Source organism: Peribacillus psychrosaccharolyticus ATCC 23296, assembly GCF_000305495.1.
In the GTDB taxonomy this organism is placed as follows: Bacteria; Bacillota; Bacilli; order Bacillales; family DSM-1321; genus Peribacillus; species Peribacillus psychrosaccharolyticus.
The window spans coordinates 1-40,656 of the sequence record NZ_AJTN02000225.1 but is presented as its reverse complement, the minus strand read 5'-3'; the positions used below and the strand labels follow the sequence as shown (position 1 = coordinate 40,656).

37 protein-coding genes and 2 pseudogenes are annotated in these 40,656 nt (G+C 39.3%); 5 read left to right on the top strand and 34 right to left on the bottom strand.

Annotated features, from left to right (window positions below):
* The 11 genes from spoIIIAG to WYK_RS17120 form a co-directional block, all read right to left on the bottom strand.
* Complete coding sequence (gene spoIIIAG / locus WYK_RS17170) at positions 1 to 669, bottom strand: stage III sporulation protein AG (RefSeq protein WP_326238933.1); 669 nt, start codon at positions 667 to 669, stop codon at positions 1 to 3.
* A complete protein-coding gene (gene spoIIIAF / locus WYK_RS17165; protein WP_040375696.1) occupies positions 653 to 1,282 on the bottom strand; it encodes a stage III sporulation protein AF in 630 nt (209 codons plus the stop codon). The genes spoIIIAG and spoIIIAF overlap by 17 nt, the downstream gene beginning before the upstream one ends.
* Before the next feature lie 13 nt (positions 1,283 to 1,295).
* Complete coding sequence (spoIIIAE, locus tag WYK_RS17160) at positions 1,296 to 2,483, bottom strand: stage III sporulation protein AE (protein WP_040375695.1); 1,188 nt, start codon at positions 2,481 to 2,483, stop codon at positions 1,296 to 1,298.
* Positions 2,484 to 2,505: 22 nt separating this feature from the next.
* Positions 2,506 to 2,895 (bottom strand): stage III sporulation protein AD, encoded by a 390-nt coding sequence (spoIIIAD, locus tag WYK_RS17155; protein ID WP_407951478.1) that lies wholly within the window; start codon positions 2,893 to 2,895, stop codon positions 2,506 to 2,508.
* 13 nt (positions 2,896 to 2,908) lie between these two features.
* Positions 2,909 to 3,112: a stage III sporulation protein AC gene (spoIIIAC, locus tag WYK_RS17150; RefSeq protein WP_040375693.1), complete on the bottom strand. Its 204-nt coding sequence runs from the start codon at positions 3,110 to 3,112 to the stop codon at positions 2,909 to 2,911.
* Between the two features lie 12 nt (positions 3,113 to 3,124).
* On the bottom strand, positions 3,125 to 3,640 hold the full coding sequence (gene spoIIIAB / locus WYK_RS17145) for a stage III sporulation protein SpoIIIAB (protein WP_040375692.1): 516 nt from the start codon (positions 3,638 to 3,640) through the stop codon (positions 3,125 to 3,127).
* Positions 3,637 to 4,563, bottom strand: coding sequence for a stage III sporulation protein AA (spoIIIAA, locus tag WYK_RS17140; protein ID WP_040375691.1), 927 nt, complete (start codon positions 4,561 to 4,563; stop codon positions 3,637 to 3,639). The genes spoIIIAB and spoIIIAA overlap by 4 nt, the downstream gene beginning before the upstream one ends.
* 721 nt (positions 4,564 to 5,284) lie before the next feature.
* Entirely contained in the window at positions 5,285 to 5,842 is a 558-nt protein-coding gene (gene efp / locus WYK_RS17135) for an elongation factor P (RefSeq protein ID WP_040375690.1), read from the bottom strand.
* A 19-nt stretch (positions 5,843 to 5,861) separates the two neighbouring features.
* Positions 5,862 to 6,923: a M24 family metallopeptidase gene (locus WYK_RS17130; protein WP_040375689.1), complete on the bottom strand. Its 1,062-nt coding sequence runs from the start codon at positions 6,921 to 6,923 to the stop codon at positions 5,862 to 5,864.
* On the bottom strand, positions 6,920 to 7,372 hold the full coding sequence (gene aroQ, locus WYK_RS17125; protein WP_040375688.1) for a type II 3-dehydroquinate dehydratase: 453 nt from the start codon (positions 7,370 to 7,372) through the stop codon (positions 6,920 to 6,922). The genes WYK_RS17130 and aroQ overlap by 4 nt, the downstream gene beginning before the upstream one ends.
* 80 nt (positions 7,373 to 7,452) lie before the next feature.
* On the bottom strand, positions 7,453 to 7,977 hold the full coding sequence (locus WYK_RS17120) for a YqhR family membrane protein (protein WP_051387620.1): 525 nt from the start codon (positions 7,975 to 7,977) through the stop codon (positions 7,453 to 7,455).
* 171 nt (positions 7,978 to 8,148) lie between these two features.
* On the opposite strand from WYK_RS17120, the gene WYK_RS17115 reads away from it, so the two are divergent.
* Positions 8,149 to 9,084, top strand: a complete 936-nt coding sequence (locus tag WYK_RS17115) for a DUF1385 domain-containing protein (protein ID WP_040375687.1) — start codon at positions 8,149 to 8,151, stop codon at positions 9,082 to 9,084.
* Between the two features lie 82 nt (positions 9,085 to 9,166).
* A complete protein-coding gene (locus WYK_RS17110) occupies positions 9,167 to 9,610 on the top strand; it encodes an SA1362 family protein (protein ID WP_051387618.1) in 444 nt (147 codons plus the stop codon).
* Between the two features lie 28 nt (positions 9,611 to 9,638).
* Here WYK_RS17110 and WYK_RS17105 read toward each other — a convergent pair whose 3' ends face one another.
* From WYK_RS17105 to WYK_RS17090, 4 genes are all read right to left on the bottom strand, one after another.
* Positions 9,639 to 10,520 (bottom strand): patatin-like phospholipase family protein, encoded by an 882-nt coding sequence (locus WYK_RS17105; RefSeq protein WP_040375686.1) that lies wholly within the window; start codon positions 10,518 to 10,520, stop codon positions 9,639 to 9,641.
* 73 nt (positions 10,521 to 10,593) lie between these two features.
* A complete protein-coding gene (gene splB / locus WYK_RS17100; protein WP_040375685.1) occupies positions 10,594 to 11,619 on the bottom strand; it encodes a spore photoproduct lyase in 1,026 nt (341 codons plus the stop codon).
* A gap of 227 nt (positions 11,620 to 11,846) precedes the next feature.
* Positions 11,847 to 14,408 carry a vitamin B12-dependent ribonucleotide reductase gene (locus tag WYK_RS17095; RefSeq protein WP_040375684.1) on the bottom strand — a complete coding sequence of 854 codons (2,562 nt, stop codon included), beginning with the start codon at positions 14,406 to 14,408 and terminating at the stop codon, positions 11,847 to 11,849.
* A 490-nt stretch (positions 14,409 to 14,898) separates the two neighbouring features.
* Positions 14,899 to 15,735 carry a lipoate--protein ligase family protein gene (locus WYK_RS17090; RefSeq protein WP_040375683.1) on the bottom strand — a complete coding sequence of 279 codons (837 nt, stop codon included), beginning with the start codon at positions 15,733 to 15,735 and terminating at the stop codon, positions 14,899 to 14,901.
* Positions 15,736 to 15,920: 185 nt separating this feature from the next.
* Between WYK_RS17090 and WYK_RS17085 the strand changes: the two genes are divergently transcribed.
* The gene (locus WYK_RS17085) at positions 15,921 to 16,301 is read left to right on the top strand and encodes a rhodanese-like domain-containing protein (RefSeq protein ID WP_040375682.1); all 381 of its coding nucleotides are present in this window, start codon (positions 15,921 to 15,923) and stop codon (positions 16,299 to 16,301) included.
* Positions 16,302 to 16,328: 27 nt separating this feature from the next.
* On the opposite strand, the gene WYK_RS17080 is transcribed toward WYK_RS17085, so the two are convergent.
* From WYK_RS17080 to gcvPA, 3 genes are all read right to left on the bottom strand, one after another.
* Positions 16,329 to 16,985, bottom strand: a complete 657-nt coding sequence (locus WYK_RS17080; protein ID WP_040375681.1) for an HAD hydrolase-like protein — start codon at positions 16,983 to 16,985, stop codon at positions 16,329 to 16,331.
* A 67-nt stretch (positions 16,986 to 17,052) separates the two neighbouring features.
* Positions 17,053 to 18,513 (bottom strand): aminomethyl-transferring glycine dehydrogenase subunit GcvPB, encoded by a 1,461-nt coding sequence (gene gcvPB, locus WYK_RS17075; RefSeq protein WP_040375680.1) that lies wholly within the window; start codon positions 18,511 to 18,513, stop codon positions 17,053 to 17,055.
* A complete protein-coding gene (gene gcvPA, locus WYK_RS17070) occupies positions 18,513 to 19,853 on the bottom strand; it encodes an aminomethyl-transferring glycine dehydrogenase subunit GcvPA (protein WP_040375699.1) in 1,341 nt (446 codons plus the stop codon). The genes gcvPB and gcvPA overlap by 1 nt, the downstream gene beginning before the upstream one ends.
* Positions 19,854 to 20,024: 171 nt before the next feature.
* Between gcvPA and WYK_RS17065 the strand changes: the two genes are divergently transcribed.
* The gene (locus tag WYK_RS17065) at positions 20,025 to 20,915 is read left to right on the top strand and encodes a manganese catalase family protein (protein ID WP_040375679.1); all 891 of its coding nucleotides are present in this window, start codon (positions 20,025 to 20,027) and stop codon (positions 20,913 to 20,915) included.
* Between the two features lie 100 nt (positions 20,916 to 21,015).
* Here WYK_RS17065 and WYK_RS17060 read toward each other — a convergent pair whose 3' ends face one another.
* Positions 21,016 to 22,353, bottom strand: a complete 1,338-nt coding sequence (locus WYK_RS17060; RefSeq protein ID WP_040375678.1) for a YheC/YheD family endospore coat-associated protein — start codon at positions 22,351 to 22,353, stop codon at positions 21,016 to 21,018.
* A gap of 203 nt (positions 22,354 to 22,556) precedes the next feature.
* Between WYK_RS17060 and WYK_RS17055 the strand changes: the two genes are divergently transcribed.
* Positions 22,557 to 23,933, top strand: a complete 1,377-nt coding sequence (locus WYK_RS17055; RefSeq protein WP_040375677.1) for a Mur ligase family protein — start codon at positions 22,557 to 22,559, stop codon at positions 23,931 to 23,933.
* Between the two features lie 42 nt (positions 23,934 to 23,975).
* On the opposite strand, the gene WYK_RS17050 is transcribed toward WYK_RS17055, so the two are convergent.
* From WYK_RS17050 to WYK_RS16975, 15 genes and pseudogenes are all read right to left on the bottom strand, one after another.
* Positions 23,976 to 25,079, bottom strand: a complete 1,104-nt coding sequence (locus WYK_RS17050) for a YheC/YheD family protein (RefSeq protein ID WP_040375676.1) — start codon at positions 25,077 to 25,079, stop codon at positions 23,976 to 23,978.
* A 631-nt stretch (positions 25,080 to 25,710) separates the two neighbouring features.
* Positions 25,711 to 26,082: a hypothetical protein gene (locus tag WYK_RS17045; RefSeq protein WP_040375675.1), complete on the bottom strand. Its 372-nt coding sequence runs from the start codon at positions 26,080 to 26,082 to the stop codon at positions 25,711 to 25,713.
* A gap of 275 nt (positions 26,083 to 26,357) precedes the next feature.
* Positions 26,358 to 27,428, bottom strand: coding sequence for a zinc-dependent alcohol dehydrogenase family protein (locus WYK_RS17040; protein ID WP_040375674.1), 1,071 nt, complete (start codon positions 27,426 to 27,428; stop codon positions 26,358 to 26,360).
* A 281-nt stretch (positions 27,429 to 27,709) separates the two neighbouring features.
* Complete coding sequence (locus WYK_RS17035; protein WP_040375698.1) at positions 27,710 to 28,318, bottom strand: AmiS/UreI family transporter; 609 nt, start codon at positions 28,316 to 28,318, stop codon at positions 27,710 to 27,712.
* A gap of 141 nt (positions 28,319 to 28,459) precedes the next feature.
* Positions 28,460 to 29,645, bottom strand: a pseudogene (locus tag WYK_RS17030) (NupC/NupG family nucleoside CNT transporter).
* Between the two features lie 61 nt (positions 29,646 to 29,706).
* Positions 29,707 to 30,105 carry a cytidine deaminase gene (locus WYK_RS17025; RefSeq protein ID WP_040375673.1) on the bottom strand — a complete coding sequence of 133 codons (399 nt, stop codon included), beginning with the start codon at positions 30,103 to 30,105 and terminating at the stop codon, positions 29,707 to 29,709.
* Between the two features lie 428 nt (positions 30,106 to 30,533).
* A complete protein-coding gene (locus tag WYK_RS17020; RefSeq protein ID WP_040375672.1) occupies positions 30,534 to 31,517 on the bottom strand; it encodes an aldo/keto reductase in 984 nt (327 codons plus the stop codon).
* A 19-nt stretch (positions 31,518 to 31,536) separates the two neighbouring features.
* Positions 31,537 to 32,700, bottom strand: coding sequence for a multiple monosaccharide ABC transporter permease (gene mmsB / locus WYK_RS17015; protein ID WP_040375671.1), 1,164 nt, complete (start codon positions 32,698 to 32,700; stop codon positions 31,537 to 31,539).
* Positions 32,697 to 34,235, bottom strand: coding sequence for a multiple monosaccharide ABC transporter ATP-binding protein (mmsA, locus tag WYK_RS17010; RefSeq protein ID WP_040375670.1), 1,539 nt, complete (start codon positions 34,233 to 34,235; stop codon positions 32,697 to 32,699). Before mmsA ends, mmsB begins: the two co-directional genes overlap by 4 nt.
* A 77-nt stretch (positions 34,236 to 34,312) precedes the next feature.
* On the bottom strand, positions 34,313 to 35,392 hold the full coding sequence (gene chvE, locus WYK_RS17005) for a multiple monosaccharide ABC transporter substrate-binding protein (protein WP_040375669.1): 1,080 nt from the start codon (positions 35,390 to 35,392) through the stop codon (positions 34,313 to 34,315).
* 220 nt (positions 35,393 to 35,612) lie between these two features.
* Positions 35,613 to 36,691, bottom strand: a pseudogene (locus WYK_RS17000) (substrate-binding domain-containing protein).
* A gap of 661 nt (positions 36,692 to 37,352) precedes the next feature.
* Positions 37,353 to 37,787, bottom strand: coding sequence for a hypothetical protein (locus WYK_RS16990; protein ID WP_040375667.1), 435 nt, complete (start codon positions 37,785 to 37,787; stop codon positions 37,353 to 37,355).
* A 44-nt stretch (positions 37,788 to 37,831) separates the two neighbouring features.
* The gene (locus WYK_RS16985; protein ID WP_040375666.1) at positions 37,832 to 38,311 is read right to left on the bottom strand and encodes a (2Fe-2S)-binding protein; all 480 of its coding nucleotides are present in this window, start codon (positions 38,309 to 38,311) and stop codon (positions 37,832 to 37,834) included.
* Entirely contained in the window at positions 38,308 to 39,147 is an 840-nt protein-coding gene (locus WYK_RS16980; protein ID WP_040375665.1) for an FAD binding domain-containing protein, read from the bottom strand. The genes WYK_RS16985 and WYK_RS16980 overlap by 4 nt, the downstream gene beginning before the upstream one ends.
* The coding region (locus WYK_RS16975) for a xanthine dehydrogenase family protein molybdopterin-binding subunit (RefSeq protein ID WP_040375664.1) at positions 39,147 to 40,656 on the bottom strand (1,510 nt) is incomplete at its 5' end. The genes WYK_RS16975 and WYK_RS16980, both read right to left, overlap by 1 nt.

Sequence of the window (40,656 nt, the reverse complement as noted above, 5' to 3'; positions counted from 1 at the left end):
TTATTTTTTGGGTAAAACAGAAACCCGATGGCTTGGTACATCCAAAGCACGTGTCACTGCTTCAATAATCCATTTTTTGATTTGAATGTTGTCAGCACCTTTTGCTACCACCAAAACACCACTCACCTGAGGCTTTCTAGTTTCAGCTATTACCGGCCCTTCTTTATCGCTGTTCTTGATGATAACAAGCTGCTCATCCACGGAGGTATCTTCTACAGTGCGTTTACCACCTTCTTGATCCGTTTCATCTGTTACTTGTCTTTGCGTAGTTTTGTTTTTCTCATAGATATTTTTTTCTGATGCCTCGACATAGACTACAACCTTCACATCCTCGACTCCAGCAATCGATTCAAGAGCGTCCTTCATTTCATTTTGCAAATACACCTCATAATCTCGTGAATTTTTAAACTCTGTATTCCCCTTTTTGCCGAACACCTCCACATCTTCCTCCGTCTCATTTTGGTTAAAAACTGATTCAGCAGTATCATTCGTTGAAGGGGGCGGGTCGGTATTAATAACGTTTCCTGCAATCATAATTCCGGTTCCGAGGAGCAGGACAACCACTGCATACAGATACATCGGCGGTTTCTTTTCCTTGCTTTCCTCTTCTTTTGGCTTTAAAAGGCGGGTTATCCATGCTAATGGGCCTTTATCATTTTTCAACAACATTGCCCCCCTTTTTCCCGGCTATTTCAATTATTTCCTCATCAACCGACCATTTGTCTGCAAGAAATCCCTTTACTCTTTCAGCTTCAGAGGATTGATCAACTTGTCTTTTTGTATTTATTTCTACTTTTGCTACCGCTTCAACCGCTTCATTCTTTTCTTTCGCATCAACAAGTACAAGCGAAATTTTTTGTAAATTGAGATCCTTTGGTGTCCTTGCCTGCCCCTTTTGCTCACCTTTAATATCAATCTCTGCTATTTCCATTTGATACTTATCTATCAACTCCTCTTCGACACCTGTCTTCAATAGGACAGCCATTTTTTTTAAAATATATGCATCTTGCTCTGCTTGTATTTCTTTTTTCTTTATTTCTGTTAAATTTTCAAGATTATTTCCTTCTCCATTTTGAAAATCTTTAGTGACTACTGTCAGTAATCCTTCAAAATCTTTGTTAAACAATTCAAGAATTGGAGATAGAATAACGGCGATTAATAGTAAACCAATTGTCATTTTGGCATACTTTTGCATGGCTGAGCTTGGAAGCAGCATATCAATGACCGTTGCTAGAAGGACAAAAAGGATAATATTCGTAACCCAGCCCGTTATAAATTCCAAAAAAGCTCTCCCCCTATCTGACCATTAAGGTGATATTACCAGCCGCAATAATGATCGTCACACTAAGGAAAAACATCAGTGAGACGATAGCCAGCGCTGCAAAAATATAGATCATACTCTTACTGATGATATCAAGACATTTGATGACTGGCCCCCCTCCTAAGGGCTGTAATAGGCTTGCTGACAATTTATAAATGAGAGAGAGGGTTAAAATCTTCAGTGCTGGAAAAACGACGATTAACAGCAGAACTGCTACACCTGCCATCCCCACCATATTTTTCAATAAGACCGAGGCACTAATAACCGTATCCGTAGCATCTGTAAACATCCTTCCGATAACGGGTATAAAGTTTCCTGTCACAAACTTAGCCGTTCTAATTGTAATGCCATCCGCTACTGCTGAGGTTGATCCTTGAACAGAAATCACGCCCAAAAAAATAGTCATGAAAGCGCCAAGAATACCAATAGCCCAATTCCGAAGCATCTGGGCAAGCTGGGTTACTTTATACTGCTCAGTAAGTGTACTGACAATATTAAGGATGGCTGACAAAAAGAGCATTGGCAGGACGACGTATTGAATCAGAATACCGCTCGTATTCATCAAAAAAATCAGTACTGGATGGAAAAAAGCCGCTGAGATGATCCCACCCGAAGAAGCAACGAGTGCTAACAGCAAGGGAATCATGGCCATCAAAAAGGCAATCATCTTATCAATGGTCTCCGTCGTATATTGAATGGCTACATGAAAGCTGTTGAGCGCTAGAATGATTAACACCATATAAACGATTGAATACGCAACCTTACTAATTGAACTTTGCTCAAAGGCATTTTGCAGTGATTGTAGAAACATACTAAATATCGTCAGCAAAATCAGCGATCCCAACAGCTTTCCGTTGACCAGCAGCTCATGAAAAACAAATTTTCCTAATCCCTTAAACCATTCAGAAAAGGAAAATTGTTTATCACCCGTGACGAAATCCATGAAACTTCCCTTTTGACTTTCTGGTAGAAAACCGCCGTATTCGGTGACAATATCATCCCAGAACTTTGTAATATCTTCTATACCAATACGTTCTATTTGGGACTGAACCAGTTCATCCGTAATTGTTTCTTCATCATTTTCAGCAGCTGTTACAACGTCGGCTTGTACAAAAAAGAGGACAAGCACCACTAGGAATGCATAGAGGATCCATTGCTTCATTTCTTCACCCCATTAAACGCAATTAACTTGGTATCAATTGAATAATTGTTTCAATGATCACCGTCAAAATTGGAATGGCCATCGCGAGGATAAGGATTTTCCCGCTTAACTCAATTTTAGAGGCGATTGATCCCTGACCTGCATCTTTTGTTATTTGTGAGGCGAATTCTGCAATATAAGCAATACCGATAATCTTTAAAATCGTTTCCATGTACATCATATTGACATGAGCATTTACTGCAAGGCTTTCAAGCATTTTTATAATTTCATAGATTTTATCCGCTAAAAACAGAAAGATGGAACACCCTACAAAGACAACTAGTAAAAAAGCAAAATTAGGTTTCTGTTCTTTTAGAATTAAGGCAAGAAAGGTAGCAATTAGGGCAACTCCGGCAATTTTAATTATTTCAATGGCCGATCCCTCCCTACTGAAATAGAAAGACTGATTTTATTTTCTGAAATAAATCTTCAATAATAGAGGCTACCATGAATAAAATATAGATAAAGCCAAAAAGTGTTACCCACTGGGCATACTCCTTTTTACCGACTTGATCTAGAATGGTATGAATGAATGCCACTACAATCCCAACACCCGCTATTTTAAAGATGATATCAACATCAATCCCCATACTAATCTCCCCCTATAGCAGCAATAGAGTCAATAACAGACCGGATAAAAACCCTAAGCTCTTCATCATCTTTTCATACTTCAGCTGTCGGTCAATCGCTTCTGCTTCCTCCCGTTCCAGATGTGTTAAAGTAAGTAAAATCTGTTTTTGCTGATGGTGCCGATCATGGCGTCCCAATGTTTCACCAAACTGTACAAGAATTTCAAACTCTCCCTGTTTAAGAGCCATCAATCCCCAAACTCGCTCCAAGCTTTCCTCCCACGCTTGTTTTACCGTGGTATTACCTGAAGAAAGAAGGCTCGAAAAGGATTCAAAAAATAGGGATAGAGGCATTGGTACTAGCTTGGATAGCTTTCTCGCTGCATCTTGCAGAGGGGTTTGTCCGTACATAATCTCAGCTTCTAACGATTGTAGTGCAAGTTTAATTTGACGCAGCTGTTTGGGCCTTAGTGCAAGATGCTTCGCTGCCTCAAAACCTGCCCAGGTTGTTGCGAGAATAATGATCGCTGCTCCAATCAATTTGATCACTTATTCCCCACCTCGTCTTTATTTACTACTCGCCCCTGACCATCTATAATTCGATAGACCCGATTTGAGCCTTCTGCTCGGTTTAACTCGACGAATCGCTCAAAAATGTTCATATCGAGGATTTTCGCAATAAAGGGACGTTTCTTCACTTCTGCTAATGAATGTCCATGTGTAGTAATCAGCATCGTTATTCCTGAATTGACTGCTTCCAATACAGCATCTGCATCTTCATTCCGCCCAATTTCATCGGCCACTAGGACGTCCGGAGACATCGAACGGATTAACATCATCATCCCTTCAGCCTTTGGGCACCCATCGAGCACATCCACTCGGGGACCAAACTCAAGCTGTGGAATACCATTTACACAACCAGCAATCTCAGAACGCTCGTCAACTATCCCTACCTTTTTTGGGGGAATGTTCATCGACTCGCTTCCTGTTGAAATGATTCTAGCCATATCTCGAAGCAGCGTTGTTTTCCCCGTCTGCGGCGCCCCAATAATCATTGTGTGACGCCAGCCATTACTATACAAACTTGGCATCAGCTTTTCGGCGGCTCCAATTTTCTGCCGGGCAATCCTGATATTGAACGAAGAAATGTCCCGTATTGCTTTTACACGACCATTTTCGAGAATCACTTTCCCTGCCAGCCCTACACGATGTCCCCCGCTGATTGTTATATATCCTCGTCTTAATTCCTCTTCAACGGTATAGAGGGAAAAATGACTTAAGTGATTAAGAAGCTGCTGGGCATCCTCAGAATCTGCCGTATATGGTAAAAATGCAGGCTCTCCTGCAACCATGATTTCCAGTGGTCGTCCTACTCGAACGCGCAGCTCCTCAATTTGGGCTGTTAAAGCTTCGGGAATTCTGCGAAACTGCTCCTGAAGTTTTTTGGGCAAAAAGGATATGACCGTCTCCATTCCACGAAACCTCCTATTTGCTATGATTCATTAGTTAAAATGTATGCCTCCTATGCTACTTTATGACAAGCTTTCGGCACTTGTGGGTAAATAACCGTGATAAATTTACGAGAAACTAAAGCAAAAGACACAAAAAAAACCGGACCCCTTAAAGGAGTCCGGTCAGTTTGTAGACAAAAGACTGTGCGAAATGGTTCATTCCGTACCTCTTTTGTCATTTTTAACACATTTCATGAAATTTTCCCTGCTTATCAAGTCAACTAAGTCTCTAATTAGTACTGTTTTTCATCTTTAACATTGTATCTGCTTTCAGGATTACTTATGTTCTACTTAATAATTTTAATTCATCCTGTTCGAACGGATTTATTGGAAAGAGTTTTCTTCGTAATTCCCCCGATTTGAATTGATTTCCTCCTAAATCTGCTCTTTGGTAACGCGTGTTTCCATTTGAACTTCGGACTAAAAAAATTTAGAAAGACTGTTGATTGGAGTGATGGCGTGAAGACTCCTGCGGGAACAGCGGGACAGGTGAGACCCCGCAGGAGCGTAAGCATTGATGCGGCTCACCGCCCGCCCGCGGAAAGCGAAACGCCTTTCACTGCAATCAACAGCCGCATTTTAAAAAGTAAAAAAGAAGACTGTAGACAAACTCGATTTCCACCCGAGTTTGTCTACAGTCTGACCAGATCCCTTAGATGAGTCCGGTTTTTTATCAACAAATTTATGCGCGAGAAACGTAAGAAGCTTCACTCGTATTAATAATTAATTTGTCACCTTCGTTAATGAAGAATGGAACTTGAACAGAAAGACCTGTTTCAAGCGTTGCAGATTTTGTACCGCCTGAAGACGTATCACCCTTAATACCTGGTTCTGTTTCAGTTACTTCAAGAACAACTGTATTTGGAAGAGCAACCCCTAATGTTTCACTTTGGAATGACATAACATGTACTTCCATGTTTTCTTTTAGGAATCTTAGTTCGTTTTTAATTGAATCTCCTGGAAGTTCAATTTGGTCATATGTTTCATTATCCATGAATACATGATTATCGCCGCTTGCATATAAATATTGCATTTTGCGGTTTTCGATATGTGCTTTAGCTACTTTCTCACCGGCACGGAACGTTTTTTCCTGGATCGCACCAGTACGAATATTACGAAGTTTAGAACGCACAAATGCTGCACCTTTACCAGGTTTAACATGTTGGAATTCAATAACTTGCCAAATGGCGTTATCCACTTCGATTGTTAGGTTGGTTTTAAAATCATTTACAGAAATCATATTATTTCCTCCTACATCTTTACAAAATAAGTAGTTCCTTTGGTGAATGTGTTAATGCTTCGTTGCCTTCTTTAGTGATAAGTGTATCATCTTCGATACGTACACCGCCAATTTCAGGCAGATAAATACCTGGTTCTACCGTTACTGCCATACCTGGCATTAGGATGACATCCGATTTAGCAGATAGCCCAGGCTCTTCATGGACTTCAAGTCCAATTCCATGACCAGTCGAATGACCGAAATAAGGACCGTAGCCGTGACCCACGATAATATCTCTCGTTAGAGCGTCCGCTTCTTTACCAGTCATCCCAGGCTTAATGCCAGACATGCCTGTTAATTGAGCCTCTAGAACAATTTGATAAATCTTTTTCAATTCATCTGATGGCTGGCCCACTGCAAGCGTTCTGGTTATATCAGATACATACCCATTATAGTAGGCACCATAATCCAGGGTTACAAAGTCACCATTTTCAATGACTTTACTTGTCGCAACACCATGTGGAAGAGCAGAACGTTTCCCAGAAGCGACGATGGTATCGAATGAAGAGGAAGTCGCTCCTTGTCTCCTCATAAAGAATTCAAGCTCATTTGAAATTTCAAGCTCGGTTAAACCCGGGCGAATGAAGGTAACAATATGCGCAAATGCTGCGTCGGCAATCTCGGCAGCGTCCTTTAATATCTTAATCTCTGCAGGTGTCTTAATCAAGCGTAATTTCTCAGTCAGACCCGATACAGGAGTCAATTCACCTAAGAATACGCTTTCCAACGCTTTATAATAGGAATAAGTTACCTGATCCTGCTCAAAGCCAAGCTTCTTAATCCCCATTGCCTTGGCTTGTTCGGCAACAGCAGCCACCACGCTGCCCTTATGCTTAACAATCTCATATCCAACCGTTTGCTTGGCTGCCTGCTCCATATAACGGAAATCAGTAATGAATTTTGCTTCTGTATGAGAAATCAAAACAACGCCTGAACTCCCTGTGAAATTCGACATGTAGCGAATATTATATGTATTTGTTAGTAAACACCCATCTACTCCGGCTTTTTCCATTGCCGCACGGAACTGTTCTAATTTTATCATGACTCTAATCTCCCCTTTACAATGTTCACTAAAGCATCTAAAGCAAGGCCGTATCCTTCAATCCCCAGCCCAACAACTTGACCTGCACATACAGGTGCAATGACCGATACATGACGAAAACTTTCTCGAGCATGAATGTTAGAAATATGAACCTCTATAACTGGAAGCTCAATCCCAGCAACAGCATCTCGGATGGCGTAACTATAATGTGTGAAGGCTCCAGGATTAATAATTACTCCTTTCACGCCCTCATCTTCTGCCCAGTGCAGCTTATCAATGATTGCCCCTTCATGATTGGATTGGAAACAGATTAATTCAGTCTGAAGGTTCCGGGCTTTCTCCACCAAGCTGAGTTCCAGTTCTGGGAGTGTTGTCCTGCCATAATGGACAGGCTCCCTTTTCCCCAAACGATTTAAATTGGGTCCGTTTATCAATAATAGCTTGCTCATATGTCTCACCTGCTCACCTAAAAAATAGAATGTTCAACAAGAACATTCTATCATATATCAAAATTTTCATACTATATTTTTTAACCGTTAGAAGCGGGCATTCGATTGTGATTGCTGTCTTTTTTTTGGAGTTGTAATTCTTGATATTCATAGGACACAGAAACGCCTATAAACACACCATATAAAAGCAATAAACAAAAGCTTGAAAATCCAGTATTGAAATTCATTTGGGCAAACGAGGGTAAATCAGAAAACATCGGTGATATCAGTCCAAATAGCAGCAGCCATAAAAGGATCCCGAAAATAATGCCGCCAAAAATACTTTTTATTTTTCTCATTACACCATAATAAAGCAAGGCAAACAGAACAGATAAACAACAGTAAATAATGACCGAAATGAAGATACCCAGCACTTTATTGATCCACTTGCTGTCGAACCAGGAAGTTAAAATAAACCGAGGACTAACATCCATAAAATTCAAAAATGTAAAGCCAAAGCCCACGAGGCTCCAGAGCAATCCTCCAAATAAACCAATGATCACAACATACTTTATAATAGGCGGGTCCTGTTCGGAATGGATACCTTGTTCATTTTTTGTTGACACATAATTCACCTCCCTTTTTATCATGCCCTTACTTAAATTGGAATATTATTTAAGTAATCATTAGATTTGCTAGAGGTTTTCAGTATTTTTTTGTATGATAGGTATATACACTTAAGGCGCAGAAACAAGCAACAATCCTGAGTGAAAATTCTAGTATAAGTTGGTGTAGAAATGTCCGATACTCAAAAGCCGGTGTACGGAGGGCAAGCAGTGGTCGAAGGCGTAATGTTCGGCGGGAAGTATCACACAGTTACTGCAGTACGCCGCAAGGATCAAACAATCGATTATTTCCGACTGCCTCGCGAGCAAAAGCCGATTATGAAAAAATTAAAGAAAATTCCATTTATTCGTGGGATTGTGGCTCTTTTAAACTCAAGCGGGACCGGATCAAAACATTTGAATTTCTCCGCGGAGCAATTTGAAGAAAATGAAGAAAAAAAGGAAGAAAAACAGCCTTCGAAGATTAGTATGTGGCTGGGTGTCGCGGTTATTGGTGTACTTTCCTTCCTTTTCGGGAAAACTCTCTTCACCTTGATTCCTCTCTTTCTAGCTGAGACGACACGTCCAATCTTTAAGAGCGATCTATCTCAAATTCTTATCGAAGGATTATTTAAATTAATTTTACTGCTATGCTATATTTACTTTGTTTCACTCACACCCATGATAAAACGAGTATTCCAATATCATGGTGCAGAGCATAAAGTAATTAACTGCTTTGAAAGTGGTAAGCCGCTTACCGTAGAAAATGTTCAATCTGCATCAAGACTTCATTACCGCTGCGGCAGCAGTTTTATTCTATTCACAGTGTTTGTTGGTGTCTTTGTGTATATGCTTGTACCTACCGAGCCCCTATGGTCACGTGTTGTCAACCGGCTGATGCTTATACCTGTTGTTCTCGGCATTGCTTTTGAAGTGCTTCAAGTAACGAACCTAGTCAGAAATATTCCTGTTCTTCGTTTATTAGGATACCCTGGTCTATGGCTGCAGCTTTTAACAACAAAAGAACCTGCAGATGATCAAGTGGAGGTTGCACTGGCTTCCTTTAACGAACTGCTTAGAATGGAAAAAGAAACGGAAGAAGGTTTAACAACAGCGGAGATTGTGTAGGTGAATGGTAAGAAGTTTATTTTTTGGTTTTTGTTTAAAATGATGTAAAACTGTATAAAATGCTCTTAAGGAGGTGTCTTTGTTGAATCGTTCAATTTCATCATATATTGTCTATGGAATAGTGGTTCTTGGACTTATTGGCTTAGTCAGCCGTATTATTTATAGCCCAGGGCAGTTATTCAAACAGGTTTTTATCATGGCGATTACAGCAGGAATTGTTTACGTTATCTATAAGCGGTTAACAAAGGGTAAGCCTGAAAAAAGAGAGCAGCGTGCATTTTTAAAAGCAGCCAAAAGATCTAAAAAACGGCTAAAACAAAGATCAGGCAGTAACAGCCGCGATAATATAGCTAGTTTTTCTGTTGCTAAATCAAAGAAAACGATTAAACCACGAAAAAAATCTGACATTCATCTAACGGTTATTGAGGGAAAAAAAATAAAAAGAAAAATCGGGCTCTTTTCTAAAGGGTCCAGGCTGACGAGACACCTTGTCAGTCCTTTTTTATTTTTTATACCTGTTAGATAGAGCCCGCCGAACCGAAAGCGGGCTCGTTTTAATATGTCCAAGTTTTTAGGAATGTGTAAGCAAATTCTCTTCCACGTTCAATGAGCTCTTCTTTTCTCTGCTCTGTCAGCATAAAGTCTGTCCCTGAAACATCTTTCATTGGGATAAACATAATATTTTTAGCAAGTTTTTTTGAAATATGCCGGGAATCATGGGCATCCTTCATGGTTTTAAAAAGAGCACCAAACATCTCTATCGCATTATCAATCGTTCCCACCCGATTCAAGTCTGTATCACTCGTAAATTTCAACCCGATTACGGGACGAGCTTTTCTAATATGTTCGGATTCAAACAACCACATAGGAAAATTACTAAGCACTCCTCCATCCACAAAGAGGGTATCTACTTTGTTTATTTTCAATTTAACCGGTTCAAAAAAATAAGGGATACTGCAGCTCATTCGTACAGCTTTTGCAATAGGAAATGACTGAGGGTTGATGCCATATTTGGGTAAATCGTCAGGCAGAACAACCAGCCTGCCATTTGTAATATCAGATGTGATAATTCTTAGCGATTGCGGCGGCATATCTCCAAAAGTAACTAATCCTTTTTTAGACAGCATTTCCGAAACCCAGTGTTCGAGTGCTTCTCCCTTATATAAACCAAGCTTCCAGTACAATAAGAGCCATTCAGCAAATGGTATTTTAAGAAAATTTCGTTTATCAAGTAAATGATTCATATTAACGGTTGAAAGCATACTTTGGATATCTTTCCCTGAATAGCCCGCAGCAATAAAAGCGGCCACAATGGATCCTGCACTCGTTCCTGCTGTCTGATTGAGTACAAACCCTCGATCCTCTAATACCTGAAGAGCTCCCACCATAGCAAAGCCCTTTATACCTCCTCCTGAAAACACTCCATCAATAATCATTCCTTGCCCTCCCCATTTCGGGTTCTATTACAATTTAATCAAGGTAAAGGATGATTATGACTTTTTAAATTTTTTACGTAAAATACTGAACCACTGCATCTGGGAAGTATTCCTTCACATACCCTCTTATAACGGTCTCTAATTCCGCTGCTTCTTCCGTTTTATAGACATACTTCCCGATCCCGTACCGGCCCCATTTATATTTCCGTTTTGATTCATCTAGTTGAAGTTTTGATTTCGGATAATTTTTTTCAATGACCTTTTTGGCCGGGCCTGTGAACCGATGCTGAATTAACTCAAAGGTTAAACCTGGTGTCTCTACTCCTTCTAACGCAGCTGAAAGCCGTTCAAAGAGCTCTCTGTAACCTGCCTGCCAATCATCATGCCTGTAGATAGGCGCCACGATAAAGCCAAGCGGATAACCCGCCTTAGCAACTTTACATGCAGCCTCCATTCTTTCTTCAAAGCTGGATGTTCCCGGTTCAAAGTTTTTAATGACGTATCGTGAATTAATACTAAACCGAAAACGTGTCTTCCCATTATGCTTCGCATCAAGTAAATGATCGACATGATGAAACTTGGTCACAAAACGTAGCTGGCCGTATTCCGTTTGACCAATAAACTCAATCGTTTTTTTAAGTGAATGTGTTAAATGGTCAATTCCAACGATATCTGATGTACACGCTGCCTCAAATCGGGTGATTTCCGGTTTCCGCTCATCAATATAACCTTGAGCGGCTGCAAAGATTTCATCTAAGTTGACGTAAGTCCGAATATAAGGCTTCGACCCAAGTGTTGTTTGCAGATAACAGTAATGACAATGTCCCATACAGCCTGTCGCAAGCGGGATTGCATATTCTGCAGAAGGCTTTGAGGTATCAAACTTCAAGGTTTTTCTTATTCCAACGACAAGTGTTGATTTGGCAACTCGATATTTTTGAAAATCATTGTCACCTGGAAGGTCTCGAATCTGATTGTGTGACGTCGTCTGCCTGATCTCTACTCCTAATTGTTCAAATTTTTCCTTTAATTCACGACCAAGCGGGTACTCGAGAGCACGGGGCTCAATATAAACTAATTGCGGGCTAAAGGGTTTCATTACATTTCTCCAATCCATCCTAATGTTAAAAATCCAAGATATATAGATCTAGTTTTTTCATTTTTTTATTGTTATGTATCATCCAACTGTTTAAAGTAAGTGCATGACTAGACACGTTAATTTGCCGCTTTCCTTATCATGTCCTGAACACTCACATCTATCTAAAAAGAGTCACAACAAAAAAATCCCCCGGAGTTTCCGGAGGATTTTTCTGTGTACTCTTTATTTTACAAGCCGCATTTAAGCTGCGCGCCGCAGTTTGTACATGTATTACAGCCGCCCATTTCTTTAATCTCGCCTTTGCGGCAGACTGGGCAGGTATTGCCGACTTCAGAACCAATTGTCACATTTGTAGAACGTAATTCATTAATCGTATCGACAAGGACAACTTTTTTCTTTTCTTCAACCACAGTTTCTTCCTTTGTATCAGAGAAGACATTTTCTTCTGCTTTTAACGTCAGAACCTGACTGTCACGGCTGCCATCAACATAGACAGTACCGCCTTTCGCTCCGCCTTTGTATAGACGCTGGTATACCTGTTCAACTTGTTCTACGGTATAGCCCTTTGGTGCATTAACCGTTTTACTAATAGAGCTGTCAATCCAGCGTTGGATGATACATTGAACATCAGCATGTGCTTCAGGTGATAATTCCATTGAAGATACGAACCATTCAGGAAGCTTATTAGGATCTGCTTCAGGATGTTGATCCAAATATTCTTGAACAATATCTGCTTTCACTTCAATGAATTTCCCTAAGCGACCGCTGCGGAAATACGTAAAGGAGAAGTATGGCTCAAGACCTGTTGAAACACCAACCATTGTTCCGGTACTGCCTGTAGGTGCAACCGTCAATAAATGTGAGTTTCGAATTCCATGTTCAAGAATGCTGTCACGGATATCTTCAGGCATTTTTTTCATAAAGCCTGTATTGATAAAACGATTACGCAGCTCTGCTTCTTCCGTATCACTTTCACTTGTCAAGAACGGGAAACTACCCTTTTCTTCTGCAAGCTTAACAGATGTCCGGTACGCTGTTTCAGCTATCGTTTCAAATACTTTATCTACCAGCATATTGCCTGCTTCAGAACCATATTCTGTTTCACAATAAATAAGCAGATCGTGAAGGCCCATTACACCTAGTCCAACACGGCGTTCTCCTAATGCTTGGTGTTTGTTTTCTGCTAAGAAGTATGGTGTGGCATCGATGACATTATCCTGCATCCTGACCCCAACCTCAACCGTTTGTTTCAACTTCTCAAAGTTCACAGTTTTACTCTCTTTGTCAGCCATTTCTGCAAGATTGACCGCTGCAAGATTACACACCGAATAAGGTGCTAGAGGCTGTTCTCCACAAGGGTTTGTTGCCACTACTTGCTGACCATATGCTTTCGCATTCGTCATGTCATTCGCATTATCAATAAAGAAAATACCAGGCTCAGCTGAATAGGTCGCACAAATATTAATTAAGTTCCAAAGTTCTTTAGCTTTGATTGTACGGTATACACGGACTTTATGGCCGAGTTTTTCCCATTCACGAACATCACCGATTTTATGCCATTCTTCATTATAAATCTTCATTTCTTCAGCATCGTAGGATTCTACATCTGGGAAACGAAGATCATACTTCCCGTCCTTTTCGACAGCTTCCATGAATTCCTTTGTCAGACAGATTGAAATATTAGCTCCTGTCAGGAAATCCGGATTATGAACTGTATAAGTACCGCCAGTGTCTAAACGTTCTTGTGCATCATTAATGATTTTTTCATTAAATCCGCCCAACCCTGGAATTTGTTTGTAGTTTAAGATTCCTTGATACATAGCTTCTTCTTGTTCAGTCAGCGGCGTAAATTTCAATTTATCGCTCGCATGCTTTTTGATCTTTGGATCTTTTGTATTCGCCACTAAGAAACGAAGAATACGTGGATTTTGCATTTTAGAAATGATGAACTCAGCAATATCAGGATGCCAATCCGTCAGCATAATCATTTGTGCTCCACGACGGCTGCCGCCTTGTTCCACTAGGTGTGTCAGCTTAGCAATATCATCGAGCCATGAAACAGACCCGGAAGATTTACCATTAACACCTTTAGCCAGTGTATTCCTTGGACGGAGCGTTGACCCGTTTGTGCCAACACCGCCTCCGCGGCTCATAATTTCCATGACTTGTTTACGGTGTTCAGAGATTCCTTCTCTTGAATCAGCTACGAAAGGCATAACGTAACAATTAAAATACGTAACATCCGTTTCTGCACCAGCCCCGTACAGAACCCTTCCAGCAGGAACAAAGTTCAAGTCCGCAAGTTCACGATAAAACTTTTCAAACCATTCTTGACGCTTTTCTTCTGTCGTTTCAACAGAGGCTAGTCCTGTTGCATTTCTTTTGGCAATTTGTTCATAGTAAATTTCAAGCGGTTTTTCAATAACATCAAGCGGACGGTTAACGATTCCCGTTTCTAACTCCTCTTGCGTATCTAATGCGCCGAGGAATTCTTTTTCCACTAATACCTGTGCACGTTTGCTTTCCCAATCAATATTTACAATGTATCCAAGGCCTCTTGCTGGGAATTTCGGATCTTCCTTAATGGTTAAAACGACAAAATCACCAATAGAGAGCGTAATTTTTTCTGTATCTTTAAACGAGTAACGGTCGATCATGACTAGTCTTGAAACACCTTTATGAGTCATATTCATTTCTGGGGTAATTGGATGGACCTGAGGAAATAGTGAAATATCCTTATTTAAACTTTCTACATTCAGGCTTATTTCTTTTTGTACAACAACGGACATGTTTCCCTCTCCTTTTATCAAAATATCGACTTTTATCTACTTTCTTACGCTCGATATCTATACGTAAATTCATTAGTCGCTTCTACGTTTAGTAAGTACCCTCAATTTATCATACAAAACTCTTTTAATCAACATATAGTATACGAAATATTTCTACAACCACTACATCTTGTGTGGACTTCGGACATAGATTTTTTTTGTCAAACAACAAAGTACATAAATTAATAAGAAAAAGCGAGAATATTATCGAATTTCTTTCGTTTTTTGGCGAATTTCAATCATTTTAAGGCTTGCATTATTTCAGAGTCAGGTCAATCCTTTCATACCAAAGGAAAGGATCATAATGAAAAAAAAGTGCAAAAAAAATAAATATCTTTTAACTACTTGCTTTTCTGCTTTTCTCCTGTTAGAGACAGGCAGTAGTCAACAGAAAAAAAAGCAACGGCAGTCTTATACTGAACTGTTGTCCAGCTTTAGCCAACCGTCTGCTTTATCTCATAAAATTCCAATCATCTGATTGATATTTCTCTTTTGCCAGTCGTTTCACTTCTTTATCCTGCTCCTCGGTAAGCTGATAGGAAACAAGCTTCACGCCTAAGCCTTCAGCAAATCCAGCTTTAAAGGCTGCCTTAGCTTCGATAAGAGATATTTTTCTATCGGCAATATCATTCATTGCGACCGCTTTATTGTTAAACTTCTCCATCATTCGCGCTTTGTCTTGCTCATTTGTGAAATTGAATAAACTAAAGAGCTTTTCTTCCTCCAGCTCCATTAAAATCGAGCCATGTTGGAGAATGACGCCTTTTTGTCTCGTTTGAGCACTTCCAGCTACCTTTCGCCCTTCAACAACAAGCTCATACCAGCTGGAAGCATCAAAACAGACTGCCGATTGCGGTGCCTTTAACGCCTGTAACTCAATCTCGGTCTGAGGGACTGCAAAATAGGCTTCCATCCCTAAATTTTGAAATCCTTTTAATATTCCTTCAGAAATAACCCGGTAGGCTTCTGTAACATTCTTAGGCATATCGGGGTACTCTTCTGTCACGATGACACTATACGTTAACTCATGTTCATGTAAAACCGCTCTGCCGCCTGTGGGTCTTCGCACAAAGCCAAGACCGCGTTTGCTGACTTCTTTTAAATTAATTTCTTTTTCAGCACGCTGAAAATACCCAATAGACAAAGTAGCCGGTTCCCAAGTATAAAACCGAATAATTGGAGGGATACTGCCCTCACTATGCCAATTAAGAAGTGCTTCATCAAGTGCCATATTGTAGCTTGGTGAACAAGCTCCCGAATCAATAAATGCCCAAGTATTATTTTTCATAACAAACCTACTTTACCAAGGATTTAATCTTCAGTAGTTTAACAAATATTGCTGAATAAAAAAAGGAAACCGATTCGGAACAAATATGAGGGGACCAAGCAGATAAATTCTTTTTGATTATCTCCTTGGACAATTATATAATATAGGTTGAACAATTGTTTCATCATGAAAGGGGTTCATTATCTGTGAGTTGGTATGTAACTATCATTATTCTTATTGCCATCATTGGATATTCCGTATTCAATTTTGTCAGTCAAAAGCGTCAAGTCAAAACACTTACCCAAGAAGAGTTTGTTGAAGGGTACCGTAAAGCGCAGCTTATCGATGTACGGGAAGGTAATGAGTTTGAAGCAGGTCATATCCTTGGAGCAAGAAACATTCCGTTGACCCAGCTAAAAACCCGCCAACAGGAACTGCGTAAAGACAAACCCGTTTACTTATATTGCCAAAGCGGTATGCGAAGCGGCCGTGCAGCCCAAATGTTACACCGTCAAGGATACCGTGAATTGTATCAGCTTAAAGGCGGCTTTAAGCAATGGACAGGCAAAATGAAGTCCGGCAAATAAGAATCCACACTTCTGTGGATTCTTTTTTTATCTTACATGATGGATTAATTCTTTTAGCTCTAATAAATTATCAATTACAAAATCTGCCTCAGCAAGTTCTTCTTCTCGTGCAAAATCAAAATTACATCCTATTGAAACGAACCCATTTTCTTTAGCTGCATTTATATCAGATAGACGATCTCCAACTACTGCGGCTTTATTTATCTTATATTTTTGGCTGATCATCTTGACTAAATCAGCTTTATCCAATGTTTGTATCTGTTGAATACTAAATGTTTCAGTTACCCATTTGTCCAACTGATAGTAGGTTACAATTGCATCAAGATATTCGATTAATCCATTGCTTGCTATATAAATGGAACAACCCTTCTCTTTTAAATACTCAAAAATTTCTTCTACATTCGGATAGATTGCACCTTTTCCGCTTCTTATATTCTCCACTAATCTTATAAGAAAGTGGTCATTCATTTTATCTCTTATCTCAGTGTCGTGATTTGGTAACAAAGCTTCCCATACCTTTGGCAAAGGTACACCCATGATCTCGCGGTATTTATCAATAGGGGTTACTGCCTCCCATTGATCTAAAGACCGTAAATAGTTAAACGTATCGTCAAGTGATACTTCTAAAATTTTATCCGTCTGAAAAAGCGTCCCGTCCATATCGAAGATTAGTGATTGATTCATATTCTCTCCCCTTTTTTAACAGCTTTTAAAAAATAAAAGCAGTGGATTTTCCACTGCTTTTTTCAGCTTACTGTTTTTGAAAACGCAAGACTGGTTTTCTAGCCGCCAGTGTCTCATCTAAGCGTTTAATAACCGTTGTATGCGGTGCTTCTTGAACAATTTCAGGATTGTCTTCCGTTTCTTTAGCAATCTGAATCATCGCATCAATAAACGCATCGAGGGTTTCTTTTGATTCCGTTTCTGTCGGCTCAATCATCATGGCTTCCTCCACATTTAATGGGAAATAGATAGTCGGCGGGTGATAGCCGAAATCCAGCAGTCTCTTAGCGATATCTAGGGTTCGAACGCCAAGCTTTTTCTGGCGTCTGCCGCTTAAGACAAATTCATGCTTACAGTGCCGGTCGTACGGTAAATCATAGTACGCTGATAGCCTGCGCATCATGTAGTTAGCGTTGATGACCGCGTTTTCCGTGACAGCCTTTAAACCATCCGGACCCATAGAACGAATATAGGTATATGCCCTTACATTTATGCCGAAATTCCCATAATACGGTTTAACACGGCCGATTGATTCTGGACGGTCATAATCAAGAAAATATCTTCCCTCTTTTTCTGAAACAATAGGTTTTGGCAGAAAACGGATTAACTCGTTTTTCACGCCCACAGGACCAGATCCAGGTCCTCCGCCGCCGTGCGGGCCAGTAAACGTTTTATGAAGATTTAAATGGACAACATCAAAGCCCATATCTCCTGGTCTTGCTTTAGATAGAACCGCATTAAGATTGGCTCCGTCATAGTAAAGCTTCCCGCCAGCTTGATGGATCACTTCAGCCATTTCAAGAATATTTTCTTCAAAGAGTCCTAGTGTATTTGGATTGGTCAGCATTAATGCAGCTGTGTCATCCCCAACAACTCGTTTCAAGTCATCAATATCGACCAGTCCATGTTCATTCGATTTGACGGTAACTGTTTCAAATCCAGCAACAGTCGCGGAAGCTGGATTCGTACCATGCGCTGAATCTGGGACAATAACCTTCGTACGCTGCATATCCCCATTGCTTTCATGATACGCTCGAATCATCATCAATCCTGTCCACTCGCCATGAGCACCTGCAGCAGGTTGAAGCGTTACTTGATCCATTCCCGTAATTTCGATTAAATGCTCTTGTAAATCGTACATTAGTCCAAGAGCTCCTTGAACAGTGTTTTCATCTTGATAAGGATGGATATGAGCAAAGCCATTGATCCGAGCGACGTTTTCATTAATTTTCGGATTGTATTTCATGGTACAAGAGCCTAGCGGATAAAAGCCTGAGTCCACTCCATGATTCCGTTTTGAAAGAGCGGTATAGTGACGCATAATATCCAGTTCGCTAACCTCAGGCAGCTCTGCAGCTTCCTCACGTATATAATCATCTGGCAGAAGCTCGGTAAGTGCTATTTCTTCAATTTCTATTTCCGGCAGGCTGTAACCGATGCGGCCGGGCGTACTGATTTCAAAGATTAACGCTTGATCTTGGTTATTCATTACATTTCCCCCACTTCTGCTGCAAAGGTGTCTATTTCTTCTTTCGTCCGCAGCTCCGTCACTGCGACTAACATATGATCCGTTAATTCCGGATAAAAACGGCCTAAGTCTAACCCGCCGATCATTCCTTTTTCAAAAAGAGCATCATTACATTGTTTAAACGGCACAGGAAGTTTTATGACGAATTCATTAAATGAAGCACCATCAAAAACGATATCGATTCCCTTTTTTTGTAACGCTTTTTTTGCATAATGAGCCTTTTGGATATTCTGCATGGCCATTTCTTTAACACCATTTTTCCCTAAAGCGGTCATTGCTACAGAGGCAGCCAGGGCATTTAATGCTTGGTTTGAACAAATATTAGAGGTCGCCTTATCACGACGAATATGCTGCTCACGTGCTTGAAGGGTCAAAACAAACCCTCGTTTTCCATTTTCATCAACGGTTTGCCCGACAAGACGCCCAGGTACTTTTCGCAGCAGCTTATTGGTAACGGCAAAATATCCGCAATGCGGTCCGCCAAAGGCTGTTGCTATTCCAAACGGCTGTGCATCACCTGCTACAATATCCGCACCTAGTTTCCCTGGCGGTGTTAACACACCAAGCGCCAGTGGATTGCTCGATACAATCATCATGGCTTTCTGTTCATGTACCACCTGTTCAATTTCCTTAAGGAGTTCAATTCTTCCAAAGAAGTTTGGATATTGGACGATCACTCCAGCCACGTCTTCACTCATCAAATTCTTTAACTCATCGAGGTCTGTGGTCCCATTTGTGTGCGGAATTTCTACGACCTCAACATTTCGTCCCAACGCATAGGCCGCAATCACCTCTCTTGACTCCGGATGCACAGTCGTAGAAACAAGAAGCTTCTGCCTTCTCGTATGACCAACGCTTAGCATAGCTGCTTCCGCAAGCGCTGTCCCACCGTCGTACATGGACGAGTTTGCTACATCCATACCTGTTAATTCACAGATCATACTTTGAAATTCAAAGATTGCTTGCAGCTCCCCCTGAGAGATTTCTGGCTGGTAAGGCGTATATGCTGTATAAAACTCTGAACGGGAAATGACATGATCAACAATAATCGGAGCATAATGATCATACACACCTGCACCTAAAAACGATGTATACTGTATTAAATCAGCATTTTTAGCAGCAAGAGTGCTTAACTCCTTCAATAAAGCGGATTCAGATTTAGCTGGCTTGATCTTATACTCGCCTTTAAAGCGAACCTTTTCGGGAATATCACTAAATAATTCATCTACGGTTGTCACGCCTATTGCAGCCAGCATCTCCGTTTTATCTTGTTCGGTCATCGGTAAATAGCGGTGCTTCATATGTAATAGGATGTTAAACCAGATCATATTGTAGTCAATATGGGTGGATCGCCATTTTTTATTAGAACACAGCAAATTGTTTGGGTTTCGCCAAGTTAAATTAGTCATAGTCATAATTTCCCCTGCATATGTATGGAACTAGTTTCCGGTTACTATTTGGGGAGGGAAGTTATGATTAAGCGTGTTAATCGAATTGCTATAGAATTGCCAATGCCTAAACACGGCGACATGAAAGCGGCCGCAGCCGTTCAGGATTTAATGGGCGGCAAATTCGGAGAAATGTCTACATTGAACAATTATATGTTTCAATCGTTCAATTTTCGTGACAGGAAAAATTTCAAACCCTTCTATGACATCATTGCCAGTATTACAGCAGAAGAATTCGGCCATGTTGAATTAGTAGCCACTGCAATTAATCTACTTTCATATGGAAATACGTTTCCGGGAGATCCAGACATTGCACCACTGCAAAATGGGAAGCATTCCAATTACCCGCTTCATTTTACCGCTACAGCTCAAACAGCATACCCTGGTGATGCGATGGGCAGACCTTGGAACGGGGAATTCGTCAATAATTCTGGAAATCTCGTTTCCGATTTACTTGCCAATTATTTATTAGAAATTGGGGCTCGAACACATAAAATGCGAGTCTATGAAATGACAGACCATCCTGTAGCAAGAGAAATGATTGGTTATCTGTTAGTCCGCGGCGGAACCCATATTATTGCGTATGCCAAAGCACTTGAAGTCGCAACAGGCGTGGAAGTAGGGAAGATGCTGCCCGTACCTGATTTAAGTAACAATAAGTTTGATTATGCAAAGAAGTTTATGGACCAAGGACTCTATAATGTCCTTTATACATGGGGAGAAAAAGAATATTTAGATATGAAGCAAATTTGGAAAGGACCGAATCCTGAAACAGGTGAACAATTAATCGTCATTGATGGTATGCCTAAGGGAGCTCCACCACCGGACTTACCAGCGGTACCAGAGCAATTTGCCCCAGGAATTGATCGAGACGATTATGAACGAATTCTTAAGCGGCTAAAGAGTAATATGTAGAGGAAACGCCTTTTGCAGACTACTGCAAAAGGCGTTTTTTGTTTGAAAGAAGGAAGGGAGAAAAAGCTTGAGGGAAATTCACTCAAGCTTTTTTACCTGATTAAAATCCAGCCAGCTTTTTAGCATACATCATATTTAAATACCTGTGTTTATAAAACTCAGGTGAACGTTTTGCTCGTTTTGCAATATACGGATCTGGATTTTGATTATTAATTTCAATGATGAATAAAGATAAATCTTGATCAATCCCAATATCCACCCCAATATTACCGCAATGATAGCCTTCCGCTTCAATGACAGCTAATACATTTTGGCATAGTTCAGTAATCGTCTGCTTTACTTCAGAGATTTGCTTATTATTTAATTTCCATACCTTTTTCAGTGTCTTATCCGCTAGTTCCGCTCGACCGCCTGCTGTGATATTACTCACAATACTGCCGCTTGCACCATACCTAGCAAAGATGCCGCTGGTTTGCCACTCACCTTGATGGCTCTTAGCCATCATTACTCTAAAATCAATTAAGCTTTGATTATGATGCATGAGCGGAATTGTTGCTTGAATTAAATAGTCACCTGGGTCAATCAGCTTCTGAAAAAATAATAAAAAAGACTTTTCTGTCCGATATAAACGCACCTTAGGTTTACGCTTCATCTTATATCGAATCGTATATCCGGAAGAACTTTTTTCTGCTTGAAAAATATACCTGCCGAGCCGTCCATGGATAGGCTTAATATAGATTGTCTGGTGCTTTTCAATCATTTCTTTAATGGTTTGTGGAGCCACATAGACCTTCGTTTCAGGTAAATGATTTTCATACCTTGGTTTAAGCAGTTTATACATATCCCATTTGGAGAATATGGGGTAATTGAAGACTGCTGATCCTAGCCCTTGTTTAAAATGCAGCATGACCTTTATAAAATCATCCCATTTATCCGTAAGGCTTGCTTCTGTTATAGAAAGAACAGAAGCGGGGTAGGTATACGTTCCTGGAATCCACGCTTTTGTTTCTGGTTCATAAATATACCCTTGGATTTCCTGATTCTTGGTATTCACGCCATCTAAGGCAAACGCTACGATGGTACCGCCAATTCTATGATAATAAGTCAGAAAGCTTGAGAGAGTCGTAACTAATTCGGCTAACAGCTCTCCGGATAAGTCTGCTAAAATTCCTATATACGGCCCAATAATGAGCTTATTTTGTTCAACACGTAAACAATAAGCAGACGTAAGCGGAATTTTCAAATGCTTGAGTACATCCGCAGGCACCAGAAGATGATTTTCTTCAAGCTCTATTGAACGATTCACGTGTACAGAACGAGTTTTTTGTCCATATTCGAGGAGGAGTTCTTGACCACCCGATAACTCAGCAGCTAGTTCAGAATGGTAGGGCAGGATAATCGTATTTTTATCTGATTCAATGGGTAAGATCCGATACATCCGCTTTCCCTCGCTTTTATATATAGTCATCCTATTCGATGGAGGAGACCAATTTCAGTAGTTTCCTGACTAGTATATGTAACTAACGATAAATGGTCTGTGCAGATATGATGCAAAAATGTAAAATGGGTGGTTTTGATGAAACGCTTTTTATCGCTTGGAAATAAGATATTACCAAATGATAAAAAGAGAGTAGGGTACTCATGAAAACGTTGCAAGTTGACCAGGTGCTTCCGGTTTTACAGGGGACTGTGGTATCAGGAGATCCTCATCAGTTAATTAAACATGTTGTCAGCCACCCTCGGCATCAAATAAAAAAACACTCCTTGATTTTCTTTGATTCCAAAAAGCGTTTTACTCTTCCGAAAGATTTAAGTACCTGTACATTAGTATCTTCACATGCCTCAGTTCTGAAGTTTATCGGAAAAGGAGTAACCATCATTAAGGTAGAAGCTGTTATGAAGTCTTATTGGGCATTTATTAAGTATTACCGCAGTCAATTTACAATCCCAGTAATTGGGGTAACAGGCACATCAGGAAAAACGACGACGAAGGAAATGATTGCTTCTATGCTTGGAGACAAAAAGGTCGTGAAAACTCTTCTTAGTCATAATGCGTTAGAGCGGAATCTTCATTATTTAGTACAGTTTGATGAAGATACCGATGCCGCCGTGATGGAAATGGGGGTTGCTGGCCCAAATCAGCTTTGGCATTCCGCCCGGCATTTCAGGCCAACCATTGGGATCATTACCAAGATAAGTACCGATCATATGGAGGACTTTAAAAGTCAAGAAGCGTATTTTAAAGAAAAAATCCAAATGCTTAATGCAGTTGGAGAGCACGGGACCATCATCTTGAACACCGACGACGAATATAGTCAACGCATCCCGCTCAAACAGTTTAAAGGCCGTATTCTTTTCTTTGGAAAAAGCACCCAGGCTCATTTTCGGGCTGGTGAAATAGACTTTAACCACGAAAAACACGGGATGGACTTTATTCTCTTCTACGGGAGACGTAAATTTAATTGTTTTGTTCCAGGGTATGGAACTCATAATGTGTATAATGCCCTTGCAGCCTTTGCAGCGGTCACAGAAGCCGGTGTACCGATTGAAACGGCCATAGAACGCCTAAATGATTTTCGTCATGTCAGAAGTCACTTAGAGTTCCATAAAGGCATACGCAATTGCTTAGTAATTGATGATACCTGGAATACAAATACTACTTCTATTGAGGCAGCTCTTGAAGTACTAAGGGAAACCTCAAATGGAAAACGGACAGTTGCTGTATTAGGTAATGTCGCCGAAATGGGGGAACATACACTAATTGAACATCAGAAAATTGGTGAACTAGTTGTTGCCAATCAGACTGATGTCCTGATCACTGTCGGTAAAAATGCGAATCAAATTGGAGAGAAAGCTGCAGAATTAGGAAAGAACAAATCACAAATTCATCATGCCAGCAGTAAAAAAGAGCTCATGAAGTTATTAATCCGCTATGCTACCGAAGATAGTATCATTTTAATGAAGACATCAATGCGAAGTTCCTATAAGGATGTCATGAAACAGCTGCTTAACCCTTGATTTAACATAAAAAAACTGCCAAAGGGAAAAATGGCAGTTTTTTTATGTTAAATCATACTTAGTAAATAAATAACCGGCATATTCGATCGGTGTCGAAAATATCGGAAGAAAATCTTTGTGTAAAATGGCTCCGTTTTTAATTAGGCCGCCAACATAATCACTGATAAAATTACATTCTACAAAGTACGGTTTCCCTTTCTTGGTAACGCCAATATCGAATCCTAAATCAGCGATATGAGGATAAACTGTGTTCAGGTATTCAGCTATATAAATACCGAACGAAGCAATTTTACTTTCCAGAACTTCATATGGGATAGATGGATTCGTGAATTCAGCGATCTCAGCAAGTCGATACGTCTTGCCGCCATGTGCACCATTTGTTAGATAATCATCACTTCCTGCAACCTTACACATGATGGCAGATACCTGAAAGATACCGTGTTCATCTTTCTGAGCGGCGACTCGCATGTCAAAGGGTTTGTTATAGTATTTAGCAAGCGGAATATATTCCTGAATCAAATACTGCGTTTTTTCCATACGTGAAAAAATAATCTTCGAAGGAGTGTGTTTGAAAAAACGCTTTTTCAGCACTAAACTACCTTTTATTTTATAAGAAAGCACCCATCCATCCCGAGTCTTCTCCAGTTTCATCGCACCTTGGCCGCATTCTCCGTAATTTGGCTTTAAAAACAATTTATCATACGTATTCATCATCATGAGCAACGTTTCTGGCGTTAGCAATTCGGTATGCGGCAGATAAGGACGGAGGGAGGGATCTCGATACAAAATTTCGTGAATGGTGTATTTCTCTACATCATAATTGGGGACATTAAATACTTTAATCCCGCTTTCCTGAAGAGAGCGGATATGTTTTTTAGAGGATGGCAAATAATCTAAAACACGTGTGTATATGACCTTTGGTGAAGGGACGTTCATAAGGAAGTACCCATCATCACCCAATACATAGGCATCAATCGTGTCCTGATTCGGTTTTATTTGAAACAATTTAAAATAGCAGGGAGTGATCCCAATGCGTTTTGCTGTTTGCTCAAAAATAGAAAACATTACAGCGGTATCTTTATCTGGATCAAGCATCCTATCATAATCGTTTTTAGGAATAACGATGCCAAGATAACGTGTATTCACATAAATCGACTCCTTAAAAAATAGACAGTATATGGATAACATATGAATATCAAGAAAAATTGCCAAGGCAAATGGCTAAGCCTAGGAAAATAAAAAGAAGGTAATGAAATCTTGTTTTTGAATCAATAATCGTCATTTACAGACTCATAGGACGTACTAAAAGATAAATCAGGGGTAATTAGTTATAGACTTACTCAAAGCATGCTGAAAGAGCTTTATGCGAATTTTAAAGTATACCTGATTGGCATGATGGCAAAAACAAATCAATACAGAGAATTACTGACAACAAATTCTGATTAACACGGTAACCCAATTAATTGTCAGTAAACAGCTGCATGGAAATGGAAATGAGTAGATAACTGGATTAAGGATTGCTGATAAAAACCAAATGATTACACTTAACGTGTTAAATACAATGGATTTTGTTAAAGCTGCTGAATGACAGTTAACAAAAATAGCTGCCGAGAGTAAATATGTATAAAAACTGATCATCTCATAGAATTTTTTATTTCGTCTCAATATTAAGAGTATTCTTGTGATATGAGATATTATAGAGATAAAAAAATTAACTTCCTATAATATATATTATGTTCGGGGCGTTGTAAGAAATAGAATAAATGAAGTAATCCTCCTACTCTATTCTGTGTTTATAGCTGCTATTTTTACTTTTTTCAATATCAATGTAATTAACACTGTATTCGATGACATCATTGATGAATAAATGATGGCTCTTCGCGAATTCTTTCAAATTCACTAATAGTTCTTGATCATACGTTGTTTTAAATTGAACACGATCCTTCGGACGCAGTTCTTTATTATACGTGATTACACCTTGTGATAAAACATGCTGTAAGCCCGTTTCTAGTAAGTAGTTTACATGCGTATCATGTGTTTGAGCCAGCGTTTCTAATTCCTCTAATATAGCTTTGCTAATATTCGTTCTAAATTTCACTCTGGATGTATCTGTTGTTTGGGTTAAATGTCCATTCACTATTTTCCACATTGTATTTGCTCCTCACAGTTAGATTTCTTTAACTGCTTTATTATATATGACAAATTTGAGCATAGAAAGAATTAATCCTCTTATTAGGAAGATAAAATAATTTGACTGGTCATTAATCTCGCTATATTATGGATAATTAACTATATTGATATATTTAATTTAAGCTAATATGCTAAAAATCACGGGTTTAGACTAAAAAAATAGTATATTTGAATACTTATCAGAACCTTAGAATAAGCAAAGTATCCACCCTTTGCTTATTCTAAGCCTTCCTATTAAACGGTCGCTTTAACTTCCCATTTATCGACGACAGTCACGCCAAGGTTTTGAAATTTATCCATTTCATTGAATACTTTTGGTACTTCATCAAGCGAGATGGTTTTGGTAACTAATGAACCTGGTTTCAATTTACCTGACTCTACCATCCCCAGCATGCTCGGATATCGTGAAGGCTGCATGCCGAGAGAACCAATTAACTGTATTTCAGACTGAACAATGAAATCAATTGGGAGTGGAATCATTCCTTCTTCCTCACGAGATGTTAAACCAATTTGCAAGTGACGTCCTCTTTTACGCAACCCGCTGATTGCTGCCTGACAAGTCTGTGTGATGCCTAAAGCATCTACGGAAACATGGGCTCCTCCCTTTGTTATTTCACGTATAGCTTCTGTTGTATGACCGTCTTTGGCATTAATAGCTGCAACTGCACCTAACTGTTTAGCAAGGTTTAGCTTGTCCTCACCAATATCGACTGCAATAACATTGGCTCCTAAGGCGCTGGCAATCTGGATTGCAGATAGTCCTACTCCACCGCAGCCATGTACCGTTACCCATTCCCCTCCAGTAACCTTAGCTTGATCTGTTATCCCGTGAAAAGCTGTCATAAAACGACATCCCATGCCAGCCGCCTCCACAAAGCTAATCGAATCGGGTAACTTTACTAAGTTGATATCTGCACTAGGAACAGCCGTGTACCTGCCGTAACCGCCCCAAGTCGAGAAACCAAGCAGCTGGATATTTTCGCAGATATTATGGTGGCCGCTTTGACAATAAGGACAAGTTCCGTCCCCTATGGTAAATGGAGCGATTACTCGATCTCCTTTTTTAAAATTCTTAACATCTTTCCCTGCTTCTTCAATGATTCCTGAAAATTCATGACCTAAAATATGCGGTAGTGGGAGCTTTATGCCGATCCAATCCCAATCTCCTTGCCATGCATGCCAATCACTCCTGCAAACCCCATTTGCTTCGACCTTTATAACCACACCATCGTCTGCACATTCTGGATCGGGCATGTTCCTGATGACTAGCGGCTTTTTCAGTTCTTCCATCACTAAGGCTCTCATACTATACCTCCTCAATTAGTAAGCGCTTACATATATGCTTGACCAAGTAGTTATTAAAATAGTACTATCCCTTCTTATCCCTAGTCAATGCAGCAAACTATCCTGTGGGCTGTCGAAAATCGTACACTTATGTCTCATCCTATTCCTAAGCTTCCGTTTATTATTGATTAAACACCTATAGCACCTATGATCATTCCGGCTTGAATGAAGCTAACTATGTCGAAAAAAATAGATAAACAAAAAAGGCTGATAAACATGAATCCCCATTTATCAGCCTTTTATTATTTAGAAGCCAGTTGTTTTTCACTGCCTTTGTTTATATTTAAGAATAGGAAGTAAAGAATGGTCGCAATTGCGAGCGCATACCAGATAAACTGTGCTGCTGGCTCTTTAGAAATTCCGGTCATAGTAAACATAGATGGAATGGTTAACGTCACCCATGAAAGAACAATTGCAACTCTGCCTGTATAGGCGTCAATTTCTTTCCCGCATGACATAGATAAATAGAACAGGAACCATAAGTAAGCCCAAAATGCCCATGTTATAGCGTTAGCAATGTCACCAAATTGAATGATCGATACCAATGTGTAAACAACGGATATGATTGATACCCATAATGAAAAATAACCTAGTCCATTGCCATTAAGATCTTTTATAATGGTTACAGCTAAAAACAGATAGGTTAATCCGAATAAGAAGATACTGGAATAATTGTAAAGTGTCCAGTTCGTTTGGTCTGACACAAATACCAAGTATAAAGGAGAAATCGTTTGAATCGCACCTACGAATAAATTAAAGTAGGCAATACTTTTTCCGTCTGCTTTACCAATCAGAAATAGTCCGTTTAAAAACAACACCGCTCCTGATAAAAATAATCCTATTGTACCCATATAGTGCTTTGTGAAAAGAATACTTTTCACAAATACCCCCTTTTATGATGAATTTTCTAGATGAATAAAAAAAGAAAAAGCACTCTCCTTCTATTCGAAAGAGAGATGCTCTTATTATCTACTAAAGTTTGTCAATTATTATTATTTGATAATAAGACTAACGATAATAGATGTTAGTATACTTACCAAGGTTGCACCGTAAAGAAGTTTAATACCAAAGCGTGCTACTACATTCCCTTGCTTTTCATGCAAGCCTTTTACTGCACCGGAAATGATTCCGATTGAAGAGAAGTTTGCAAATGAGACAAGGAACACAGAGATGATACCAACTGATTTTGAACTTAATTCAGAAGCTGCCTTCGTTAAGTCTAGCATAGCAACAAATTCGTTGGTTACTAGTTTCGTTGCCATGATGCCCCCCGCTTTAACTGCTTCCGCTGCTGGAATACCCATCAACATGGCAAAAGGAGAGAAGATATATCCAAGAATTTCTTGGAAACTGATTCCAAAGATCATATCGAACAAACTATTGATTCCTGCCATTAAGGCTACAAAACCAATTAGCATCGCAGCAACAATAACCGCTACCTTGAAGCCATCCATAATATATTCACCAATCATTTCAAAGAACGACTGTTTCTCATCTTCTTGAACAACTAAGATGTCTTCTTCCTCGGAAACGGTATACGGATTGATAATTGAAGAGATAATGAAACCACCAAACAGGTTGATAACAATGGCTGTAACCACATATTTGGGTTCAATCATGGTCATGTATGCACCAACGATTGACATAGAAACCGTTGACATAGCAGAAGCACACAAGGTATAAAGACGTTGTTCTGAAAGTTGACCGAGTTGTTTTTTCTACAGTGATAAAGACTTCAGATTGTCCGACCATAGCGGATGCTACCGCATTATAGGATTCAAGTTTACCCATACCATTAACTTTACTAAGAGCAAATCCAATCCATTTCATAATGAACGGAAGAATTTTTAGATATTGGAAAATACCTATTAATACTGAAATAAATACGATAGGAAGTAGAACGGTTAGGAAGAATGGAGCCTCTCCCCCGTTGGCCATACCGCCAAACACAAAGTTGATACCTACTGCTGCATACTCTAAAAGCTTACCGAAGACACCTGCAAATGCCTTAATGACCACATAACCAAACTTCGTATTCAATAACAAGAAAGCTAAAATAATCTGGATAATAACCATAATAATAATTGGTTTCATTTTAATCTTTTTACGGTCGCTGCTAGCAAGAAAAGCAAGTCCAAAAACGACAATTAGTCCGAAAATCGCTAGTAAATAACTCATGAAGTACCCCCGGTGTATAATTATTAGTTCCTACCTATTACTTAAATAGTCAATATCGATATTAAGCTTCCATGTCTGAGGCTGAGAAAGATCCAGGTAGTACTTCTTGGATCGTCGTTTCTACTGTGTCACCTTTTAAATTTGTCAAATAGATTTTTGTATCGTTATCGCTGAATTCAGCAATTACTTGTCGACAAGCTCCACATGGTGAAACAGGTCCTTCTGTGTCTGCAACAATTGCAATGGCTTTAATTTTTCTTGTTCCTTCTGAAACGGCTTTAAAAATGGCCGTCCGCTCAGCACAATTTGTTAAACCGTATGAAGCGTTTTCAATGTTTGAACCCTGATACACACGTCCGTCCTCTGTCAGCACAGCCGCTCCAACTTTGAACTTAGAGTATGGTGTATATGCTTGTGTACGAGCCGTAATTGCTTCATTAATTAACAATTGTTTATCCATAATAACTCCCCATTCTTTAACAGTTTTTCAAAACAACAGGAAACGCTTTCACGCAATATAAAAAAAATAAATATTTATCATGGGGGTTCAAGATGTCTGACCTCTAACCTCCAACATCTATATAGTACAATAGATGATCAGGAAAAGTAAACAAAGAATATTATTAAGAAATAATTCCCATATATGATTTTGATTAAAGAACGTTGATTTAACAGCCTTTTAAGCGTTTTTTATCATTATTATTCACAAAATGTCTATATTTTTTCTATACCAATAGTATGATATATTCATATTTTTTCAGGTTTTTTATATGAAAAAGGAACATACTTTTTTCATATTTCCTGCTCGAAAAGAGAAAAAGAAAAAAACTACTTTTTCCAGTTCATCTGAACAAGAAAAAGTAGTTCCTTTAATCGATCGTATTTGACTTAATAAGCTCCCCGAATATAACGTTTCACACTACTTTCATAGAAGCTTCGTATCCGTTGTAATTCTTTTTCAGTAAATGGCTTCGTATGAATAGCTTGTAGATTTTGTTCAACTTGCTTTGCGTTTTTAAACCCTGGAATGGCACACGTTATTGCATCTTGGTCAAGAATCCAGCGCAAGGCAGCACTGCTTAAAGACTCACGCCCCTCCGCTATCCAGGAAAGTTCCTCAGTAAGCGCTACTCCTTTCGCAAACTCAAGTCCTGCAAAAGTTTCTCCTACATTAAACTGCTCGCCATTTGCATTAAACTGACGATGATCATCGTTAGCAAATTGCGTTTCCGTTGTAAATTTACCTGTTAGCAGACCACTCGCAAGCGGCACACGAGCTAACAGACCGACTCCTTGTTCTTTAGCTGCTGGAAGAAGTTCCTCAAGCGCTTTTTGACGAAAAACATTGAAGATCACTTGTAAAGCTTTTACTCCTGGATTAGTCAGGCAAAAGAGTCCTTCTTCGACCGTCTCTACACTTACACCATAATGACGGATCTTCCCTTCTTGCTTTAATTTGTCCAGTACATCAAATACATTCGTATTTTTTAAGATTTCTAGTGGAGGACAGTGAATTTGATACAAATCAATCCGCTCACGGCCCAGTCGCTTTAAACTATCTTCACAATATGCACGGACTGCCTCTTCCGAATACGTTAGAGGGTCAGATATATCTCCAGCTCTACAGAACTTTGAAGCAATATAGATTTGATCTTCTTTGCCTTTAGTTGCTTCTCGAAGTAATTCTTCACTACGGCCATTTCCATATACATCTGCCGTATCAAAGAAATTCACCCCAAGCTCCATTGCACGATGTAAACCTAACAGCGCATCCTCTGTCGTAGACTGCCCCCAATCGCCGCCTATACCCCATGTTCCAAAACTAATCTCACTTAATTCTAATTCTGTGTTTCCTAGTCTTCGAAATTTCAAAGAGAAATCACTCCTTTAGTTAAGATGATTTATTTTTATTGTATACGTCGAAGCCAACAGCTATTAAGAGAACCAACCCTTTAATTGTTTGTTGATAATCGACACCTAATCCGATGAGAGACATCCCATTATTAAGGACACCCATAACCAATCCACCGACTACCGCTCCAATAACAGTTCCTATCCCTCCATATGCAGAAGCTCCGCCGATAAATACAGCTGCTATCGCGTCTAACTCAAAAGAGTTTCCTGCTTTTGGAGTAGCCGCATTCAATCGAGCTGCAAATAACAAGCCAGATAGTGCAGCAAGAACACCCATATTCACAAATACCCAAAACGTCAGCCATTTTGTTTTAATCCCAGATAGCTTAGCCGCTTTCTCATTACCTCCTAGGGCATATAAATGACGACCAGCTATCGTTCTATTCGTAATGAATGAGTAAACAACAATTAAGACAACTAAAATGACAAGGATATTAGGAATTCCTTCATATGAAGCTAGGAAATAAGCAAATACATTCATCACGCCTACAATGAAAATTAGTTTTAAGGCGAATAACCACATTGGCAAGATGTCAAAGTTATACGAAGCCTGTTGTTTCCTTTTTCTTACTTCCCCCCAGATTAAGATGAGTGAAATAACAATTCCCACAATCATCGTTAATAGATCCAAATCACCCGACTTATTAAGCCCTGGTATAAATCCTGAACTCATTTGACGAAATGACGCTGGGAATGGTGCAATCGATTGTCCATCTAAGACAAGCATGGTAAGGCCGCGGAAAACCAGCATTCCAGCTAACGTAACAATGAACGCCGGTACTCGTAAAAACGCCACCCAAAAACCTTGCCACGCACCAATTAATGCACCGATAATCAGACAAAGCACAACAGACAGCCATACAGGTAAATTCATTTCTACCATAAAGATTGCTGACATCGCTCCTACAAACGCGACAACTGAGCCTACTGAAAGATCAATATGCCCGAGGATAATTACGAGAAGCATACCAATCGCTAGAACAAGAATATAGCTGTTTTGAAGAATTAAGTTCGTTATATTAATCGGTTTTAATAGAACACCTTCTGTTAAAATTTGAAAAAGAATCATAATTAGGACTAATGCGAGTACCATACCATACTGTCGTAAATTATTTTTGAACAAACTAGCAAGCGTCTTCATTGCTGCTCCACCCCAGTTCTAGTCATATATTTCATTATTTTTTCTTGTGTAGCATCTTCTCTAGTGAATTCAGCGGTAAATTTGCCTTCTCTCATTACGTAAATACGATCAGATATCCCTAGTATTTCAGGTAACTCTGACGAAATGATAAGGACGCCCTTGCCTTGGTCAGCTAATGTATTAATAATAGAATAGATTTCATACTTAGCACCGACATCAATACCGCGCGTCGGCTCATCTAGGATAAGAATATCCGGTTCAGTAAACATCCACTTGCTCAAAATCACTTTTTGTTGATTTCCCCCGCTTAGGTTCATTGTTTTCTGCAGAATGCTTGGACTTTTTATATTCATTTGTTTTCGGTACTTTTCTGCCTCTATCACTTCTTGATGACCATTGACAACCGTTTTCTTTGCAACCTTTTTCAAATTAGCTAAGGTAATATTCGTCTTGATATCTTCTTCTAAAACCAGACCGTACTGTTTGCGATCTTCTGTCACATAAGCAATTCCGTTGTTGATTGCTTGGGTTATGTCTGTAAGTTTCAGTTCTTTTCCATCTTTAAACAGCTGTCCGGTAATTTTCTTACCGTAGGCTTTCCCAAAAATACTCATGGCAAGCTCGGTTCGTCCGGCTCCCATTAATCCAGCTATTCCTACAATCTCACCGCTGCGGATAGAAAAGCTGACGTCTTCCACAATGTTTCTGTCCGGATTAGCCGGATCTTGAACTTCCCAATTCCGAACTTCAAAAATCGTTTCTCCAATATTAGGCGTATGATCAGGATAACGATTCGTTAAGTCCCGGCCAACCATTCCTTTAATAATACGGTCCTCTGTAACAAGATCTTTCTTCATATCAAGTGTTTCTATTGATTTCCCGTCACGTAGTATGGTAATCGAATCTGCAACCCTAGCAATCTCATTTAGCTTGTGAGAAATAATGATAGAGGTCATCCCTTGTTTTTTGAATTCAAGGAGTAAGTTAAGCAGATTTTCACTATCGTCCTCATTTAATGCTGCTGTTGGTTCATCAAGTATTAATAATTTCACTTTTTTAGAAAGTGCTTTTGCTATTTCGACCAGTTGCTGCTTACCAACACCTAACTGGTTAATGGGCGTGTTTGGTGATTCTTTTAACCCAACAACATTTAATAAATCCTTTGTCTTAGCAATGGTTGCATTAAAATTAATGATTCCATTTTTTGCTTGCTCGTTACCAAGAAAGATATTTTCTGCAATTGATAAAAAAGGAATAAGAGCTAGTTCTTGATGTATAATGACGATTCCTAGGTTTTCACTTTGTTTTATATCTTTAAATTCACAGACTTCATTTGAAAATAGAATATCTCCTGTATAACTACCATGCGGGTACACACCGCTTAGTACTTTCATTAAGGTTGATTTCCCTGCACCATTTTCTCCACATAATGCATGAATTTCCCCTTCTTTAATTTGTAAATTCACGTCATTTAACGCTTTAACGCCCGGAAATGTTTTAGTAATATTTTTCATTTCCAATAGTACTGATGACAATGACTTCACCCCGCCTCATATTTTTGGACACTGCCTGACGGGAAAGCGATGCGCCGGCAGTATCCATATATGTTAGATTATTGACCTAGTTGTTCTTTTGTATAATATCCACCGTCGATTAGTATTTCTTCATAGTTTTCTTTATCAACAACGACAGGATCTAATAGATAAGCTGGAACCACTAATTTACCATTATCATACGTTTTTTCATCGTTAACTTCCGCTTCTTTACCTTTAAGAACGGCATCAGCCATTGCTACTGCTTGTTTAGCCAAAGCTCTCGTATCTTTATAAATGGTTTGAGTTTGCTCACCAGCAATGATTGATTTGACAGAGGCAAGCTCAGCGTCTTGTCCTGTAATAATCGGCAGGGGTTTACTAGTTGAACCATAGCCTACACCTTTTAATGAAGAAATAATGCCAATGCTGATCCCATCAAAAGGAGATAAAACTGCATCTACGCGCTCAGAGGAATATTTAGAACTTAATAGATTATCCATTCTTGATTGAGCAGTTGCTCCGTCCCAACGTAATGTAGCTACTTGCTTCATATCCGTTTGTCCGCTTTGTACAACTAATTTCTTGGAATCAATATACGGCTGCAAGATTGACATAGCACCATCAAAGAAGAAGTACGCATTGTTATCATCAGGAGATCCGCCGAATAATTCAATATTGAAAGGTCCTTTTCCATCTTCAAGACCAAGCTTGTCAACAATATATTGCCCTTGTAAAACACCAACTTTAAAGTTATCAAACGTTGCATAGTAGCTGATATTATCTGTTCCCTTAATAAGTCGGTCATAAGAAATAACTTTGATATCCTCATCTCCGGCTTTCTTTAAAACGTCTGTTAATGATTCTCCATCAATAGGTGCTACAACTAAAATATCAACACCCTTAGTGATCATATTCTCAATTTGAGAAACTTGGTTCTCGATAACATCTTCCCCATATTGCAGATCAGTTTTATAGCCTAACTTTTCAAATTCTTTTTTCATATTTTTCCCGTCACCGACCCAGCGTTCTGATGATTTGGTAGGCATAGAGATTCCTACGTAACCGCTTTCTTTTCCGCCGGATTTTTCATCACTGCCACAAGCGGCTAGCGTGAAAATCATGACAAGCATAAATAACGAGGCTAGTAATTTCTTCATAAATTTTTTCTCTCCCTTAGAATTAGTTATCACTACCATCTATCTTTAACGTTATGTTAATAGAAAGAAAATAGAGATAGTTCTGAAATGTATTCGCTTCCATTTTTATCATACTACTTATTAGTACAAGTAATCTACTAAAATTTTACTTGTGCGGACAATTTTTTCCTTTTTATTGATTATATGAAAAAAACCTCCATTATAGAAGGAGGTTTACCACTTAGCACATATATTTTTTTGTAGACTTTCGAATGACTAATTCTGGTTTATAGAGAATACTAGGATCCTTGATTTGATCTTTGCATTCAATTAACTGAATAATCGTTTCAGCAGCTTGACGTCCCATTTCAAATTGAGGATGCTTCACTGATGTAAGCTTCACTTCCGAAGCAGTAGCTAGATTAGAGTCATCAAATCCTACTACCGATAAATCCTCCGGTACATTCATCCCCATTTCTCGAATTATATCGAGCATTCTTAAGGCAATTTCATCGTTGTAACAAAATAAACCAGTAGGACGAACTTCCGCTTTCATAAGAGATTTAAAAAGGTCTGCTGCTTTTGTGATTTTTCTTTCGTTGTATAGGGAACGATCATTTCCGGTAAGATCGGCACTTGATAGGTGCGGTGAGCACGGATAAACCCTTGCATCCTCCTGACACCTTGTAGATCATCCGTTTTAAATAAACCGGCAATTCTTGTATGTCCAAGCTTCAGTAAATGTTCTACGGCTAGATAACCGCCTAACTCATCGTCAAGTGTTAAGCTATAAGGATTCAATTCTGGATAATACGCGTTCAGCATAAGATAGGGAGTTTTTCTTCTTTCAAGATTCAGGTAATACGTTAAATTAGGATTATAATAATTACTTTTTGTAGGCTCCACAATCAGACCCGATATATGGCTGCCTAGGATTTTTTCTAAACAAATTCTCTCTTTGGTGACATCGTTATTAGTACTATAAAGCTGTAAATTGTATCCCATACTACTTAAATACGATTCCGCTCCATTAATAATCTGCGGGAAGATATAATTTGATATGTACGTCGTCACGAGAGCAATTGTTTTTTCAGTAGAATGACTGACAGCTTCCCGATCTGCACAATACGTTCCTGAACCTTGCTCTGTGTATAACCAGCCTTCATTGACAAGATCATTGATCGCTTTTCTTACCGTATGCCTGCTTACACCAAAATGGACGGTTAATTCTGATTCCGAGTTAATCCGCTGATGAGGCAGATATTTCCCATTTAAGATAAACGATTTGATAGCCTGCTTTACTTGTTCGTATTTTTTCATACTAGGGTAACAGCCTCCAACCCAAAACTAACTCTAAGCCATGGATTATTTATATTCATTTGTACGTATAACTAGGAAAAGGTTTTAGCTAATTGAAAGAGATACTAGTACCTAGAATAATCTATATTTTCAGCTTTTTCAAATGAAGATTGTGAAACCTTTTTTTAAATACGACTAAAATTAAGGTAAAACTCTTGTGTGAAGATTCTATTTTCTACTTAAAAACTGGAACAAAGGGTGGTAAGGTTTTTTACTTTTTAGAAATTCATAATAGTATATACAGATAATTTTCGTGGACTTATTTTGAGTCTGTACTGGCCTTCTACAAAGATTTATAGCTTCTTTATTCCCTTAAAATACGTTCGTCTGAAAACACTTTACTAGCAATCGTTCACCTTCATAGATAATGTCTATCCTTATAAAATAAAACAAAGCCGCTTATCATTTTGGAAAGGCGGCTTTGTTTTATGCATTTTCTCTATGACTATTGATATGACGCTATTTAGATATACAGAATGGTTAGACATGGTCTTATTATGATTATTGGTCTGATGATTTTTGTTGAGTAAAAAAAAGATGAAGATAACAATTGGGAGTGCTAACAGAAAAGGACTGTACTTAGACCCCTTCACTGTGGGGATATCTGTTAACGACATTTTGCTCAGTCCCCCCTTAACTTAGTCATTAATTCAGATGGAACCTGAAAATGGTTATTAACAATTGTATGAAAAAAGGTATGCTCTTCAATGGGCAAAGCTGGAAGTACTTTAGGATAACCAAAGATAGGTCCGGAAACATTAATGGCAAATTCACTGGATGAAACAAAGGATCCTGTCACATTTATTTCATCTATGATTATTAAAACTGCAACAATAATATCCAAAATATCTATAAACACTGTTACTGCTTTTGAGCCGTTTATACCCTCTAAACGTTTACCTCCAAAAAGTGGTCCGCCTGTCGATAAACTAAACCTATTGGGCCTTACGAACACACCGATGATTGTGATTTGTCCCGTTAATAAGAGGATTGCTGCAGTATAATCTAGACTGCGCTGCAGCGAGTGAACTACTGTTAAATCGTTACCATTCACCATCACCACACCCCATATAGGCAGTTTATTCAGGGCAACAAAAAATGTCACTCTAAAGGCAAGGAATTGATTACAGAACGTAGAGCGTTTTCAATTTCTTGATAGCCAGTACAACGACAAATATTTGAAGAAAGCCAGGTGGTTATTTTTTCATTTGTAGGATGGTGATCAGTAAGTAGCAGAGCGTGGCAAATTAAGATAAATCCAGGAGTGCAATACCCACATTGGAAAGCAAATTGCTCAACAAATGCTCTTTGAATCGGAGTATCCTTCAGGCCTTCAATGGTCAGGATTTCTGTATCAAATGCCTCTACCGCTAATAGCATACACGATTTCATTGGTCGTTTATCAATAATGACCGTGCAAGCTCCGCAGTCCCCATTTAAACAGCCAGGTTTTGCTCCGGTAAGCCCGAGTTTGTCTCGCAGTACAGACAGCAATGTATCAGAGGCAAGGATTTCTTTTTCGTACATTTCGCTGTTTATATTAAGAGTAATCTTCAATCGATTTGCAGAATAACTATTCATTTTTCTTCACCACCTAAAACGGAGAAAATGTTGGTAAGTGTGGTTTCTAAAACAAACATTCGATAGCCGCTCGAGCCCTCAGTATCATTTAGGATTGGCTTTGGTAAATACTGAAAAGAGGTTGAAATACGGTCTTTATAGGATAAATCTTGGTTATTCAGTATGGTTTCTATTTGTTTTGAGCGGAATGGATATGGGCAGAGGCCGCTGAATGCAAATCTAATTTCTTCATCTTTTTTTAAAGCAGCCACCGTTATCAATGGATATCCGGTATCCCACTGTTTTCGTTTTTTCACACTAAGATGGGGTGCCATGAGAAATTTTTCTTCTGTTGCAATCTGAACGAGAAATTCTCCTTCTTCTAGTTGTAATGTACAATAAAAGATCTCATTAATCGCTGCCTTCCTAATTCCATTAGGTCCTGCTATCGTCACATAGCTATCTGTTAATAAAAAGGGAAGTACCGCTTCTCGATAAAAAATTTGTCCGCATATGTTTCCACCAAGGGTAATTTTATTTCTAGATGTATAATCAGCTATTTCTTTGGAAGTAAGGGTTAACAACGGAAATAGACGATTTTCTTCAAAGGTATTCAAGCTTAAAGCTGAACCAATGATCAGCTGATGATTATGAAGCGTATATTCCATGCACTCTGGAATCCCTTTTAAATCGATGACGGCTCCAGTTTTGACAAGATTCAGTCTGCCGAGAGTGATAATTTCCGTACCCCCGCTATAATATATTGGCTTTTTTTCTTCTGCCTTTAATGTTTGGTAAAGACCAACTGCCTCATCTATCGATTTTGGTTGATAATAATCAAAATTATAGGATAACATCAGCGTATTCTCCCGTTCTTCCTCACCCAAATCTGTTCAGGAAGTAATGGCAGCTGATTTAACGAGGTTCCAGCGGCCAGTGATAAACTGTTTCCCAGTGCAGCCGGCATTCCAAGGAGTCCATGTTCACCGAGGCCCCTTGCACCATATGGAGCATCTACTTGCGGCGTTTCGATGAAGTCACAAATATACTCAGGATTTTCTCCATACCTTAAGGGTCTATAGGTTCGAAGCTGATGATTCAGCACCCGGCCCAGATAATCAAAATAGAATGTCTCACGCCCAGCAAAAGCAAGCCCCATACTCATCGCACCCATGATTTGTCCTTCTGCTGCTTTTTGGTTTAAAACCTGTCCTGCATCAATGACGGAGATAGCTTTTAAAATTCTATAGGTATAATCATACCTGTCATATTCGATTTCCACGCCTTGTGCACCAACGGTCCATTCAGGTCCTGGTCTGCCAGCACCGCTTTCAGGATCAAGAGTTGTCATATGACGAAGCATGTAATGACCTTTGCCAATGATTTGTCCGCCAATTGAATTTCCGTCAGGAAATGTATACCCATATGCTAGCTGCTGATAGGTAAAGCCCATTGCTGGATCGTCCCGTAAATAGATCCTTTCTTGATCAACTTCCATGTCTTCGACAGGTGCTCTTAACACATTAGCGGCAAGACTCTTTAGTTGCATAAGCGCGTCGTCAGCAGCCTGAATAACGGCCCTGCCCGCCATAAATGTTCCTCGGCTCGCTACTGTTTTCCAGTGTTCTGGAGTACTTTGTGTGTTTACCTCCATTTGAACGTTTACTCGATTGATGTCCATCTTCAATTTGTCAGCAGCTATTTGGGCTAGTATCGTTTTAGTTCCCGTACCAATCTCAACAACTCCCGAGATTAGGTTGACACTTCCATCATAATTAAAGGTTAATAAGACTCCGGAACTGGCATTTGTATCGATGGTGGATGTTTTCCATACACACGCAATCCCTTTAGCAATCAGTTTCCTGCCGTTTACTTTAATTAACTGTCCTTTTTCCCATTGCATATGCTTCTTTAGCTGACTGATGCACGCAGGCAGGTTGCCTACTGTACTGGAATTCAACTTCACTTGGGTAGGTGTCGTGTGCCCAGGGAGAATGGCATTGATTCTCCGAAATTCCATAGGATCCATTTCGATCTTTTTAGCAAGTGAATCCATTGTTCTCTCAAAAGCAAATAACACCTCAGAATGGGCAAAGCCTCGATAAGGGGTCGCATAGGGATGATTGGTATACATACAGAGAGAATCACACCAAATATGATTAATCTTGTAAGGACCGGTGCAATCAACCGCACCTGCTCGACTAAGATCGGAAGCCTTATCAGCATAAGCCCCTCCATCCCATAGATAGGTTAGTTCAGCAACCGTAAGCAATCCGGTTTTTGTACAGCCTAATTTAACCGAAGCTTCCAGTCCGATATGAGATGGAGAGGTAATCATATCTTCTTCCCGGCTATTTTCAACCTTT

Excerpts from the sequence above, each read along its gene's own strand:
- spoIIIAG (WP_326238933.1), bottom strand. The coding sequence starts at position 669 with ATGTTGTTGAAAAATGATAAAGGCCCATTAGCATGGATAACCCGCCTT.
- spoIIIAE (WP_040375695.1), bottom strand. The coding sequence starts at position 2,483 with ATGAAGCAATGGATCCTCTATGCATTCCTAGTGGTGCTTGTCCTCTTT.
- spoIIIAC (WP_040375693.1), bottom strand. The coding sequence starts at position 3,112 with ATGGGGATTGATGTTGATATCATCTTTAAAATAGCGGGTGTTGGGATT.
- spoIIIAA (WP_040375691.1), bottom strand. The coding sequence starts at position 4,563 with ATGGAGACGGTCATATCCTTTTTGCCCAAAAAACTTCAGGAGCAGTTT.
- efp (WP_040375690.1), bottom strand. The coding sequence starts at position 5,842 with ATGATTTCTGTAAATGATTTTAAAACCAACCTAACAATCGAAGTGGAT.
- WYK_RS17130 (WP_040375689.1), bottom strand. The coding sequence starts at position 6,923 with ATGATAAAATTAGAACAGTTCCGTGCGGCAATGGAAAAAGCCGGAGTA.
- aroQ (WP_040375688.1), bottom strand. The coding sequence starts at position 7,372 with ATGAGCAAGCTATTATTGATAAACGGACCCAATTTAAATCGTTTGGGG.
- WYK_RS17115 (WP_040375687.1), top strand. The coding sequence starts at position 8,149 with ATGTCCGATACTCAAAAGCCGGTGTACGGAGGGCAAGCAGTGGTCGAA.
- WYK_RS17105 (WP_040375686.1), bottom strand. The coding sequence starts at position 10,520 with ATGATTATTGATGGAGTGTTTTCAGGAGGAGGTATAAAGGGCTTTGCT.
- splB (WP_040375685.1), bottom strand. The coding sequence starts at position 11,619 with ATGAAACCCTTTAGCCCGCAATTAGTTTATATTGAGCCCCGTGCTCTC.
- WYK_RS17095 (WP_040375684.1), bottom strand. The coding sequence starts at position 14,408 with ATGTCCGTTGTTGTACAAAAAGAAATAAGCCTGAATGTAGAAAGTTTA.
- WYK_RS17090 (WP_040375683.1), bottom strand. The coding sequence starts at position 15,735 with ATGAAAAATAATACTTGGGCATTTATTGATTCGGGAGCTTGTTCACCA.
- WYK_RS17080 (WP_040375681.1), bottom strand. The coding sequence starts at position 16,985 with ATGAATCAATCACTAATCTTCGATATGGACGGGACGCTTTTTCAGACG.
- gcvPB (WP_040375680.1), bottom strand. The coding sequence starts at position 18,513 with ATGAATAACCAAGATCAAGCGTTAATCTTTGAAATCAGTACGCCCGGC.
- gcvPA (WP_040375699.1), bottom strand. The coding sequence starts at position 19,853 with ATGAAGCACCGCTATTTACCGATGACCGAACAAGATAAAACGGAGATG.
- WYK_RS17065 (WP_040375679.1), top strand. The coding sequence starts at position 20,025 with ATGATTAAGCGTGTTAATCGAATTGCTATAGAATTGCCAATGCCTAAA.
- WYK_RS17060 (WP_040375678.1), bottom strand. The coding sequence starts at position 22,353 with ATGTATCGGATCTTACCCATTGAATCAGATAAAAATACGATTATCCTG.
- WYK_RS17055 (WP_040375677.1), top strand. The coding sequence starts at position 22,557 with ATGAAAACGTTGCAAGTTGACCAGGTGCTTCCGGTTTTACAGGGGACT.
- WYK_RS17045 (WP_040375675.1), bottom strand. The coding sequence starts at position 26,082 with ATGTGGAAAATAGTGAATGGACATTTAACCCAAACAACAGATACATCC.
- WYK_RS17040 (WP_040375674.1), bottom strand. The coding sequence starts at position 27,428 with ATGAGAGCCTTAGTGATGGAAGAACTGAAAAAGCCGCTAGTCATCAGG.
- WYK_RS17035 (WP_040375698.1), bottom strand. The coding sequence starts at position 28,318 with ATGGGTACAATAGGATTATTTTTATCAGGAGCGGTGTTGTTTTTAAAC.
- WYK_RS17025 (WP_040375673.1), bottom strand. The coding sequence starts at position 30,105 with ATGGATAAACAATTGTTAATTAATGAAGCAATTACGGCTCGTACACAA.
- mmsB (WP_040375671.1), bottom strand. The coding sequence starts at position 32,700 with ATGAAGACGCTTGCTAGTTTGTTCAAAAATAATTTACGACAGTATGGT.
- chvE (WP_040375669.1), bottom strand. The coding sequence starts at position 35,392 with ATGAAGAAATTACTAGCCTCGTTATTTATGCTTGTCATGATTTTCACG.
- WYK_RS16990 (WP_040375667.1), bottom strand. The coding sequence starts at position 37,787 with ATGGTGAATGGTAACGATTTAACAGTAGTTCACTCGCTGCAGCGCAGT.
- WYK_RS16985 (WP_040375666.1), bottom strand. The coding sequence starts at position 38,311 with ATGAATAGTTATTCTGCAAATCGATTGAAGATTACTCTTAATATAAAC.
- WYK_RS16980 (WP_040375665.1), bottom strand. The coding sequence starts at position 39,147 with ATGTTATCCTATAATTTTGATTATTATCAACCAAAATCGATAGATGAG.